The 56,709-nt window shown below is 52.2% G+C and carries 55 protein-coding genes, 3 tRNA genes and 2 pseudogenes (1 of these 60 running past the window's edge); 25 read left to right on the forward strand and 35 right to left on the reverse strand.

Going from position 1 to position 56,709, the window contains the following annotated elements; all coding sequences use genetic code 11:
* Positions 1–104: 104 nt before the first annotated feature.
* Both murJ and RSJ68_11780 read left to right on the forward strand, forming a co-directional pair.
* Positions 105–1,646 carry a murein biosynthesis integral membrane protein MurJ gene (gene murJ, locus RSJ68_11775; protein ID WNU97057.1) on the forward strand — a complete coding sequence of 514 codons (1,542 nt, stop codon included), beginning with the start codon at positions 105–107 and terminating at the stop codon, positions 1,644–1,646.
* Positions 1,647–1,811: 165 nt separating this feature from the next.
* Positions 1,812–2,786: a glycosyltransferase gene (locus RSJ68_11780; GenBank protein ID WNU97058.1), complete on the forward strand. Its 975-nt coding sequence runs from the start codon at positions 1,812–1,814 to the stop codon at positions 2,784–2,786.
* Between the two features lie 68 nt (positions 2,787–2,854).
* Here the strand turns inward: RSJ68_11780 and RSJ68_11785 are convergent, their stop codons facing one another.
* Entirely contained in the window at positions 2,855–3,655 is an 801-nt protein-coding gene (locus tag RSJ68_11785) for a competence/damage-inducible protein A (GenBank protein ID WNU97059.1), read from the reverse strand.
* Between the two features lie 444 nt (positions 3,656–4,099).
* Between RSJ68_11785 and argG the strand changes: the two genes are divergently transcribed.
* From argG to RSJ68_11810, 5 genes are all read left to right on the forward strand, one after another.
* A complete protein-coding gene (gene argG / locus RSJ68_11790) occupies positions 4,100–5,443 on the forward strand; it encodes an argininosuccinate synthase (GenBank protein WNU97060.1) in 1,344 nt (447 codons plus the stop codon).
* Positions 5,444–5,516: 73 nt separating this feature from the next.
* Entirely contained in the window at positions 5,517–5,732 is a 216-nt protein-coding gene (locus tag RSJ68_11795; protein WNU97061.1) for a DUF4177 domain-containing protein, read from the forward strand.
* A complete protein-coding gene (locus RSJ68_11800; GenBank protein ID WNU97062.1) occupies positions 5,725–5,940 on the forward strand; it encodes a hypothetical protein in 216 nt (71 codons plus the stop codon). Before RSJ68_11795 ends, RSJ68_11800 begins: the two co-directional genes overlap by 8 nt.
* Before the next feature lie 95 nt (positions 5,941–6,035).
* Positions 6,036–6,485: a DUF3290 family protein gene (locus tag RSJ68_11805; protein WNU97063.1), complete on the forward strand. Its 450-nt coding sequence runs from the start codon at positions 6,036–6,038 to the stop codon at positions 6,483–6,485.
* A 12-nt stretch (positions 6,486–6,497) separates the two neighbouring features.
* Positions 6,498–7,127 (forward strand): DUF421 domain-containing protein, encoded by a 630-nt coding sequence (locus RSJ68_11810; protein WNU97064.1) that lies wholly within the window; start codon positions 6,498–6,500, stop codon positions 7,125–7,127.
* Between the two features lie 136 nt (positions 7,128–7,263).
* Here the strand turns inward: RSJ68_11810 and RSJ68_11815 are convergent, their stop codons facing one another.
* From RSJ68_11815 to RSJ68_11825, 3 genes are all read right to left on the reverse strand, one after another.
* Complete coding sequence (locus tag RSJ68_11815) at positions 7,264–8,703, reverse strand: porin family protein (GenBank protein WNU98405.1); 1,440 nt, start codon at positions 8,701–8,703, stop codon at positions 7,264–7,266.
* Positions 8,704–8,825: 122 nt separating this feature from the next.
* Complete coding sequence (locus tag RSJ68_11820; GenBank protein ID WNU97065.1) at positions 8,826–9,566, reverse strand: Slam-dependent surface lipoprotein; 741 nt, start codon at positions 9,564–9,566, stop codon at positions 8,826–8,828.
* Positions 9,567–9,996: 430 nt separating this feature from the next.
* A tRNA-Phe gene (locus RSJ68_11825) sits at positions 9,997–10,072 on the reverse strand.
* A 219-nt stretch (positions 10,073–10,291) separates the two neighbouring features.
* Between RSJ68_11825 and RSJ68_11830 the strand changes: the two genes are divergently transcribed.
* On the forward strand, positions 10,292–10,564 hold the full coding sequence (locus RSJ68_11830; GenBank protein WNU97066.1) for an oxidative damage protection protein: 273 nt from the start codon (positions 10,292–10,294) through the stop codon (positions 10,562–10,564).
* 78 nt (positions 10,565–10,642) lie between these two features.
* On the opposite strand, the gene RSJ68_11835 is transcribed toward RSJ68_11830, so the two are convergent.
* Both RSJ68_11835 and RSJ68_11840 read right to left on the reverse strand, forming a co-directional pair.
* A complete protein-coding gene (locus tag RSJ68_11835; GenBank protein ID WNU97067.1) occupies positions 10,643–11,248 on the reverse strand; it encodes a nitroreductase family protein in 606 nt (201 codons plus the stop codon).
* Between the two features lie 96 nt (positions 11,249–11,344).
* Positions 11,345–11,746, reverse strand: a complete 402-nt coding sequence (locus RSJ68_11840; GenBank protein ID WNU97068.1) for a DoxX family protein — start codon at positions 11,744–11,746, stop codon at positions 11,345–11,347.
* A 122-nt stretch (positions 11,747–11,868) separates the two neighbouring features.
* Between RSJ68_11840 and RSJ68_11845 the strand changes: the two genes are divergently transcribed.
* Positions 11,869–12,765, forward strand: coding sequence for a LysR family transcriptional regulator (locus tag RSJ68_11845; GenBank protein WNU97069.1), 897 nt, complete (start codon positions 11,869–11,871; stop codon positions 12,763–12,765).
* Positions 12,766–12,844: 79 nt separating this feature from the next.
* On the opposite strand, the gene RSJ68_11850 is transcribed toward RSJ68_11845, so the two are convergent.
* The 5 genes from RSJ68_11850 to RSJ68_11870 all read right to left on the reverse strand — a co-directional run bounded on the left by RSJ68_11850 (position 12,845) and on the right by RSJ68_11870 (position 18,137).
* The gene (locus RSJ68_11850) at positions 12,845–13,276 is read right to left on the reverse strand and encodes a plastocyanin/azurin family copper-binding protein (GenBank protein WNU97070.1); all 432 of its coding nucleotides are present in this window, start codon (positions 13,274–13,276) and stop codon (positions 12,845–12,847) included.
* Between the two features lie 169 nt (positions 13,277–13,445).
* The gene (locus RSJ68_11855) at positions 13,446–14,213 is read right to left on the reverse strand and encodes an ABC transporter ATP-binding protein (protein WNU97071.1); all 768 of its coding nucleotides are present in this window, start codon (positions 14,211–14,213) and stop codon (positions 13,446–13,448) included.
* A gap of 12 nt (positions 14,214–14,225) precedes the next feature.
* On the reverse strand, positions 14,226–15,449 hold the full coding sequence (locus tag RSJ68_11860; GenBank protein WNU97072.1) for an ABC transporter substrate-binding protein: 1,224 nt from the start codon (positions 15,447–15,449) through the stop codon (positions 14,226–14,228).
* 72 nt (positions 15,450–15,521) lie between these two features.
* The gene (locus RSJ68_11865; protein WNU97073.1) at positions 15,522–16,568 is read right to left on the reverse strand and encodes an iron ABC transporter permease; all 1,047 of its coding nucleotides are present in this window, start codon (positions 16,566–16,568) and stop codon (positions 15,522–15,524) included.
* Positions 16,569–17,021: 453 nt separating this feature from the next.
* The gene (locus tag RSJ68_11870; GenBank protein ID WNU97074.1) at positions 17,022–18,137 is read right to left on the reverse strand and encodes an ABC transporter substrate-binding protein; all 1,116 of its coding nucleotides are present in this window, start codon (positions 18,135–18,137) and stop codon (positions 17,022–17,024) included.
* Between the two features lie 223 nt (positions 18,138–18,360).
* Between RSJ68_11870 and RSJ68_11875 the strand changes: the two are divergent.
* Together RSJ68_11875 and RSJ68_11880 are read left to right on the forward strand one after the other, a co-directional pair.
* A pseudogene (locus RSJ68_11875) lies at positions 18,361–18,465 on the forward strand (IS5/IS1182 family transposase).
* A 36-nt stretch (positions 18,466–18,501) separates the two neighbouring features.
* A complete protein-coding gene (locus RSJ68_11880) occupies positions 18,502–19,332 on the forward strand; it encodes a glutathione synthetase (protein WNU97075.1) in 831 nt (276 codons plus the stop codon).
* Between the two features lie 99 nt (positions 19,333–19,431).
* On the opposite strand, the gene RSJ68_11885 is transcribed toward RSJ68_11880, so the two are convergent.
* Positions 19,432–20,085 carry an HAD-IA family hydrolase gene (locus tag RSJ68_11885; protein WNU98406.1) on the reverse strand — a complete coding sequence of 218 codons (654 nt, stop codon included), beginning with the start codon at positions 20,083–20,085 and terminating at the stop codon, positions 19,432–19,434.
* A 152-nt stretch (positions 20,086–20,237) separates the two neighbouring features.
* On the opposite strand from RSJ68_11885, the gene RSJ68_11890 reads away from it, so the two are divergent.
* Positions 20,238–21,242, forward strand: a complete 1,005-nt coding sequence (locus tag RSJ68_11890) for a quinone-dependent dihydroorotate dehydrogenase (GenBank protein ID WNU97076.1) — start codon at positions 20,238–20,240, stop codon at positions 21,240–21,242.
* 243 nt (positions 21,243–21,485) lie between these two features.
* On the opposite strand, the gene RSJ68_11895 is transcribed toward RSJ68_11890, so the two are convergent.
* The 3 genes from RSJ68_11895 to RSJ68_11905 form a co-directional block, all read right to left on the reverse strand.
* Positions 21,486–21,561, reverse strand: a tRNA-Ala gene (locus RSJ68_11895).
* 6 nt (positions 21,562–21,567) lie between these two features.
* Positions 21,568–21,644: transfer RNA gene (locus RSJ68_11900), tRNA-Met, on the reverse strand.
* A 165-nt stretch (positions 21,645–21,809) separates the two neighbouring features.
* Positions 21,810–22,967: a class I SAM-dependent methyltransferase gene (locus tag RSJ68_11905; protein WNU97077.1), complete on the reverse strand. Its 1,158-nt coding sequence runs from the start codon at positions 22,965–22,967 to the stop codon at positions 21,810–21,812.
* A gap of 351 nt (positions 22,968–23,318) precedes the next feature.
* On the opposite strand from RSJ68_11905, the gene mraZ reads away from it, so the two are divergent.
* The 10 genes from mraZ to mraY all read left to right on the forward strand — a co-directional run bounded on the left by mraZ (position 23,319) and on the right by mraY (position 33,036).
* The gene (gene mraZ, locus RSJ68_11910) at positions 23,319–23,774 is read left to right on the forward strand and encodes a division/cell wall cluster transcriptional repressor MraZ (protein ID WNU97078.1); all 456 of its coding nucleotides are present in this window, start codon (positions 23,319–23,321) and stop codon (positions 23,772–23,774) included.
* Positions 23,771–24,724 (forward strand): 16S rRNA (cytosine(1402)-N(4))-methyltransferase RsmH, encoded by a 954-nt coding sequence (gene rsmH, locus RSJ68_11915; GenBank protein WNU97079.1) that lies wholly within the window; start codon positions 23,771–23,773, stop codon positions 24,722–24,724. The genes mraZ and rsmH overlap by 4 nt, the downstream gene beginning before the upstream one ends.
* Positions 24,725–24,779: 55 nt before the next feature.
* Complete coding sequence (gene ftsL / locus RSJ68_11920; GenBank protein ID WNU97080.1) at positions 24,780–25,043, forward strand: cell division protein FtsL; 264 nt, start codon at positions 24,780–24,782, stop codon at positions 25,041–25,043.
* 87 nt (positions 25,044–25,130) lie between these two features.
* Positions 25,131–26,879: a penicillin-binding protein 2 gene (locus tag RSJ68_11925; GenBank protein WNU97081.1), complete on the forward strand. Its 1,749-nt coding sequence runs from the start codon at positions 25,131–25,133 to the stop codon at positions 26,877–26,879.
* Positions 26,880–26,903: 24 nt separating this feature from the next.
* Complete coding sequence (locus tag RSJ68_11930) at positions 26,904–28,382, forward strand: UDP-N-acetylmuramoyl-L-alanyl-D-glutamate--2,6-diaminopimelate ligase (GenBank protein WNU97082.1); 1,479 nt, start codon at positions 26,904–26,906, stop codon at positions 28,380–28,382.
* A gap of 189 nt (positions 28,383–28,571) precedes the next feature.
* Positions 28,572–29,093, forward strand: a complete 522-nt coding sequence (locus RSJ68_11935) for a M23 family metallopeptidase (GenBank protein WNU98407.1) — start codon at positions 28,572–28,574, stop codon at positions 29,091–29,093.
* A gap of 61 nt (positions 29,094–29,154) precedes the next feature.
* Positions 29,155–30,168, forward strand: coding sequence for a hypothetical protein (locus tag RSJ68_11940; GenBank protein WNU97083.1), 1,014 nt, complete (start codon positions 29,155–29,157; stop codon positions 30,166–30,168).
* Positions 30,169–30,199: 31 nt separating this feature from the next.
* Positions 30,200–31,567 (forward strand): UDP-N-acetylmuramoyl-tripeptide--D-alanyl-D-alanine ligase, encoded by a 1,368-nt coding sequence (gene murF, locus RSJ68_11945; protein ID WNU97084.1) that lies wholly within the window; start codon positions 30,200–30,202, stop codon positions 31,565–31,567.
* A gap of 2 nt (positions 31,568–31,569) precedes the next feature.
* Positions 31,570–31,758, forward strand: coding sequence for a hypothetical protein (locus RSJ68_11950; protein ID WNU97085.1), 189 nt, complete (start codon positions 31,570–31,572; stop codon positions 31,756–31,758).
* 195 nt (positions 31,759–31,953) lie between these two features.
* Positions 31,954–33,036: a phospho-N-acetylmuramoyl-pentapeptide-transferase gene (mraY, locus tag RSJ68_11955; protein WNU97086.1), complete on the forward strand. Its 1,083-nt coding sequence runs from the start codon at positions 31,954–31,956 to the stop codon at positions 33,034–33,036.
* A gap of 163 nt (positions 33,037–33,199) precedes the next feature.
* Here mraY and RSJ68_11960 read toward each other — a convergent pair whose 3' ends face one another.
* The 3 genes from RSJ68_11960 to RSJ68_11970 form a co-directional block, all read right to left on the reverse strand.
* Positions 33,200–33,859: an NAD(P)H-dependent oxidoreductase gene (locus RSJ68_11960; GenBank protein WNU97087.1), complete on the reverse strand. Its 660-nt coding sequence runs from the start codon at positions 33,857–33,859 to the stop codon at positions 33,200–33,202.
* Complete coding sequence (locus RSJ68_11965; GenBank protein ID WNU97088.1) at positions 33,856–34,983, reverse strand: Gfo/Idh/MocA family oxidoreductase; 1,128 nt, start codon at positions 34,981–34,983, stop codon at positions 33,856–33,858. The genes RSJ68_11960 and RSJ68_11965 overlap by 4 nt, the downstream gene beginning before the upstream one ends.
* A 116-nt stretch (positions 34,984–35,099) precedes the next feature.
* The gene (locus RSJ68_11970; protein ID WNU97089.1) at positions 35,100–35,984 is read right to left on the reverse strand and encodes a LysR family transcriptional regulator; all 885 of its coding nucleotides are present in this window, start codon (positions 35,982–35,984) and stop codon (positions 35,100–35,102) included.
* A gap of 14 nt (positions 35,985–35,998) precedes the next feature.
* On the opposite strand from RSJ68_11970, the gene RSJ68_11975 reads away from it, so the two are divergent.
* Together RSJ68_11975 and RSJ68_11980 are read left to right on the forward strand one after the other, a co-directional pair.
* Positions 35,999–36,478: a CidA/LrgA family protein gene (locus RSJ68_11975; GenBank protein WNU97090.1), complete on the forward strand. Its 480-nt coding sequence runs from the start codon at positions 35,999–36,001 to the stop codon at positions 36,476–36,478.
* A 12-nt stretch (positions 36,479–36,490) separates the two neighbouring features.
* On the forward strand, positions 36,491–37,186 hold the full coding sequence (locus tag RSJ68_11980) for an LrgB family protein (protein ID WNU97091.1): 696 nt from the start codon (positions 36,491–36,493) through the stop codon (positions 37,184–37,186).
* Positions 37,187–37,433: 247 nt separating this feature from the next.
* Here RSJ68_11980 and RSJ68_11985 read toward each other — a convergent pair whose 3' ends face one another.
* From RSJ68_11985 to RSJ68_12065, 17 genes and pseudogenes are all read right to left on the reverse strand, one after another.
* Positions 37,434–39,626: a polysaccharide biosynthesis tyrosine autokinase gene (locus tag RSJ68_11985; GenBank protein WNU97092.1), complete on the reverse strand. Its 2,193-nt coding sequence runs from the start codon at positions 39,624–39,626 to the stop codon at positions 37,434–37,436.
* A gap of 48 nt (positions 39,627–39,674) precedes the next feature.
* Complete coding sequence (locus RSJ68_11990) at positions 39,675–40,121, reverse strand: low molecular weight protein-tyrosine-phosphatase (protein ID WNU97093.1); 447 nt, start codon at positions 40,119–40,121, stop codon at positions 39,675–39,677.
* A gap of 170 nt (positions 40,122–40,291) precedes the next feature.
* Complete coding sequence (locus RSJ68_11995; GenBank protein WNU97094.1) at positions 40,292–41,425, reverse strand: polysaccharide export protein; 1,134 nt, start codon at positions 41,423–41,425, stop codon at positions 40,292–40,294.
* Positions 41,426–41,512: 87 nt separating this feature from the next.
* A complete protein-coding gene (locus RSJ68_12000) occupies positions 41,513–43,405 on the reverse strand; it encodes a nucleoside-diphosphate sugar epimerase/dehydratase (GenBank protein WNU97095.1) in 1,893 nt (630 codons plus the stop codon).
* Between the two features lie 229 nt (positions 43,406–43,634).
* Positions 43,635–43,697, reverse strand: a pseudogene (locus RSJ68_12005) (transposase).
* A 58-nt stretch (positions 43,698–43,755) separates the two neighbouring features.
* Complete coding sequence (locus RSJ68_12010; GenBank protein WNU97096.1) at positions 43,756–44,931, reverse strand: DegT/DnrJ/EryC1/StrS aminotransferase family protein; 1,176 nt, start codon at positions 44,929–44,931, stop codon at positions 43,756–43,758.
* Positions 44,924–45,706: a formyltransferase family protein gene (locus tag RSJ68_12015; protein WNU97097.1), complete on the reverse strand. Its 783-nt coding sequence runs from the start codon at positions 45,704–45,706 to the stop codon at positions 44,924–44,926. Before RSJ68_12015 ends, RSJ68_12010 begins: the two co-directional genes overlap by 8 nt.
* 47 nt (positions 45,707–45,753) lie before the next feature.
* On the reverse strand, positions 45,754–46,440 hold the full coding sequence (locus RSJ68_12020; GenBank protein ID WNU97098.1) for an HAD family hydrolase: 687 nt from the start codon (positions 46,438–46,440) through the stop codon (positions 45,754–45,756).
* Positions 46,427–47,401 carry an ATP-grasp domain-containing protein gene (locus RSJ68_12025; GenBank protein ID WNU97099.1) on the reverse strand — a complete coding sequence of 325 codons (975 nt, stop codon included), beginning with the start codon at positions 47,399–47,401 and terminating at the stop codon, positions 46,427–46,429. The genes RSJ68_12020 and RSJ68_12025 overlap by 14 nt, the downstream gene beginning before the upstream one ends.
* A complete protein-coding gene (locus tag RSJ68_12030; GenBank protein WNU97100.1) occupies positions 47,388–48,005 on the reverse strand; it encodes a sugar transferase in 618 nt (205 codons plus the stop codon). The genes RSJ68_12025 and RSJ68_12030 overlap by 14 nt, the downstream gene beginning before the upstream one ends.
* The gene (locus RSJ68_12035; GenBank protein ID WNU97101.1) at positions 47,998–49,170 is read right to left on the reverse strand and encodes a glycosyltransferase; all 1,173 of its coding nucleotides are present in this window, start codon (positions 49,168–49,170) and stop codon (positions 47,998–48,000) included. Before RSJ68_12035 ends, RSJ68_12030 begins: the two co-directional genes overlap by 8 nt.
* Positions 49,171–49,184: 14 nt before the next feature.
* Positions 49,185–50,258, reverse strand: coding sequence for a glycosyltransferase family 4 protein (locus RSJ68_12040; protein WNU97102.1), 1,074 nt, complete (start codon positions 50,256–50,258; stop codon positions 49,185–49,187).
* Between the two features lie 13 nt (positions 50,259–50,271).
* Positions 50,272–51,549, reverse strand: coding sequence for an O-antigen ligase domain-containing protein (locus RSJ68_12045; GenBank protein WNU97103.1), 1,278 nt, complete (start codon positions 51,547–51,549; stop codon positions 50,272–50,274).
* 169 nt (positions 51,550–51,718) lie between these two features.
* Positions 51,719–53,137 (reverse strand): oligosaccharide flippase family protein, encoded by a 1,419-nt coding sequence (locus tag RSJ68_12050; GenBank protein WNU97104.1) that lies wholly within the window; start codon positions 53,135–53,137, stop codon positions 51,719–51,721.
* A 164-nt stretch (positions 53,138–53,301) separates the two neighbouring features.
* The gene (locus RSJ68_12055; protein ID WNU97105.1) at positions 53,302–54,609 is read right to left on the reverse strand and encodes a nucleotide sugar dehydrogenase; all 1,308 of its coding nucleotides are present in this window, start codon (positions 54,607–54,609) and stop codon (positions 53,302–53,304) included.
* A 438-nt stretch (positions 54,610–55,047) separates the two neighbouring features.
* Entirely contained in the window at positions 55,048–55,533 is a 486-nt protein-coding gene (locus RSJ68_12060) for a nuclear transport factor 2 family protein (protein WNU98408.1), read from the reverse strand.
* Positions 55,534–55,623: 90 nt separating this feature from the next.
* Positions 55,624–56,280: an NAD(P)H-binding protein gene (locus tag RSJ68_12065; protein ID WNU97106.1), complete on the reverse strand. Its 657-nt coding sequence runs from the start codon at positions 56,278–56,280 to the stop codon at positions 55,624–55,626.
* A gap of 184 nt (positions 56,281–56,464) precedes the next feature.
* On the opposite strand from RSJ68_12065, the gene RSJ68_12070 reads away from it, so the two are divergent.
* On the forward strand, positions 56,465–56,709 hold the 5' portion of the coding sequence (locus RSJ68_12070) for a LysR family transcriptional regulator (protein WNU97107.1). 646 nt of this gene lie beyond the right edge of the window; 245 of the gene's 891 nt are visible here — the first part of the coding sequence; its start codon is at positions 56,465–56,467; its stop codon lies off the right edge, out of view.

The following is a 56,709-nucleotide window of genomic DNA, read 5'->3' on the forward strand; positions in this document are numbered from 1 at the left end:
AAATGATGGTGTTGAAAGAGGTCGTCTGAAAAAGTGTTCTGTTCGATTCTGTCGTACAATACGCGCTTTCAGACGACGTCTGGACTTTTGAAGGAATAAAACGGATGAATTTGTTAGGGGCTTTGGCCAAGGTCGGTAGCTTAACGATGGTGTCGCGCATACTTGGATTTGTGCGCGATACGGTAATTGCCCGAGCGTTTGGTGCAGGTATGGCGACCGACGCCTTTTTTGTGGCTTTTAAACTGCCGAACCTGCTGCGCCGCATATTTGCGGAAGGGGCGTTTGCCCAGGCGTTCGTGCCGATTTTGGCGGAATATAAGGAAACGCGTTCGAAAGAAGCGACGGAGGCGTTTATCCGCCATGTGGCGGGGATGCTGTCGTTTGTCCTGGTGATCGTTACCGCTCTGGGTATTCTTGCCGCGCCTTGGGTGATTTGGGCTTCCGCGCCCGGCTTTGCCAAGGATGCGGACAAATTCCAGCTTTCTATCGATTTGCTACGGATTACGTTTCCTTATATCTTATTGATTTCGTTGTCTTCTTTTGTCGGTTCGATACTGAATTCTTATCATAAATTCAGCATTCCCGCGTTTACGCCGACGTTTTTGAATATTTCTTTTATCGTCTTTTCGCTGTATTTCATACCGTATTTTGATCCGCCCGTTACCGCGCTGGCTTGGGCAGTTTTTGTCGGCGGAATTTTGCAGCTCGGCTTCCAACTGCCTTGGCTGGCGAAACTGGGTTTTTTGAAACTGCCTAAGCTGAATTTTCAAGATAGGGCGGTCAACCGCGTAATGAAACAGATGGCGCCTGCGATTTTGGGCGTGAGCGTGGCGCAGATTTCTTTGGTGATCAACACGATTTTCGCTTCTTATCTGCAATCGGGCAGCGTTTCGTGGATGTATTACGCCGACCGCCTGATGGAGCTGCCCAGCGGTGTTTTAGGTGCGGCGCTCGGTACGATTTTGCTGCCGACTTTGTCCAAGCATGCAGCCAATCGGAATAGGGAGCAGTTTTCCGGACTGCTCGACTGGGGTTTGCGACTGTGTATGCTGCTGACCCTGCCGGCGGCGGTCGGGTTGGCGGTATTGTCGTTCCCGCTGGTGGCGACGCTGTTTATGTACCGAGAATTTACGCTGTTTGACGCGCAGATGACGCAACATGCGCTGATTGCCTATTCTTTCGGTTTAATCGGCTTAATCATGATTAAAGTGTTGGCACCCGGTTTCTATGCACGGCAAAACATCAAAACGCCTGTCAAAATCGCCATCTTCACGCTCGTTTGCACGCAGTTGATGAACCTTGCCTTTATCGGCCCTCTGAAACACGTCGGGCTTTCGCTTGCCATCGGTTTGGGCGCGTGTATCAATGCGGGATTGTTGTTTTACCTGTTGCGCAAACATGGTATTTACCAACCCGGTAAAGGGTGGGGGAGTTTCCTAGGTAAAATGCTGCTGTCGCTTGTCGTGATGGGTGGCGGATTGTGGGCGGCGCAGACTTACCTGCCGTTTGAGTGGGTGCATGTCGGCGGTTTGCGCAAAGCAGGGCAGTTGTGCATCCTGATTGCGATAGGCGGCGGTTTGTATTTCGTTTCGTTGGCTGCGCTGGGGTTCAGACCGAGAGACTTCAAACGGGTGGAAACGCATTAGAGGGTGTTGAAACGTTAAATAAGGTCGGTCGTCTGAAAACCTTAAAATATGGTTTTCAGACGACCTTTTGCAAAAATTATCATCATCGCCGGGATCGTTTTTGAAACTTAAATACATCGCAGATGTCTATTTTTAGTCGTTTACCACTCATCAGGATGCAGATTTATGCCGATAAATGTTTCACTAATTGTTCCTGTCTATAACGGCGGGAAATTTGTGGCAGGTTTGTGCCGTCATTTTGCGGGTCTGCATAAGGCTGTCGAAGGGATGGAATTTATTGTTGTAAACGACGGATCTACCGATGATACATCGGCGCAGTTCAGGCAGTTTTTCAATGAACATCCCGAATTGCAGGCGCAGTTGATTGATACGCCCAACGGCGGAGTCAGCAGGGCGCGCAATATCGGTTTGTCCAAAGTGCGCGGGGAATATGTGATGTTTATGGATCATGACGACAATGTTGATCCGCCGCTTATGACAGATTTGGTTGAAAAAATGAAACGTTCCGATGCGGATATACTCCAATTCAATGTTGATGCGCGCTATCCTGCCAATGAGGATGAGGTTATCGGTTTAGCGGATTATATGGACCGCTATCCGTTTTGGTCGTGCGTTTGGGCGTATATCTACAAACGCAACCTGTTGGAAAAAGCAGGTCTGAAATTTATCGAAGGCATGAAATATTTGGAAGACGGCGTATTTTTGACCGAGTATTTTTTGCAATGCAAAACCGTCATTGCCAGCAATACCGTTGTTTATGATTATGTCGATAACCCCGAATCCGCCATGCGCAGCAAGCGTACGCCCGAGCAGACGAAGAAATACCTCGACGATATCGGTTTGGCAGTAAGGGAATATACGCGCCTGCTCACTACGCCTGGGCAGCCGCCCAAAGTTGCCCGCAGGTTATTGGAAATACGGGATTCCTTCCAATTCATCCATTTGGTTTCGATGCTTAAAAGCGGTGTTTCTACGGACGAACTGTTCCGCAGGCTGGAAGAAAACGGCTACGATTTCCGAATGGCGGGCTATCCCAGCAAATTCAACCGCCGCCGCGACGTACGCCTTTTGTGCCATGTATTCCGCAGCCGTTTGCTGTTAAAGCTTCTGGCGGCTTCCAAGATCATGGCAAAAGATTGACAGACTCAAAAAGGTCGTCTGAAAACCAATACAGGGTTTCAGACGACCTTTTTATTTCATCCTACGCTTCAATCAGGCGTATCTTTCAACTCTGCGCCCAAATCCTTCAAACGCTGCAATACTTCGTCCCATGCTTTATCCAAATCGCGGCACGCTTCGCCTTCCGCCTTGATGCCGAATTCGATATGCGGTTTGACCGCAGTTCCGTCCGCATTCTGCCAGCCGACGCTGGGCAGGCTGTAAGAGCGCACGCCCGGGTAGGTGCGTTCGACGTATTCCATAATCGGCGCGACGCGCGATTCGGGCTGACCGAACACATACACGCTGCGGCTGCCGCGTTCGGTTTGGTTGAAGCGGTCGGCGTAATAAGTATCCAAAACCCATTCCGCCATCGGGTGCGCCATCACGGGGAAGCCGGGGAAGAAATAATGTTCGCGGATGGAAAATCCGGCGATATTGTTGAACGGGTTGGGCACAAGCTCTGCGCCTGCAGGAAAATCCGCCATTTTCAGGCGCTGGGCGTGTTCGGGGGCGTCAAGCGGTTCGCCGCGTTTAAGGGTAACGGCTTCGATGAACTTGGCGGCTTCGGGATGGCGGACGACGGGCAAATCCAAAGCGGCGGCGGCAGCTTGGCGGGTATGGTCGTCGGGCGTGGAACCGATGCCGCCGGTAACGAAAGTCGGCAGGCCGTCTGAAAAGCTGCGGCGCAGTTGTTTGACCAGCAAATCAGGTTCGTCGGGCAGATATTGCACCTGATTGAGCTTCAGCCCGCGCGATTCCAGCAGGGATTTGAAAAAGGCGAAATGCTTGTCTTGGCGGCTGCCGTGCAGAATTTCGTCGCCGATGATGATGAGGTTGAAAGCGTTCATGGATAGGTTTTCTTTACCGATGCCGTCTGAAAATATTGATGGTGCTGTAATTTATTCCCTCTCCCGTGGGAGAGGGTTAGGGAGAGGGCTGAGCTTGCGTTTTTCAGGCAGTGTTTGCTTAAGGGCTGCTGTCTGTGCCCTCTCCCCAACCCTCCCCCACAGGGGAGGGAGTCGGGTTGCGGATGGCCTAAAGGTCGTCTGAAAAGATTTTCAGCAAAACGGGCAAGGCTCATTTTCAGACGACCTTGACGGCTGACAATGTGTTCTATTTATAAGATAATGTTTCAACACACAGGACTACACACAAAGCGCAGCCCTATGTATCGCCCTGATTTGGAAGAGGTTGCATTTCTCCCAAACAGTCTCTGATTCTACCGCCCTGAAGGGCGGGGTTTCAACCGTTAAGGTATTTTTAATAACCCCTTTTAAGTCCGAAGAATTGTTATGAGCCAAAACAATACTATCCTGCAACACCTCCCCATCGGTCAAAAAGTCGGCATCGCCTTCTCCGGCGGCCTCGATACTTCTGCCGCGCTGTTGTGGATGAAACTTAAAGGCGCGCTGCCTTATGCCTACACTGCCAACCTCGGTCAGCCCGACGAAGACGATTACAACGCCATTCCTAAAAAAGCGATGGAATACGGTGCGGAAAACGCCCGCCTAATCGACTGCCGCGCGCAGTTGGCACATGAGGGCATCGCCGCTATCCAATGCGGCGCGTTCCACGTTTCCACCGGCGGCATCGCCTATTTCAACACCACGCCTTTGGGCCGCGCCGTTACCGGCACCATGCTCGTTTCCGCCATGAAGGAAGACGACGTCAACATCTGGGGCGACGGCAGCACCTACAAAGGCAACGACATCGAGCGTTTCTACCGCTACGGCCTCTTGACCAATCCTGCGCTGAAAATCTACAAACCCTGGCTCGACCAACAATTTATCGACGAACTCGGCGGCCGCCACGAAATGAGCGAATTTCTGATTGCCAACGGTTTCAACTACAAAATGTCGGTTGAAAAAGCCTATTCCACCGACTCCAATATGCTCGGCGCGACGCATGAAGCCAAAGATTTGGAATTCCTCAACAGCGGCATCAAAATCGTCAAACCCATCATGGGCGTTGCCTTCTGGGACGAAAGCGTCGAAGTCAAACCCGAAGAAGTCAGCGTACGCTTTGAAGAAGGCGTGCCCGTTGCACTGAACGGCAAAGAATACGCCGACCCCGTCGAACTCTTCCTCGAAGCCAACCGCATCGGCGGCCGCCACGGCTTGGGCATGAGCGACCAAATCGAAAACCGCATCATCGAAGCCAAATCGCGCGGCATCTACGAAGCCCCGGGCATGGCATTGTTCCACATCGCCTACGAACGCTTGGTTACCGGCATCCACAACGAAGACACCATCGAACAATACCGCATCAACGGCCTGCGCCTCGGCCGCCTGCTCTACCAAGGCCGCTGGTTCGACAGCCAAGCCCTCATGTTGCGCGAAACCGCCCAACGCTGGGTCGCCAAAGCCATTACCGGCGAAGTAACCCTTGAATTGCGCCGCGGCAACGACTACTCGATTCTGAACACCGAATCGCCCAACCTGACCTACCAACCCGAACGCCTGAGCATGGAAAAAGTCGAAGACGCCGCGTTCACCCCGCTAGACCGCATCGGTCAGCTCACCATGCGCAACCTCGACATCACCGACACCCGCGCCAAACTGGGTATCTACTCGCAAAGCGGCTTGTTGTCGCTGGGCGAAGGTTCGGTATTGCCGCAGTTGGGCAATAAGAAATAAGGTTTGCTACTTTCATCATTAGCAACTTAAGGGGTCGTCTGAAAAGATGATCCCTTATGTTAAAGGGAATCCTATGAAAGAATACAAAGTCGTCATTTATCAGGAAAACCAGTTGTCCAGTCTGGTTTTCGGCGCAGCCAAAGTCAATCCCGTCAAATTCAGCGCGTTTCTCAACAGCCAAACTCCCGAAGGTTGGCGTGTCGTAACCATGGAAAAAGATCAACGCCGTATGCTCTTATTTTTCAGACGTGAAGCCTACGTCGTCATTTTGGAGCGGGAACGTGTTTAAACTCGGCGTTTATGCCTGTCTCGGGCTGTTTGTCGGCTGGGTGTTGCTGCTGATTCTGCAACTTTGGTTTTCTTTTATCGAGGCAGAATTATTCTTCAAAATTACCCTGACCATGGCGGGGTTGTTTGTCATCATCCTCGCTGCCTTGCTGGTGTGCAGTCAGTATTTTTCCGAAAAGAAAATGAAAGACGACGGGTTTATCAACTGATGCGGCTCCGGATAAAACCTGCATCCAAACCATAATAGGTCGTCTGAAAAACCGTTTTCAGACGACCCCACTATTTCCTCAAATCATTTGAAATCATGAAATTCTTCACACACTTTTATCTTGAAAACCATATGTATTTCAACGACTACTTGAAATACGTCCTCATTTTCGCCGCGCTCGTCGTCCTGCTGCTCGCCGTATCGCAATACCTGCGCCACCGCATGGACACCAAATACCGCGACCTGAGCATTATTGCCCTGCTGCTGCTCATCCTCATCAGCGGCATCCAATACCTCTCATACAGCGAACGCCAAAACTTCGCCGCGGACAACTCGCGCATGGTCGGTTTTCTCAATACCCTGATTGAAAACCAAAAAGTGGAAAAGCGCGACATCAGCGTCAACAGCACGCACCTATACAACGGCATGATCGTCGGCATCAAAAACCAATACTACGAAGTCCATTTCAATCAAGACTTCTCCGCCTACACCCTGACCCCCATCAATCTGGTCAACAACAACATCGAACTTATCGACAAAGAATAACAGGACACACTCATGGAAGCATACTCCCTCCTTGCCCTCAAACTCCTTATGGGAATTTTAGGTTTGGTTTTGCAAATCAACCTTTTAGGTAAAGGCAACCTCGCCCCCACCTCCGCCATGGATCAAGTGCAAAACTATGTTCTCGGCGGCATCATCGGCGGCGTGATTTACAGCGACAGCGTCGGGCTTTTACAGTTTTTCCTCGTGCTGATTTTGTGGACGCTGTTGGTCTTGAGTCTGAAATTCATCAAAAACCACAACCACTGGGTCAAATCCGTGATTGACGGCAAATCCGTCTGGGTCATCGTCAACGGCGAAATCCAAACCGAAGAATGTATGAAAAACGGCATCAGCGCACATGACCTGATGTTTAAGCTCCGTGCCGCCGGCATCTACGAAATCTCTGCCGTCAAACGCGCCGTCATGGAGCAAAACGGCCAGCTCGCCGTCATTCAGTACGGCGACGAAAGCCTGCGTTACCCCCTGATTACCGACGGGCAAATCGACCATGACATCTTAGAAATCATCAAACGCGACGACGAGTGGCTGCAACAGGAACTTGACCGCCTCCATCTTGATGCTTCGAAAGTCTATATCGGCGAATACATCGACGGGAAATTGGTGGCACACCCTTATCCTTGATGGTGAAAATGAAGGTTGTGTTTGGATAGGTTTTCGCAATAAACCTACCGTTAATCCAATGCTCGAATAGAGTCAAAAGAAAAAAGGTCGTCTGAAAACTGAATTTCAGACGACCTTTGTGTTTCTGCGTCCCGCGTTAGAACAATTTGACCAGCGACAGACCGACTTCGTTTTGTTTGTAGCTGTACAGCCAGTCGGTGTTGCTGTGGACGCGGCGGTGTTTGTAGCTGAGGACGGGCTTGAGGCCGGCGAATTTCCAGCGGTCCGCGCCTATGCTGAGGCGGTAGGTTTGTTCTTTGTCTCGGCGGCGTTGTTCGAGGACGGCGTTTTCTTCGCGGTGGCTGCGGATGCCGAAGGAGGCGGAGGCAGAGGCGTCGAAGCCGGCTTCAAACATTTTTGCCGCGCCCAGCCTTGCGGAGATGAGGCGGTAGCTGTCCACGGGTTCTTTGGCTTTGCGCTGCTGCCAGTCTATGCCGCCGTAGAGCATGAGGTCGTTGCGCGGGAAGTAGGACAGGGTGTTGTAAACGGAGAAGAGGCTGCCGTCGAGCAGGCGGGTTTTGTCGGAATAGGAGAGGTGTTTCCACTCGGCTTCGGTGTTCCACGTCCAACTGCCTTTGTCGAGGTTCCACTCGCTGCGCACGCCGTAGGCGCGGTTGAGGGTTTTGCCGCCGCTGCCGTTCCATTCGACAAGCGGGGCGAGGGCGAATGTGTGGCGGTGGTTTTCAAACTGATAACCGGCGCTGAGGTTGAGCGTGTGTTCGTTGAAGTCTTTATGGTCGCGGTAGAAGCGGCCGTAGCCGAGCGCGCGGGCGGCGATGCCGTGATGTCCTTTAATCTGCCAGCGGCGGACGGCGGCGGCTTCGTATTTGATGCCGTTGGCGGAAATGGGTTGGTCGCCTGAAAACTCTTCCCAGCATTCGCCGTCGATTTCGGTTTTACACCACACTTTGCCGCTGGCTTCGTTGATGTTGCTGTTGTGGACGGCGCCGACGGAAAGGCTGCCCTGCCAGCTTTGGCGTTGGTTTAGAGAGTCGCGGAAATGGCCGATGTTTTCTTTGACGGCTTCGGGCAGGTCTTCGTTTTGCAGGCGCATAAATTCGGAAGTGGCTTCGCGGTTCAGACGACCTTCAAAGAGCAGGCGGGCGTAATCGAGCCGTCCGCGCGTGAAGTCGGGATGGCGTTGCAGCAGGGTTTCGTAGTCTTGTTTGGCATCTTTCCACCTGCCTTCGCCGCGGGCGAGCGAGGCGCGGGCAAAGAGGGCGATGTCGGGGTCGTATTCGGTTTGCTGGGTATAACGCTCAAGCAGCGGGCGCACGGTTTGCCAGTCGCTGCGGTTGACGGCGTTAAACAGGGCTTCGCCTTGGTCGGCTTCGGGGTCGGTTTCGGCTGTCTGCCCGATGTGTTCGGCGGGAATGTCGAGGCGGTATTCGCGCACTTTTTGTTCCTGTTCCTGCATGGTTTGGCGGGTATCCTGCCACAGGCGTTGCGCGGTACGGTCGTCTGAAAAGTCGGAGCGTGGCGCGGCAAGGACGGGGGCGGCGAGAAAGAGGATAAGGCAGGCAGACGGTTTGTACATGGTGTCGGCTTTCCGGTCGGCGGTTTCAGACGACCTTGAGAAGGTTGGCGGGCTGGTGTTTAAAAAAGCCTGCGTGAAGCAGGCTTTCATTTTACTTAACTCATTTTACTTAACTACGGATTTTAGCGTTTTACACCGCCGTATGCTGTATCCAAGTTGCGGTTGGTTTTAAATTTGGCAACACCGGCCAGCGCGCTTGCGTTGTGACCGAAGAAGTGGCCTTCGGTTTTACCGAAGTGGCCGTTGGCGCGGGCATAGCCTTCAAACGATGCGCTGGACGGTTTGATGCGGGCATGGACATCCATGTTGACCGCGTTGTTCTTCATAGAACCTGCCAAGACGCGTTGACCGAAGTCTGCGCGCAAAGTACCGACCATCGGGTTGTTGCCGGTGTAGTTGTTGATACCTTTAACTGCGTAGTTGGCTACGCCTGATACCGGCATAGAAGTAGCGCGTTTGTCGCCTGAGTAGAAAACGCCGCGATTGGTGCCTTTGGCGTATTCTTTACCGACCCATTCGCCGTAATACACTTCCGAGCCGCCGCTCTTGATGGTATTGAACGCATAGCGGCCGAGGTTTTGACGGGTGTATGCGTCGTTGACCTGTACGGTTTTCACGCCGTTGCGGTCTACATTGCCGGGCATGCGGTTGACGTTGGTGTAGTGCACGCCCGAACGGTAGGCAGCGTGTTTCATCACTTTTTCGCCTTCGGCTTCAGATGCGGGTTTGCCCCATTTTTTGCCGTATTTGTGGTTTTGGTAACTGTAATCAAATGGATTGTAGGCATTGTTGGCGGCAAATACGCCTGCGCTGAACAAAACAGCCAAAACAGCAGCGGTGGTTTTTTGCAGATTCAGTTTCATGATACGCTCCTTAGGGGAAAAACGATGGTGGGGAAAATGATGTTCCGTCCGTGTCAGTGTGAGCAGACTATCGTTATGTGAGGAGACTTGTTTTTCTTTTTTCTGAACATCATTCTAGAGGGGGAGTGTTAGAGGAGAATTAGCGGATGTTTTGGAGAACGTTGGAATGAGATAAGAATAGGATAAGAATGTTTGTTTTTAGTTAAGAAGTATAGTAACCACGGCTGGTGTTGCCGCACGCCGCAATTTAATCTGTCCTTATTGAGATGTTTTGGTGATGGATTAATTGAAATGATTCATAAAGAAGGGGAAAGGTCGTCTGAACATTTCTTTCGGCAGAACCCGTAGAATTTGTTTCAGACGACTTTTTAAATTGAGAAATAATATCTAGGAAATAGGCAAAAAAATAACCGCCTGAGGCGGTTTGTTTTGGTGGCCAGAGGCGGAATCGAACCGCCGACACACGGATTTTCAATCCGTTGCTCTACCAACTGAGCTATCTGGCCTTCGCTGTTTCGTTGCGAGATGTGCATTAAACCAAAAACGGCGTTTTAACGCAAGGTTTATTTCGATGCGCCATATATTATTTTTATAAACATATGTTTTATATTGGATTAAAAAGCAGCGTATTTGGCAGGTTTTGCCCATTTTTCGCAGCCTTTCCTATAAATAGGCAATACGATAAAATACGCGCTGTCTGAAACACCATCATGAAGGAAGCCGCCATGACCCGTATGGTTCACTGCGTCAAACTCGGCAAAGAGGCCGAAGGTATGAAATTCCCGCCACTGCCCAACGAGCTGGGCAAGCGTATTTTTGAAAATGTGTCCCAAGAGGCTTGGAATGCGTGGACGCGCCATCAAACCATGCTGATTAACGAAAACCGCCTGAGCCTTGCCGACCCGCGCGCGCGCGAATATTTGGCGCAACAGATGGAGCAGTATTTCTTCGGAGACGGGGCGGATGCTGTTCAGGGCTATGTCCCTCCGCAAGAATAAGCGCAAGCTGTTTTGAATGACAAAGGTCGTCTGAAACCAAAGTTGGTTTTCAAACGACCTTTTTTGTTTGACGGGCAATTATGCGCCGAATACTTTCAAACGGTTTTCCACAGGCTCGAAGGCTTTTTCACCGGCAGGCGCTTCGATGCCGCCGATAACCATTTGCGCGCGCAAAAGCCAGCTTTCGGGCAGGTTCCATTCTTTGGCGATGGCGGCGTCGGGCAGCGGGTTGTAGTGTTGCAGGTTCGCGCCCACGCCGGCGGCGGCAAGCGTTGTCCAGACGGCGTATTGCGTCATCGCGTTCGCATGGTCCGCCCAAACGGGGAAGTTGGCGGCATAAGAAGGAAACTGCTCTTGCAGGCCTTTGACGACGTTTTGGTCTTCGAAGAACAAAATGATCGCCGCGCCTGCTTTGAACAGATTTAATTTTTGCGCGGTCGGTTCGAATTGTTCGGCAGGCACGATGGCGCGCAATGCGTCTTCCACGAATTGCCACACTTTGCCGTGTTCTTCGCCGAAGAGGACGACGACGCGGGTGGATTGTGAGTTGAAGGAAGAAGGCGTGTGTAAGACGGCATGTTTGACGATTTCGCTGATTTCTTCGTTGCTGATGGGCAGGTTTTTATTCAGCGCGTAAATGGAACGGCGGGTTTCTGCCGCTTGTTGCAAGGTTTGATAAGTCATGTTGTTTTTCCTTTGATTGATGTTTAATCGGTTGGCGGGTTTGGAAATCTATTCGTAAAACCCGCTTTGCTTGTTTTCAGACGACCTTTGGGTACATCAGGCTTTGTCTTTGCCAATCAGGTTGTCCAATGCCAATGAGCCGCCGCCGGCTGCTGCGAGATAGAGGAACACGAAGCAGAACAAGACTGCCGATTCGCCGCCGTTGGCAAGCGGGAACAGCGCCGAACCTTTGGCAGCGTGTGCCATAAAGTAGGCAGCCGCCATCTGACCGGACAGGACGAAGGCGGTAGGACGGGTAAACATTCCGAGAATCAACATGATGCCGCCGACGATTTCCAAAATACCCGCCACCAGCATCAAGCCTTCGGGCGAGCCGCTGCCCATGGCGGTCGGGAAGCCGAAGAATTTTGCCGTACCGTGCAAGAGGAAGAGGTAGGCGGTTACGATACGCAAAATGGACAATAAAATAGGTTGGATACGGGCGCAGGTTGCAGACATGGCATACTCCTAATCAAAATGTAAGAACGAAATGAAAACTAATCTTATCTGGGCAGTATAGATAATTACTGCCAGTAGATATATACTGCTTTTATTGATACAACGTTTCCCCAAAAGAAAAGATGGATACCCTGTTCAGCCTCAAAGTTTTCCGCCAAGTCGTCCAAAGCGGCAGCTTCACCCGCGCCGCCGAGCAGCTTGATATTTCCACCGCGATGGCGAGCAAACACGTCAGCCATCTGGAAAATTCGATTAAAGCCAAACTGCTGCACCGCAACAGCCGCAACCTCCACCTGACCGAAGCGGGCGAAGAATACTACCGCCAATGCAGCTACGCGCTCGATACGCTCGATACCGCCGCGCAAAAGGCGGCAGGCGGGGCAGACACGCCGCAGGGCATGTTGCGCGTAACCATGCCGCTTTGGTTTGCGGGCAATTTAATCAGCAACTGGCTGGCGGAATACCGCGAACGCTATCCCGAAGTCACGCTCGATTTGGTACTCGATAACCGCCACGTCGATTTGATTGCCGAAGGCTTCGACCTCGCCTTGCGCGTGGCAAAAACCCTGTCGCCCTCGCTTATCGTCAAGCCGCTTGCGCAAATCCAATTCGTCCTGCTCGCCTCGCCCGACTATCTGGCGAAACACGGCACGCCGCAAACGCCCGAAGAAGTCATGCGCCATCCCGCCATCCTGCCGACCTACACCGACCAGCGCAATTTGGAAATCACCCATCGGGAAACGGGCGAAAAAAGTATTCTGACGCTCAATCCGGTGATTCAAAGCGACAATACGCTGATGATCCGCGAATTGGTCAGGGCGGGCGCGGGCATCGCCTATCAGCCGCTGTGGTCAGCCAGACAGGATTTGAAGGAAGGCAGGTTGGTCAGCCTGCTGCCGGAATATCGGGTGCGGACCGAGCAATTAAACGCGGTTTATGTGGACAGGGCGTTTTTGAGCGCGAAGGTGCGCAGTTTTATCGATTTTCTGAACGAGAAGATTTCTGCGGAAGGGGAATGAGGATTGGGGATGAAGATTGGCAAAAGGTCGTCTGAAAACGGGAAAACGGTTTCAGACGACCTTTGGTTTGTGCGGCGGTTTATTTGACCTGCTGCATGTATTTTTTCAGACGACCCTTGCTCTGCATGGCGCGGTTTTCCAGTTCGTCCACAACGGCTTGCGCTTTGGCTTTGTTCACCGGTTTGCCGACCTGAATCACGCCGCTCATGTTCATCATGCGGTGCGGCGGGCAGGTATAGACGTATACGCCTTCTTTGTCGAGTTTGAGGGTGAAGTCTTTGCCGTCTTCGGACAAGAAGTCGGCAACGCCGTCGGGCAGGGCTTTGCTTTGCACCCAGTGGCCTTTGTTGGCGGCTTTGAAGGTTACGGTGTCGCCGACTTTGGCGTTGACGTAGCCGGGTTCGAACACCATGCTGCCGTCTTTGCCGTTGTCGAGCATTTTGACTTCGTGGTTGGCGGCGTATGCGCCGAGGGAAGCGGTCAGCATGAGGAGGAAGAGGGATTTTTTCATGAGAGGAGTCCTTTCTAAGGATAAAAAAATATGGGGCGGGCTGATGAGTCGGAGAGGCAAGCCTTGGGCTTACCGCCCTCTCCCTAACCCTCTCCCGCGGGCGAGGGGATAAGTTGCAGGGAGTTCGCAGGCCGAATGCTCAAATCCGACATTTGCAGGAGCGATTAAGTTACGCCGTCTGCCGCATCGGGCGGATAACGGGCAGGCCTTTGCTGTCGTACAAAAGTTCGATATCCACTTTGTACAGCCTGCCTATCATGTCCGCCTGCAACACGTCCTGCGGCGCGCCCTGCGCCTGTACTTTGCCTTCGCCGAGCAGAATCACGCCGTCTGAAAACTGCGCGGCGAGGCTCAAATCATGCAACACCATCAACGTAACCAGATTGTGTTCGTGCGTGTATTGCACCACGCGCTCCAAGAGGTTCAACTGGTGGTGCATATCCAGCGCGCTGACCGGTTCGTCCAGCATCAGGATTTCGGGGCGGCGCAGCATGACTTGGGCAAACATGACGAGCTGCCGCTGTCCGCCGGAAAGCCGCATGACGTCGCGGTGCGCCAGATGGCCGATGCCCAGCTCCGCCATGATACTTGCGGCTTCGTGCAGCAGTTCGTCGCCGACATGCATGTGCAGCGCGTCCATGCGGCCGAGCAACACGACTTCCAGCGCGGTCAGCGAGGCTTCGGCGGCGGTGTCCTGCGGCATATAGCCTATGCGTTTGCGCCAGCTTTGCAGGTGGATTTTGCTCAACACTTCGTCGCCGTAGCGGATGGTGCCTTTGTGCGCCACTTCGCCGAAAATCGTTTTCATCAGCGAGGATTTGCCCGTACCGTTCGGGCCGAGCACGGAATAGACTTTGCCTTGTTCCAGCGTCAAATCGATACTGTCGGCGACCACATAATCGCCGCGTCGGATATGTACGTTTTCCAGTCGGAGCATTTTGGACGACCTTTAAGCAAAGAGGGCGGCAAACCAGTTTTTAATACGTTGCCATAGTGACGGTTCGGCGACGGTTTCGGCTGATGCCGCAACAGTGTCGGCAGCCGCTTGTTTGTTGCAGTCTTCCAAACCGTCGCAACCCAAACGGATAAAGAAAGTACCCTGCGGCTCGACCGGCAGGTATTTACGGTGGAATTCACGGTAGGTCTCTTCCGGATTCACATCGGCAAAGGCTTCGGGATACAACGCTTTGGCGATAAATTGGGCGGATGCCAAATCGGAAAGCGAACGCGAAGCAGTATGGTAAATGCCGAACACACGGCCGTTTCGGACAGCGGGAATTTCCGCCCAACCGGCACGCCGGATGAAACCCTGTAAGCGTTTTTGCGCTTCGGCGGCTTCGATGCCGATGCCCATCGCCATTGCCGCCGGCTGCTTCAGTCCGGCTTCGGTGCCGGAAATAATCACAACGTCGGGCTTGGCGGCAAGAAACTGCTCGGGATTAATCGCCCCCCAGTCTTTGATGAAGGCTGCGGCAATATTGTCGCCGCCCACTGTATCGGCAATCGCACCCCACATATTTTTGCCGAAAGTAAAGCTATGTTCGGCAGGACCCTTGTCTCCGAACTCGATATAGATTTTCGGCTTGGGCTTGCCCGCTTCGGCCACGCGTTTTTGAATGTCGGCCATGCCTTGGGCGTATTCGCCGGCAATCTGCCCTGCACGCTCCGGCGTACCGGCGATTTCGCCGAAAAGTTTGGCACTGGCGGTATGGCGTTCGACCGTTTGCGCATTGAAATCGACCACAACCACCGGAATGCCGGCTTTTTCGAAACGCGGCATTTCTTCTTTCAACGCGTCATACTGCCAATCCGCCAACACCACCACATCGGGTTTCATTGCCAAGGTTTTCTCAAACGAAAATGTACCGGCGTTCACATTGCCGATGTCGCCGATGTTTTGCAGCGAAGGGATTTTGGCGCGGTAGAGCGACCAACTGCCGGAGTTGAATTTCTCCCAAAATTCGCGCGAAATACCGACCACATTGTCAAATTTATCGACACCGGATACGGCAATATAATCAGGATAATAAAAGCCCAGCACCACACGTTTGGCAGGCACATCGACCCGCACTTCGCGCCCGCGTACGTCGGTAAGCGTTTTCATTTCGGCACAAACACCCTGCACGGCAAGACTGAACAAGGCGGCGGTTAAAATACGGCAAATAGGTTTCATTGGTTCTCTCTGTAAAATAAAAAAAAACAGTTTCAGACGACCCCGTCGCAACAAAAGACCGTCCGAAAAAACTTACCGCTTGGACAATACAATCCAAAAGAAAAACGGTACGCCGACAAACGCGGTAACAATCCCCACCGGAAACAGCGCACCCGGGATAATCACCTTGGACAACACGCTGGCGACCGATAAAAACGCCGCCCCTGTCAGCATCGCGCCGGGCAGGAAGAAACGTTGGTCTTCGCCCAAAAGAATCCGCGCCACATGCGGCGCGACCAGTCCGATAAAGCCGATTACGCCGACGAAACTGATTGCCGTCGCCGTCATCACCGCCACCAACACCAGCGTTTTCAGGCGCAAAAGTTGCAGATTGATACCCAGTCCGACGGCGCGTTCTTCGCCCAAGCGCAGCGCGGTCAGCTTCCACACATCGCGTGAAAGCAGCAGCACGCACACCGCCGTAACCGCCGCCGTAACGATGACCGTTTCCCAAGTTGCTTTGTTCAAACTGCCAAACAGCCAGAACAGAATCTGCTGCGAAATCTCAGGCGCGGCGATAAACTGAATCAGCGACAGAATCGACTGAAACAGAAACAAAAGCGCAATCCCAACCAGCACCAGCATCGCCGAATTGAAGCGGCGCGCCGAGGCAAACAAAAACAAGATGCCCGAAGCCAGCATGGTCATCACAAACGCGCCGATGGGAACGGCGACCGTTTCAGGCAGCCCGAAACCGCCGAACGCAATCACCACCGACGCGCCCAAACCTGCCGCCGCCGCCAAACCCAGCGTATAAGGGCTGGCCATCGGATTGTTCAACAGCGTCTGAATCTCCGCCCCGCCGACACCCAAAGCTGCACCGACCACCAGCGCCATCACCGCAATCGGCAGGCGCAAATCCATCACAATCAGGCGGTTCATTTCATCGACTTCGGGTTTGCCCAGCAAAACATTGACCACTTCGCCGACAGGCAGCGTGTCCGTCATCGCCGGGCCGGTGGCGATGTCGAATAGAAAACTGACCGATGCGATGATTAAAAACATCAAAACAATCAACCAACGCTTGCCTTCCAACTTGCGCTGGTTTTTCACAATCTCGGCGACAACCGAATCATTCATTTTTCAAACCTTTGAAATTAAGGAACAAGGCCGGACATCCATGCCCGACAATCTCTTTTGTCTGTATCCGTTTTGAAGGGTGATTTTTTGAAAATCGGGATAACGGCGTTCCAAACGGCTTTACCCTCTCCCTAGCCCTCTCCCATGGGGAGAGGGAATCGGATAACTGAAATTCAACTATTGTTGCGATTCCCTGCAATTTGTTCCCTCTCCCCGTGGGAGAGGGCTAGGGAGAGGGCAAAATAGTCAAACCCACCTGAAGCTCTCTGTTCGGCACGATAGGAAGTCGTAGCGTGGGCTTTGCCCACGAAAACAGAAAACCCCATACCGTTCGCCATCATTTCCACAAACGCTATCCGCGGGCAAAGCCCACGCTACGGTTCTGGACAAAACCCACGCTGCTTTCAGACGACCTTCCGCATAAAAAGGTCGTCTGAAACCCGCAAACCAGCCTTACTGCCCTTTCGGATACAGGTAGAACGTACCGTTCGGCACGACCGGCAGGTTTTGGCGGTAGAAGTCGGTATAAGTTTTCTCAGGATTGAAGTCTTTGAACAACTGCGGATAAATCGCTTTGGCCATAAATTGAATTGATGCGCCGTCGGAAAGCGTGCGCGAGTTGGCGTGGTAGGCGGCGTAGAGGCGGTTGTTTTTAATCGCAGGCAGGTTCGCCCAGCCGGCGCGTTTTGCAAAACCGGCCAAGCGCTTTTCCGCTTCGGCTTTCGGAATGCCCCAGCCCATCACCATGGCGGTCGGGCTTTTCTTCAATTCGGTTTCGCGGCCGGTAATCACGATGACGTCGGGTTTGGCGGCGAGGACTTTTTCGGGATTGATCGGGCCGTAGAACTCGACCGAAGAAGCGGCGATATTGTTGCCGCCGACCAGCGTCGCCATCGAACCCCACATGCTCTTGCCGAAAGTAACGCTGTGTTCCGCAGGGCCTTTGTTGCCGAATTCGACATACACTTTAGGCTTGGGCAGATTGGCTTTTTTCACGCGCGCTTGGATGGTGTCGGCGATGCGTTTGTAGTCCGCCGCCAATTTGTCCGCCTTTTGTTGCTGGCCGGTCAGCGTGCCGATAAGTTTGGTTGATTGGATGTGTTTGGCGACCGTTTGCGCGTTGTAGTCCAACACCACAATCGGAATGCCCGCCTTGTTGATGCGGTCGAGGTCGGAACCCAAAGCCTTATACTGCCAGTCCGCCAAAATCAGCAAATCGGGTTTCAATGCCAAAACCTTTTCAACCGAGAACGTGCCGACTTCCACCTCGCCCACGTCGGCTAGCTGGTTCAGCTTAGGCACGGCTTTGCTGAACGCCGCCCAGCTCGGCGGCGCCCAGTCGGCCCAAACCGCTTTGGAGAAGCCGACCACATTATTCAGCGCGTCCTTGCCGCCGATGGCCATGTAATCTTGATAATAAAAGCCCAAAACCACGCGTTTGGCGGGCAGGTCGACGGTTACTTTGCGGCCGTTGACATCGGTAATCTGAACCGGTTTGGCATGGACGGCGGCAGTGCCGAATGCCAATGCGGCGGCGAGGGCAAGGGAGGAGAAGCGCGACAGTTTCATTAGAGTAAAATCCTTTTAATAAATAATGTTATATATGATTTATATATGAATAAGAATCTTTCTTATTTTTAATGCGAGCCTAATGGATTTAAAATAAACGGAAAAGTTCCGTTATTCAGGGAAGTTTTTATTGCAAGCGTGATGGTGTTTATTGTTCAGACAACGCCTGCCGTTTGCCGTATAAAAGGTCGTCTGAAACCTCAAGTAAATACATAAACCTTTGTATAGTGAATTAAATTTAAATCAGGACAAGGCGACGAAGCCGTAGACAGTACAGATAGTACGGCAAGGCGAGGCAACGCTGTACTGGTTTAAAGTTAATCCACTATAAATATTCAATCATTTTATTCCTCGAAAGTCCGCCATGCTGACAATTACCACCTGCCTTGCCTACCCCGAGCCGCCGTCCAACCTGCTGCCGTTGGCGGACGCGCTGACACGGGACGGCATCCCCACCACCTTCGCGCCTTGGCAAAACCGTCCGGAATCCGCCTTCATCCTGCCCTTGTGCGCATGGGATTATGCAGCGGAGCCTGAAGCGTTTGGGCAGTGGCTGACCGAAGCGCAAGCGTGCGGGCAAAGGTTTATCAACCCCGTCGGGCTGATGCGTTGGAACATGGACAAACGTTATTTGTGCGATTTGGCAGAATGGGGAGCGGACGTGATTCCGAGTGTGCAGACGTCGTCTGAAAAAGAAAAATTGGAAGAAATTTTAGAGAATCGGGGCTGGCGGGAAGCGGTCGTCAAACCCGTTATCGGGCAGAGCGGGCGCGGCGTGGCGAAAATCAGGGCGGGAGAAGTGTCGTTGACGGCAGAGGATTATCCGCAAGGCGTCATCGTCCAGCCTTATATCCGCGAAATCGAAACGGCGGGCGAAACCTCGCTGGTGTTTTTTGAAGGGCGATTCAGCCATGCCGTACTGCGTATGCCGTCCCAAGGCGAATGGCGCGCCAATTCCGCCTACGGAGTCGCCGTCAACCCTGCCGGACCGCCGGAAAAAGCAGTCGAAACCGCACGGCAGATATTGGCAATGCTGCCCCAAATACCGGCATACGCCCGCATAGACGGGACGCTAATCGGCGAAAGATTACTGCTCAACGAATTGGAACTGATCGAACCCGCCCTTTACCTGCATACCGCTGAAAACGCGGTTGCCCATATGGCGCAGGCGGTAAAGCGCGTTATCGCGGGCTGACGATAAAGAGTTTATGCCAAAAAGGTCGTCTGAAAACAAAGGGAGCGAGTTTTCAGACGACCTTTGTTCAAAATCAGCAAACGAAATGACGGCCACGCATTATAAACGCGCGATAAAGCCGGGCAGCTCGGACAAATCGTTCAAGATTGCCAAATGCGGCCGCGTTGCCAGTTGCGCGGCGGTATGTGCGCCGGTCGGTACGGCAACGGCGGGGGCTTTCGCATTTGCCGCCATATCCAAATCGTGGGTCGTATCGCCGACAATCAAAGTTTGCGAAGGCTCCAGCCCCAATTCGGAACATAAGGCAAAAACCATATCGGGCGCGGGTTTGGACGCATATTCGCTTGCGCAGGCGGTTGCCATCCAAAAATCTGCCGTCCCCGTCTGCATAATAGAACGGTCCAAACCCGTACGCCCTTTGCCTGTCGCTACGGCAAGCCAAAAGCCTTGTTGTTTTAAAGTGTTCAAACAAGGTATGGCTTCGGGGAACAAGGTCATATTGTGATTGTTCGGATTCAGATAATGCGCGGCATAGGTTTCTGCCAATTCTTCGCGCAGGTGTTCGCCCGCATTAGGCGCAAGGCGGAAGATGATTTCGGGCAGGCTGTAACCGATTAAGGCGCGGATGGCATCCGCATCGGGGGCTTTTAAGCCGCAGTCGGCAAAACTTTGTTGGAACGTACGGATAATCGGGCGCGTCGTATCGGCAAGCGTTCCGTCCCAGTCGAAAATAATCAGTTCAGGCTTCATCAGAAATCCTTTCAGACGACGTTATCAATATGATTGTATAGCGGATTTTAAGACGGTTCAAAACAGCATTTCCTTTGAAGATTTGTTTGGACGGCAGGAAAATACGGCAGTTTCGGGTAAAATACGACGGTTTGCCAATCATCCGAAAGAAACCCATGTATTCCCTAGCCCGCAGCCTGCTGTTCAAACTCGATGCCGAAAAAGCCCACCATTTCACCCTCGACGCGCTCAACAAAGTATACAGACTCGGCCTGCTTCCGATTTTCGACAACCGCACCAAGCCCGTCAAACTCATGGGCATCACCCTGCCCAGTCCCGTCGGACTGGCTGCCGGACTCGATAAAAACGGCGAATACATAGACGCATTGGGCGCACTCGGCTTCGGCTTCCTCGAAATCGGCACGGTAACGCCCAAACCGCAGCCCGGCAACCCGCAGCCGCGCCTCTTCCGCGTTCCCGAACACCAAGGCATCATCAACCGCATGGGCTTCAACAACCACGGCATCGACGCCATGATTCGAAACATCGAAAAAAGCCGTTATCAAGGCGTGTTGGGCATCAACATCGGCAAAAACGCCGTAACCCCCATCGAAAACGCCGCCGACGACTATCTAATCTGCCTCGAAAAAGCCTACGCACACGCAAGTTACATTACCGTCAATATTTCCTCGCCCAACACCAAAAACCTCCGCGCACTGCAAGGCGGCGACGAACTGAGCGCGCTGCTCGAAGCCCTGAAAAACAAACAGGCGCAGCTTTCCGCTGCACACGGAAAATACGTCCCGCTCGCCGTCAAAATCGCCCCCGATTTGGATGAAGCACAAATCGAAGACATCGCCCACGTCGTCAAAGCCGTCGAAATGGACGGCATCATCGCCACCAATACCACCATCGACAAATCAAGCCTCGGCAGCCATCCGCTCGCAGGCGAGCAGGGCGGCCTAAGCGGTCTGCCCGTGCGCGAAAAAAGCAACCAAGTGCTGAAAACACTGGCGGAATACATCGACGGCAAGCTGCCGATTATCGGCGTAGGCGGCATCATGAACAGCAAGGACGCCGCCGAAAAAATCCGCCTCGGCGCAACCGCCGTCCAAGTGTACAGCGGCATGATTTATAAAGGTCCTGCATTGGTGAGGGACTGTCTGGCAGCGTTGAAGTAAGGGAGGCTTTTAAGAAAAGAGTCGTCTGAAAACCCATATTTAAGGTTTTCAGACGACTTTTTGTGTGAACATAGATGATAAAAGAATAGATGCAGGTATACAGATTGGCTTAACGACCGTTTTCAGCCGTTTCAATGAATATTCTATCGGCTGCTTATCAAGTTTTAAAGATAGATATATGATATATAAAGTAGGTAAATATATAAACAAAAAAGACCTTGTTTAAACAAGGTCTTTTTTATCTGGTGGAGGTAAGCGGGATCGAACCGCTGACCTCTTGCATGCCATGCAAGCGCTCTACCAACTGAGCTATACCCCCGAAATTTGGTGGCGAATCAGGGACTCGAACCCCGGACACAAGGATTATGATTCCTCTGCTCTAACCGACTGAGCTAATTCGCCGTTTCGTGAAGTCGCTATTATATGTTGTTTTGGGTTTTTGGCAAGTTTTATTTTGTACTTTGTGTTTTGTTTTTGTTTTTCAATGGAATAAAACATGGATGAGGTCGTCTGAAACGGTGTTTCAGACGACCCGTGTGTTTGGAGGATGGTTTGAGGTGGGGGATTTCAAAGTTTGTGGCAGATGTCGCCGAAGCGGAAACCTGTCCAGTCGATGCCGATGTTTTTGCCAAAGGCGATGACTTTGAAGAGTTCGCCCATTTCGTGTTGGTCGGTCAGTTTTTGTACGGCGGTGCTGACACGGAGGTAGTCTGCCGTGCCTAGAGGGGCGGTTTGTGCCAGCAGGTCGGTAATGCCTAGGTTGAATAGGAAATGGGACTGGGGCAGGTAGCCGATGAGGTCCAGTCCGCCGTCGGTGCCTGCTTGGGCAATGTCGGTAAAGTTGACATGTGCGGTCAGATCGGTCAGACCGATATGGAAAAATGTGTCATGAACAGTGTGGTGACGGTAGTGGGCGATGAGCGTGCCTTCGTCACGTTGCGGGTGGTAATACTGGGCGGCGTCAAAACCGTAGTCGATAAATATCATGCCGCCACGTGTGATTTTCTGCGCGAGGGTGAGAATAAAGGCGTATTGGGCGGGGTGTAGCTCGCTGGTGTAGGGGTGTTCGGTTTCGGGGAAGTAGGTGGCGGCTGAACGGAGGAGGTTGGGTTGCTTCAAGGGTTGAGGGCTTTGTTCAAGCTGCCCGTCGGGGTTAATGGAGACGCCGATGTGTTGAAAGGTGTTTTGGGTGCGGCGGATGATTTCAATGGGCATAGCATCGAGGACTTCGTTGCCGATGATGATGCCGTCGAAGGATTCGGGCAGTTCGGTCAGGTGTATGACTTTTTGTGCCAGTTGCGGGGTGGTGTGTTCGGCGATGAATTGGCGTTGGCGTTCGGCAAGCTCGGGGGAGAGTTCGATGATGTGGTAATGCTTGAGGTCGTCTGAAAGGCTTTTCAATAAGGTGGCGGCGAGATGTCCCGTACCTGCGCCGAATTCGTAGATGTTGCCGGCGGTTTGCGGGAGTAGTTCGGCAAGTTGTCGGGCGAGGGTTTGTCCGAATAATGGGGTGAGGGTGGGGGCGGTGATGAAATCGCCGTCTGTGCCGATTTTGTGGCTGCCTCCGGTGTAGTAGCCGTATTCGGGTATGTAGAGTGCAAGATCCATAAATCGTGAGAAAGGAATCCAATTATTTTGGGCTTTTATTTCCTGTGTGATGATTTCGAATAGTTTGGAACTTGAGGCTTGCGCGGCAGGGGAGGGGAGGGGGAGGTGTGCCTTCATAATTGTTAGATAATGTAAAATTTATGAATTTATTTGTCTATTATAACGTGAACGGAAAAGGGGCGTTTTTTCATTTTTTTATACCATATATTGTGTCTAAATAATATTTTTAATACTACATATTGTGTTTTTAAAAACCAAATCGGGTAAAATGGGCGGTTCGGCTTGTTTGCCTGTTTGGTTAAAATACTGTTTTTTAATGATTTTGTTGTTGCATATGTACTGGGATTTTAGAGTAAGGCGATTTGACCGAGGCGTTAAAATTTTTTATAGTGTGGGCTAGTGGGGCGATGTGGGTAAAAGTGTCTGCATCGCCCAAAAAATTCCGATTTAAACCGATAGGACGAAATTGTGTTTGGCGGCGCTCACGAATTGAGTATTGACAGCAAAGGGCGGTTGGCTATTCCTGCCAAGTTCCGCGATATTTTGCTGCGCCATTATACGCCGTCGATTGTGGTTACTTTGGATTCCCGTCAAAAATTGCTGATGTATCCGGAGGCTGAATGGGCAAAGGTTGCCGAGCAGCTTTTATGCCTGAAAACGGCAGGAAATCCGATGTTGCAGCGTTATCAAAATCTGCTGCTGCACAATGCGGATACGCTGGAATGGGATAGTGCCGGCCGCGTACTGATTCCTGCCAATCTGCGCAAACGGGTGGATTTTGAAAAAGACGTTACCTTGGTCGGTCGCGCCAACCGTTTGGAATTGTGGGGCCGTGAGCAATGGGAAGCTGAAATGACTCAGGCTTTGGATGATGATCCTGAAGAGTTGGCATTCCAATTAAGTCAGACGGATTTGCAATTGTGAGTAATGCTGAATATCAACATATCACCGTTTTGTTAAATGAGGCGGTTGATGCTCTGGCGGTTCGTGAAGACGGTATTTATGTGGATGGGACGTTTGGCAGGGGAGGGCACTCCCGATTGATTTTGTCCCGTCTGGGCAGTCAAGGTCGTCTGATTGTGTTTGATAAAGACCCGCAAGCGATTGAGGCGGCGCAAAAGCTGGCCGAGCAGGATGGGCGCGTTACGGTCGTTCATGACGGGTTTTCCAGTTTTCAGACGACCCTGGATAAGCTGGATATTGAAGAAATAGATGGTGCGTTGTTTGATTTGGGGATTTCGTCCCCGCAGATAGATGACGGCGCACGGGGTTTCAGTTTCCGTTTTGATGCCCCTTTGGATATGCGCATGGATCCGACGCGGGGGATGTCCGCTGCAGAATGGATTGCAACAGCATCAGAACAGGATTTGCACGAGGTTATCAAGAATTATGGTGAAGAGCGGTTTAGTCGCCAGATTGCGCGCGCCATTGTTGCGCAACGGACAGAAAGTCCGATCGATACAACCCGCAAGCTGGCGCAGCTCGTGGCACAAAACGTCCGTACTCGTGAGCGGGGGCAAGACCCTGCGACGCGCACCTTCCAGGCAGTTCGCATCTTTATTAACCGCGAGCTCGAAGAGGTAGAGGCGGTTCTGCCGCAAGTGATAGGTCGTCTGAAACAAGGCGGGCGTTTGGCGGTTATTGCGTTCCATTCGCTTGAAGACCGCATCGTGAAACAGTTTGTCAAAAAGTATTCGCAACATCCTCCTTTGCCGCGTTGGGCGGCAGTAAAAGAAGCGGATTTGCCTCTGCCGCCGTTAAAGGCGGTGGGAAAGGCGATAAAGCCGGGTGTTGAGGAAACCGCCTCCAATCCGCGGGCGCGCAGCGCAGTTTTACGCGTGGCAGAGCGGACGGGCGGTGAGATTGCAGAATAAGCATTATGTGGGGCAGGTGTCCTCGGAACAAACAGATTGAGGTCGTCTGAAAATAATGAATAAATTAAATATCCTTTTGTTGGTCTTGGTATCGGTATCTGCTTTTGCGGTGGTCACTGTGCAAGACCAATCGCGTTTGCACTTCATCGCTTTGGATAAAGCGCAAAAGCAGGAAATCAAGCTTGATCAGGACTATGCACGCTTGAAATTGGATCAGGCGCGGCTGGCGAACCACAAGCTGATTAAGGTGGCGGCTGAGAAGCAACGCCTCAAACCGCCCGGCGCGGATAATACCGTGATGGTGGAAAGAAAAAAATAATACTAATAATGATAAGCCTGAAAAATCTTGGATTTGGAGGGTTTTGCGGAACGTAGTTCGGCAAATACATAACATGAGAATTTTAAGATGTTGATTAAGAACGAATATAAGCCTCGGATGCTGCCTAAGGCCGAAAAGGTAAAAAAACCTGTTACCAGCGACGGGCGTATCCGTATTGTTTTGGGGTGTATGGCTCTTGCTTTCACTGCACTGCTCGGGCGCGGTATTTATCTGCAAACCACGCAGCATGAATTTTTGAAAAATCAGGGCGATCAGCGTTTTGTCCGTACCCTGACTTTACCTGCGTCGCGCGGCATGATTACGGACCGTAACGGCGCGACTTTGGCGTTGAGCGCACCGACTGAATCCTTGTATGCCATGCCTTCCGGTATGGAAGAAATGCCGACTGCCGAACAGATGGCTAAGTTGGCGGCTATTGTTGATCTGCCTGTTGAGGCGTTGCAGGAAAAATTGGCGAAAAAAGATAAAGATTTTATTTATCTGAAGCGCCAACTCAGTCAAGAAAAAGCGGAAGAAATTAAAGCTTTGGGCATTAAAGGCTTGGCATTCCAAAAAGAACTGAAACGCCATTATCCGATGGGCAACCTGTTCGCGCACGTTATCGGCTTCACCAATATCGACGGCAAAGGACAGGAAGGCTTGGAATTGTCGCGTGAAGACAGTCTGCATGGTGCGGACGGTGCGAAAGTGGTTTTGCGCGACAATAAAGGCAATATCGTCGATAGTTTGGATTCTCCGCGCAACAGCGATCCGAAAAACGGGCAGGACATGGTTTTGTCTTTGGATCAACGTATTCAAACACTTGCCTATGATGAACTGAATAAAGCAGTGGCTTATCACAAAGCCAAAGCAGGTACGGTTGTGGTATTGGATGCGCAAACCGGCGAAATCTTGGCTTTGGTTAACAGCCCTGCCTACGATCCCAACCAACCAGGCAGCGCCGATAGCGAACAGCGCCGCAATCGAGCCGTTACCGATATGATTGAGCCGGGTTCTGCCATGAAGCCGTTTACGATTGCCAAAGCATTGGATTCCGGCAAAGTCGGTGTGGCTGATCGTTTTAACACCATGCCTTATAAAATCGGCCCCGCTACCGTGCGCGATACCCATGTGTATCCTACTTTGGATGTGCGCGGCATTATGCAAAAATCTTCCAATGTCGGTACCAGCAAACTGTCTGCAAAATTCACGCCTAAAGAAATGTATGATTTTTATCATGATTTGGGTGTGGGCGTGCGGATGCACTCCGGTTTTCCCGGTGAGACGGCTGGTCTTTTGAGAAGCTGGCGCAGATGGCAGTCGATTGAACAGGCAACCATGTCTTTCGGTTACGGTTTGCAATTGAGCCTGCTGCAATTGGCGCGTGCTTATACCATGTTGACACATGACGGCGAATTGTTGCCGGTCAGCTTTGAGAAACAGGCGGTTGCGCCCAAAGGCAAACGCGTCATTAAAGCTTCGACCGCGCGTGAAGTGCGTGATTTGATGGTTTCTGTAACCGAGCCCGGCGGTACAGGTACGGCGGGGGCGGTAGATGGTTTCGACGTCGGCGCGAAAACCGGTACGGCGCGTAAGTTGGTCAACGGACGTTACGTTGATAACAAACACGTGGCAACTTTCATCGGTTTTGCTCCTGCTAAAAATCCCCGTGTGATTGTGGCGGTAACCATCGACGAACCGACTGCAAACGGTTACTACGGCGGCGTAGTGGCAGGTCCGGTCTTCAAACAAGTCATGGGCGGCAGCCTGAATATCTTGGGCGTTTCCCCCACCAAGCCTCTGACCAATGTTGCAGCCGTCAAAACACCGTCTTAATCCGAGTATCAACGAGATTATTTTATGTTCAGCAAGTTAACCCCTTTAGCTGAAACCAACATTCCGCCTCTGCTGTGTGCAAACGCAGCAGGGCGTTTGTTGCATTCAGACAGCCGTCAAATTAAACAAGGTGATATTTTCGTTGCCTGTCAGGGCGAATATACGGACGGCCGCAGTTATATCCCCGCTGCCATTGCCAACGGCGCGGCTTTTGTTTTTTGGGACGACGACGGCAAATTTGCGTGGAATCCCGAATGGAAAGTCCCCAATCAAGGCATCAAAGATTTGAAACACCGTGCCGGCATGTTGGCGGCACAAGTTTACGGCAACGTTTCAGACGACCTCAAAGTCTGGGGCGTAACCGGTACCAACGGCAAAACCTCCATCACACAATGGCTGGCACAAGCCGCCGATTTATTGGGCGAAAAAACCGCCATCATCGGCACGGTCGGCAACGGCTTTTGGGGCGCATTGGAAGAAACCACGCACACCACCCCCGCCCCCGTCGATGTCCAAACCCTGCTCTACCGTTTCCGTCAACAAGGCGCGACAGCCGCCGCGATGGAAGTCTCTAGTCACGGCCTTGACCAATCGCGCGTCAACGGCGTGCCGTTCCGCAGCGCAATTTTCACCAACCTCACCCGCGACCACCTCGACTACCACGGCACGATGGAAGCCTATGGCGCCATCAAGTCACGCCTGTTTTACTGGCACGGCTTGAAACACGCTGTCATCAACGTAGATGACGAATATGGCGCAGAACTCGCAGGTCGTCTGAAAAAAGACTGTCCTGATTTGGTTGTTTACAGCTACGGCTTCAGCGAACACGCCGACATCCGCATTGTTCATTTCACCGCCTCTTCAGACGGCATGGAAGCCGTATTCCAAACCCCGTGGGGCGAAGGCCGCTGCCGCACCCGCCTGCTCGGACGGTTCAACGCGCAAAACCTCGCCGCCTGCATCGCCTTGCTTTGTGCCAACGGTTATCCGCTTGATAAAGTATTGGATGTGCTGGCAAAAATCCGTCCCGCCTCAGGCCGCATGGACTGCATCATGAACAGCGGCAAGCCCTTGGTTGTTGTCGATTATGCACACACGCCCGATGCATTGGAAAAAGCACTCTCCACCTTGCAGGAAATCAAACCGCAGGGTGCGGCTTTGTGGTGCGTATTCGGCTGCGGCGGCAACCGCGACCGCGGCAAACGCCCACTGATGGGCGCAGCAGCCGTACAGGGCGCAGATAAAGTCGTCGTAACCAGCGACAACCCGCGTTTGGAAAATCCGCGAGACATCATCAACGACATCCTGCCTGCCGTGCCCGCGCCCGAATGTGTCGAAACCGACCGTGCCGCCGCCATCCGTTACGCAGTCGAACGCGCCGCGGCAAACGACATCGTTCTGATTGCCGGCAAAGGACACGAAAATTATCAGGACATGCAGGGTGTGAAGCATCATTTTTCTGATTTCGAAGTTGCAGAGAAAGCGTTGGCAGAACGAATATAAAATAGACAATACAAATTTTTCAGACGACCTGAAGGCCATCAAGGTCGTCTGAAAACGTTTATCCCCTACAATAAAAGCAACACGACACACGCATTACGGCACGTCAGCCATTAAACCTATCGCAGTTGTTTCAGACGGCCTTTGATTATCGTTTCAAGAGGCCATCTGAAAAACAAGGAGACCGATTTGATGCTGAAAATGCCGACAAAAACCCTTTTAATCAGTGCAGTCATGATTTTATTTGCAGGCTGTACCACCAAACAACTGCCGCGCCCGAATGCCGAAATTGCCGAACTGAGGGCGAAAGAGCCGCCGGCGGCGCAAAGCCTGCCCAATCCTGTTAAAGGCAAGCGTTTTGACGATACTTGGGGCGCGGCGCGCAGTCAGGGGCGCAGACATGAGGGCGTGGATATTTTCGCCAAGAAAAACACGCCGATACGCAGCACGACGCCCGGTATCGTAACCAAAATCGGGCGCAACCGATTGGGTGGCAAAGTCATCGGCATCCAAGGGCCGGGCGCATGGCACTATTATGCCCACCTCAACAAATTCGCCCGCGTCCGCCTGTATGAACGCGTGAAAGAAGGACAGGTCATCGGCTATGTCGGCAAAACAGGAAACGCCAAAACCACGCCGGCCCATTTGCATTACGGCGTGTATCTGTCAAGCGGTGCGATTAATCCGTATCCGTTGATTAATCAGGAAAGATAAAATTTTCAAACGCCGTCTGAAATAAATTTTGAAACAAATAAACAAATAATGAGGGAACATTATGGGTATTTTTCGCTGCAATAAATGCGGCTGCATGAATGAGCATGACTACGAATCCGGAATGAGTGAAATTGCCTGTCCAAAATGCACGGCTCCGGTTAAGGTTTACGACACTTTATTTTTTGTCAGTAAATTGTTGGAACGATATTTTTCGGTGAACAGGGAATTGCAGGCTTTGAAGCAACAGGAAGACGGTGGAGAGGAAAATGTACAGCAAGATACTGGTTCGGAAAACCAAAATTATAATCCGCTGGCAGGCGTCAATTTATCGGAAACTGACATTTTAGCTACTGAAAAACAGCACGAACCGTTACGGCGATGGTTTGCCCGAGCTAATATTGTGCCGATGTTTAACTTACAGGCGGTAAATATGAGCGGTTTTTTTGATGAGGCTGCCGCTAAATTGGGCAGCAATTATCAGATTACTAAAAATATGTTGGGTCAGATTAGTTGGGCGTATGGCCACAACCATACAAGCATTAGTTTGGATGTCGGCAAAATGTCGCAAAAAGACGGGCAGACAATGAATAATCTATGCCGACAATTTTATAGCCATACTCTGTTTTCTAAGTATTTTTATCAGAAACAGGAAAAAATTGTCCGCTTGAATCTGCAACGTGCCACTGCCATCAAGCACTTTTTTTGTGGTGGTTGGCTTGAATGGTTTGCGTTGGGCAAAATGCTTGAAGAAGCAAAACAAAAAGGCAAGGATTATGCTTTTTCTTGCGCTAGAAATATAAAAATCGAATTCGACAATGAAGATAAACATGAGTTGGATGTCGTATTTTTACCGATGGGTAAAGAGCCGATTGTGGTGGAATGTAAATCAGGGGAATTCAGACGAGACATTGAAAAATATGTACGCTTGAAAAAACGATTGAATTTGCCGGATGACCGTTTTGTGATATTGGCTGCCGATTTAGAGGAAAGCCAGGCAGTAGCATTAGGCAGTATGTACGGTTTAACTTTTGTTACACCTAAATCTATGATGAAACATTTACGGATGGTTATGTGAGGCCGTCTGAAAAAAACAAACGAAAGAAACCATGAAACCACTAGACCTAAACTTCATCTGCCAAACCCTCAACCTTCCGACGTCGTCTGAAAACAAACCCGTTTCGCGCATCGTAACCGACAGCCGCGACATCCGTGCGGGCGATGTGTTTTTCGCATTGGCGGGCGAGCGGTTTGACGCGCATGATTTTGTTGAAGACGTATTGGCTGCGGGTGCGGCGGCGGTTGTGGTTTCGCGTGAAGATTGCGCTGCAATGGACGGCGCATTGAAAGTCGATGACACGCTTGCCGCGTTGCAAACGTTGGCGAAGGCGTGGCGCGGGAATGTGAACCCGTTTGTGTTCGGCATTACCGGCTCGGGCGGCAAGACGACGGCGAAGGAAATGCTGGCCGCGGTATTGCGCCGCCGTTTCGGCGATGATGCCGTTTTGGCGACGGCGGGTAATTTCAACAACCACATCGGCCTTCCGCTGACTTTGTTGAAATTAAACGAAAAACACCGCTATGCCGTGATTGAAATGGGCATGAACCATTTCGGCGAACTGGCGGTTTTGACGCAAATCGCCAAACCCGATGCCGCTTTGGTCAACAACGCCCTGCGCGCCCATGTCGGCTGCGGTTTTGACGGCACGAACGATATTGCCAAGGCGAAAAGCGAGATTTATCAAGGTTTGGGCGAAGACGGATTGGCTTTGATTCCGTGTGAAGACGAACATGCCGCCGTGTTTCAGACGACCTCCCAAGGTCATCAGCAGCGGACTTTCGGCGTCGATAGCGGCGATGTCCATGCGGAAAATATCGTGCTGAAACCTTTGTCGTGCGAATTTGATTTGGTGTGCGGCGACGAGCGCGCCGCCGTGGTGCTGCCCGTTCCCGGCCGCCACAATGTCCATAACGCCGCCGCTGCCGCCGCGTTGGCTTTGGCGGCTGGTTTGAGTTTGGACGATGTGGCGGAAGGTTTGAAAGGTTTCAGCAACATCAAAGGTCGTCTGAATGTCAAAGCCGGCATCAAAGGTGCGACACTGATTGACGATACTTACAACGCGAACCCCGATAGCATGAAAGCTGCGATTGACGTGTTGGCGCGTATGCCTGCGCCGCGTATTTTTGTGATGGGCGATATGGGCGAACTGGGTGAGGACGAAGCCGCCGCCATGCACGCCGAAGTCGGTGCGTACGCCCGCGACCAAGGCATCGAAGCGGCCTATTTTGTCGGTGACAACAGCGTCGAAGCAGCAGAAACGTTTGGCGCGGACGGTTTGTGGTTCGCCGCCAAAGACCCGTTGATTCAAGTGTTGAGCCACGATTTGCCTGAACGCGCCACCGTGTTGGTGAAAGGTTCGCGCTTTATGAAGATGGAAGAAGTCGTCGAGGCATTGACGGATAAAGAGGCCGTCTGAAAATGAAAAACCGACGTTTTTTTAAAGCCTTATTGCTGATTGCTGCGCTGATTGGCGCGTTTTATGCCGGAATGCGGACGCAGGCGTATCTTTATGAGGACCTCTGTCTGGATTTAGGCGGCGGCAGGAATCCGGGAAATTATCCGATTTGCGTGATTGAGAAAGACACTAACGCAGCCGTCGCTCAATAACGTTGCCGTCTCTCTAAACAACGGATAACGGGTTCGCTAGAAACCTGCATAGAGAGTGAACTTCAGCAGGCACTGACTGTCATAAGCAGCTTGATAATCAACAAAGGTCGTCTGAAACTTTTTCAGACGATCCAAAAACCAAAATTTAAAACGGGCGATAAGCCCAATGTAACAACAAAAACAAAAGGAAGCCCCATGTTTTTATGGCTTGCACATTTCAGTAACTGGTTGACCGGTCTGAATGTCTTTCAATACACCACATTCCGCGCCGTCATGGCAGCTTTGACCGCTTTGGCGTTTTCCCTGCTGCTCGGTCCGTGGACCATCCGCAAACTGACGCAGTTGAAAGTCGGGCAGGCGGTACGCACCGACGGGCCGCAAACCCACCTCATCAAAAACGGCACGCCGACGATGGGCGGTTCGCTGATTCTGACCGCCATCACCGTGTCCACGCTGTTGTGGGGCAACTGGGCAAACCCGTATATTTGGATTCTTTTGGGCGTATTGCTCGCTACGGGCGCGCTCGGGTTTTACGACGACTGGCGCAAAGTCGTCTATAAAGACCCCAACGGTGTTTCCGCCAAATTCAAAATGGTGTGGCAATCGAGCGTCGCCATTGTTGCCGCGCTTGCCCTGTTCTTCCTTGCTGAAAACTCCTCCAACAACATCCTCATCGTTCCCTTCTTCAAACAAGTCGCTTTGCCGCTGGGCGTGGTCGGCTTCGTCGTCCTGACCTATCTGACCATCGTCGGCACTTCCAACGCCGTCAACCTCACCGACGGCCTTGACGGCCTTGCCGCCTTCCCCGTCGTCCTCGTTGCCGCCGGCCTCGCCATCTTCGCCTACGCCAGCGGACACTCGCAATTCGCCCAATACCTGCAACTGCCTTATGTCGCAGGCGCGAACGAAGTTGTGATTTTCTGTACCGCCATGTGCGGCGCGTGTCTAGGATTTTTGTGGTTCAACGCCTATCCTGCGCAAGTCTTCATGGGCGACGTCGGCGCACTGGCGCTGGGTGCGGCACTCGGTACTGTTGCCGTCATCGTCCGCCAAGAGTTCGTCCTCGTCATCATGGGTGGATTATTTGTCGTTGAAGCCGTGTCCGTTATGCTTCAGGTCGGCTGGTATAAGAGAACTAAAAAACGCATCTTCCTGATGGCGCCCATCCACCACCACTACGAACAAAAAGGCTGGAAAGAAACCCAAGTCGTCGTCCGCTTCTGGATTATCACCATCGTCTTGGTGTTAATCGGATTGAGTACGCTGAAAATCCGTTAAATATTCCGATCAATATCGAAAAGGTCGTCTGAAACAGATTTCAGACGACCTTTTTTATTTTTTGAGAGAAACAGAAATCACAGGATTTGCTTTGACGGCTTGCAAAAGTATCTGTTTGAAACGATACGGTGATTACTGTCCAGGCCTTTAAACTTAATCGGCATTACTCCGCCCAAATCACCGTTTCCGACGCATCGCGGCGCGGTTTCGGGGTGATGTCGCGCACACGGTAGCCGAAGGTTGCGGCGACGGACAAGCCGTAATGTTCAGGGTCGAGCAATCCGGCTTCGGCAAGGATTTTTTCCACTGCGGCATATTCCATGCCTTCGATGGCGCAGGAATCGATGCCGAGCATCGCTGCACCGGTAAGCATATTGCCCAGCGCGATGTAGGTTTGCTTGCTTGCCCAGTCAAACAGGGCGCGTTCGTCGTCGGCGATGGGCATATCGTGGGTTTGGAAACGGCGGTAGCGTTCAAATGCGCCCGCCCGCTCTTCGGCAGTTAGCCCGCGCCTGTCCATCAATTCTTCAAAAGCGGGGCTGTCGTAGCGGGCGTGTTTTCGTGCCAATAGGAAAACGACATGGCTGGCATCCGAAATGGAAGCCTGCATCCCCCAGGCGAAGGGTTTGATTTTTTCGCGCAATGCCGTGTTCTGCACGACCACGAACTGCCACGGCTCGCAACCGACGGAGCTGGGCGAGAGGCGTCCGAAGTCAAGGATGGCGGCAAAATCTTCGGCACTGATTTTGCGCGCGGGGTCGTAGTAGCGGACGGAAACGCGGCGTTTGAAAATTTCGAGGGCTTGTTCGCGGGTCAGTATCATGATGATTCCTTTGATTGAGTATGGGAGGGGCTTTCTTTCGGACAATCAGAATGGTCAAACGTTCGCAAAGATTGCAACACCAGCGGCAGCGAAACCGTTTGACGGTTGTGTGCAGAAAGGTAGGCGGCGTTAATCAGCTCCAGCGATTTCAAGCCTTCGCGCCCATCAACAATAGGCTCGGATTTTCCGCGCAATACATCGACAACATTCCGATAATACAGCGGATGCCCGAAACCGTACACCGACGTGGTTTCATAATTGGCGGTTTTGACCTGCTCGTCGTAATCGCGCTCGTCGGCAAAATTCCATTCCTGAATTTCGTTCACCGCCATGCCGCCGATGCGTACCGTGCCGGTTTCGCCCAGAATAGTAATCGAGCCTTCGAGGTTTTTCGGATAGGTACACATGGTTACCGCCATCGAACCGAGCGTGCCGTCGCGCCAACGGAGGTTCATCACGCCCGTGTCTTCAGCTTCAATTTTGCGGTGGGTCGCAATCATCGCCTGCACTTCCGCTACCGGGCCGATGAGCCATTCCATCAAATCGATGTAGTGGCTTGCCTGATTCATGAACGCGCCGCCGTCCATCTTCCAAGTGCCGCGCCAACCGCCTCCTTGGTCGTAATACGACTGCGGGCGCGTCCAAAAAACGTTTAAATGCACCATATAGATTTTGCCGAAGCGTTGTTCTGCGACCGCGCGTTTGAGCAGTTGCAGCGTGGCGTTCAGACGGTTTTGTTTCACGACAAACAAGCGTTTGCCCGCTTTATCGGCGGCTTGAACCATGCGTTCGCCGTCAGTGAAGCAGGTTGCCATCGGCTTTTCGGTGACGACGTGAAAACCCGCTTCCAACGCTTCAACCGCCTGCTCGGGATGCAAACCAGACGGCGTGGTGATGACGATTACGTCGGCATCGGTTTCCGCCAACATTTCCGTATAGCGGGCATAGCCTTTCGCACCGGTGCGCTTGACCGCTGTTGCAAGCGCGGCAGGATCGATGTCGCATACAGCAACGAGTTCGCAATCTTCTTGCAATACTTCAAACGAACCGAAATGGTTGTTGGAAATACGGCCGCAGCCGACCAAGGCGAATTTGATTTTGCGGTTTTGAATGGTTTCAGACATTTTCAGACAATGTTCGCATATGTAAAGGGAGATGAAGTATAGTGAAATTTTTGTGAAGAAGTATAGGTGGGAAAGTGTAAAAAAGGTCGTCTGAAAAGTTTTCAGACGACCTTTTTCTATTTTCTGAACTCATCCCTGACGATATCCAGCCAAGCCCTGAGCGCGGGGGTGGGACGCTGGTGTTTTTTCCACGCCATGGTCAGTTGCCAGCGGATTTCGGGTTCGGTCAGCGGGACAGCGGCGAAGGTGTCGGGGTTGATTTTGCGGGCGTAATATTCGGGCAGAAGGGCGATACCCATATGGTGCGCCACCATGTCGGCGAGCAGGTCCCATTGTCCGGTGCGGCAGACGACGTTGGGGGTGAAGCCTTGGCTGCGGCAGGCGGTTTGGATGGTTTCGTTGAGGGAAAACCCTGAGCCGAAGAGGATAAACGGTTCGTGTTGCAGGCTTTTGAGGCTGAGGGCGGCATGGCGGGCTTGGGTGCGCGGCATGAGGACGACGAGCGGGTAGTCGCAGAGGGTAATGCTGTCGAAGTCTTCGTGGACGGGGGCGAGCAGTTGTCCGGCGTCAAGTTCGTTGTTGCGCAGGGATTGCTCGATGGCGAGCGAACCTTGTTCGAGGAAGGTCAGTTCGATGCCGGGCCATTGGCGGCGGAAGCGGAACAGGGCGTTGCTGAGGAGGTCGCTGCCGAGCAGTGCCAAACCCAGCCGCAACGTGCCGCTTTTGATGTGGCGGTAGCCGTCGATGCGGGCGAGCAGCAGGTCGCGTTCGTGCAGGAGGTTCAGCGCATGGCGGTACACTTCTTCGCCGATGGGCGTGGTGGCGACCTGGCGTTTTTTGCGGCCGTTTTCTTTAACCAGCAGCGGCACGCCCAGCTCTTCTTCCAATGCCTGTATGGTTTTGCTGACGGTGGGCTGGGTCAGGTTGAGCGCGGATGCGGCGGCGGAGAAACTTTGCAGGCGCACGAGTTCGGCGAAGCAGTGCAGGCTTTTGAAGTCCATTATTCCTCTTTTGCATGATTTTAGTGCAGATAATTCATATTATGCGTAAACCGCGTCCTTATAATCAAGCCTTCGTTTTGGATTACGGATGGATAAACCTTATGGATACGTTGACGCGATTTTTTCAGACGACCTTGCAGCTTGCCGTAGTCGGCTTGGTGTGGCTGGTGTCGGATTTTATGGTGCGCTTTGCCCATCTGCCTGTTTCTTCGGGCGTATTGGGGCTGTTTTTGATGCTTGCGCTGCTGGGTTCGGGCGTGATTAAAACCGGCATGGTCGAGCGCGGCGCGAAATGGGTGTTGGGCGAGTTGGTGTTTTTCTTTATTCCGATTATGGTTTCCGTATTGCAATACCGCGATTTGCTTCTTTCCGAAGGTTGGCGGCTGGTGCTGACGATTGCGGTCGGTACCGCGCTGGTGATGATCAGCACGGCGTTGACGCTGAATTTCTGCTACCGCTGGAAACGCCGCCTGTATAAAAAACTGCATGCCTGATAGGGAACAAAAATGGATTACGCCGCACTCGCCTGCTTCGCTTGGACTTGTTTCGCCTATTTCGTGGCGAAAAAAATCTACCGCAAAAAACCACTGATGATTTTCTCGCCTGTCGTGACCGTCTCGGTCTGCACCATCGTCCTGATGCTGCTTTTGGGCATTTCCTACGACACTTACCACAAATACACGCAAGGCATCGTTTTCCTGCTCACGCCGGTAACGGTCGCCTTCGCCATTCCGATTTATGAAAACCGCGAAGTCATCCGCCGCCAGCTTCCCATCCTGTCGATAGCGATTTTGGTCGGCATGTTCGTCGGTGTTGCCAGCGCGTTTTTGATGGGCAATATGTTCCACTTCGACAGCGAAGTCACCAACAGCCTGATGGCGCGCTCGATTTCCACGCCGTTTGCCGTCGTGTTGGCAAGTGAAATCCACGGCTCGGCGTCGTTGGTATCACTGTTTACCATCATCACCGGCTTCGTCGGCATGATATTCGGCGATTTGTTTTTAGCGTTCACCCGCATCCGCTTCCACACCGCCAACGGCGTCGCACTGGGCAACGCCGCCCACGGCTTCGGTACTTCCCGCGCCGGACAACGCCACGAAACCGAAGGCGTGATGGCGAGCCTGACCATGATTTTGGCGGGGTTGTTTATGGTTATCATCGGGCCGAGCATGGTGCATTTGGTGATTTGGCTGATGAGCTGAACGGCAGTTTTACAAAGGTATTGGAAACGTCGTCTGAAAAGCCGTTAAGCAAAATCTGATGGCAGTATGGTACCTTGCTGATAGTTATTGCAAAAATACCCATATCGGCATTGCACCCTGCTACGCGGGGCAGGCTATGGCAAAAATGATGGAGTTTGGGGCTTTCTTTGAATTGACTGTGTTGATGATAAAAAAGGTCGTCTGAAAATTTTCAGACGACCTTTTTGACAACAAACCTTACCTATCGTCAGGCTTTTGGTTTTTCTGACGTAGTTTTCTTGGCTGTTTTTTTGCCTTCGGTAGGCGTTATGTAAGAATAGTAGTAGTCGTAAGTGCTGTTCGCCTCGCGTTTCATACCATTGAGGATAACGCCTTTGATGGTGATTTTGTTTTGACGCAGGCGTTCCGCACTGATAGCCAGCTCTTTGCTAGTCGTATTGCCGTAGCGGCTGACCAGTAGGACTGTACCTGCATGTTGTCCGACAACGACGGCATCGGTTACCGCCAAAACGGGCGGGGTGTCGATGATGACGTAATCGTAACGTTTTTGCGCGTTTGACAACAGTTCTTTGAAACGGTTGTCCATCAGCAGCTCGGACGGATTTTTAGGATAGCTGCCGGTGCTGATGAGGTGCAGGTTGGGAATGTTGGTTTGAGTAACAGCCTGTGCTGGGGAAACTTCACCAGAAAGAATATCGGACAGGCCGAATTCGGGTGTTACGTTCAGCAACTGATCCAGATAGCCTTTGCGCATATCAGTATCAATCAGCAAGATGCGTTTACCGGACTGTGCCATCACGGTGGCGAGGTTGGCGGAAATGAAGGATTTACCTGCTTCCGGAGCCGCACCGGTAATCATGAGGATATTATTGCGTGCGTCCAGCATGGAGAAGTAGATGTTGGTACGCAGGGCGCGGATGGCTTCGACGGCGATGTCGGTACTGTCCTCGTTTGCCAAAAGATAGTTGGAACGGCCTTTGAGCGATTTGAACTTGCGCTTGATAAGGTCGCGTTTTTGCTGGGTTTTTGAATGCGGGATAAGGGCTGAGACTTCGAGATCGAGGGCTTCGATTTCTTCAGACGACGTAATACCGCGGCGCATGCGGCCTTGCAGCAGGAACCACATGGAGGCAAGTGCGCCTGCGGCTAGCGCGCCCAATGCGGCGATAAGGGCTTTACGCGGGGCGATCGGTTTTTCCGGCGTGTAGGCATGGTCAACGACGCGGACGTTGCCTTGCGCACTGGCTTTCATGATGTTGAGTTCTTGTTGTTTCGCCAAGAGTTGGACGTAGGTCGCTTGGTTGGTTTCTACGTCGCGGGTCAGACGGATGACTTCCTGCTGGGTGTTGGGCAGGCCGGCAATTTGCTGGTTGATTTTGCTCTTGGCGCGTTCGAGTACCGCCAGTTTGTCCAAAACGGCTTTATAGGAAGGGTGTTCCGGGGTGTACAGTTCTGCCAAACCCGCTTCTTCGGTTTTGAGCAGGGTGATTTGGGTTTCGATGCTGGTCAGGCTTTCAAGCGCGCCTTTGGACTCAAGCGGAATATCGAGCGAACCCGAGCGTTCGCGATAGGCGTTAAGTTTGTTTTCTGCGTCTTGCAAGGTTTCTTTCAGACGAGGCAATTCTTCGCTGATGAACGCTAAGCCGCTGGACGCGACTTGAACGTCTCGTTCACGGTTTTGGGAGACGTAATTGTCGGCGATGCTGTTGAGAATAGTGCTGGTTTTTTTAGGATCGGTATCGGTATAAGACAGGTTGATGATAGGGCTGGTTTTACCTTTACTGATGACCGAGAGCTTGTTTTTTAGGTTTTCGATAGCGCTGAGTTTGGAGAATTTGGTCAGCTCGAAATCTTGCTCTGCCTCAGCAAGAATGCGGTCGACTTTTAGAACGGTTTCATTATTGACTTTAAGGGGCGCGCCGACGCGGCCTTCTTTAGTCGTACCGTCAGGGAGTGTCAGCAGGTAGGTTTTGCTGTCTTTGACAGTCAGTTTGAAGGGTTTGTTGATCCAGTCCTCAGAAACGGTGAACGCGCCGATTTTTAACATCGGGTCGTCGCTGCCGCTGAGGTTGTGCACCATATTCCCGAAAATCGGGAAGTAGGTGGCTTTGATTTCTTGATCAAGTTGCAGGTCTTCAACGGTTTTGCCCAATACCAAACGAGATTGAACGAGCTCCACTTCTGCTTCGGACGGTGCAGGTTCGTTGGAAAGCATGTTGTTGATTTCGGTTAGAATCTGGTTTTGTTTGGTTTCGATTTCCAACATGGCGTCGGCGCGATAAAGTGGGGTGGAGGCCAAACCGATTACGGCACCTGCCAATCCGCCTGCCAAGATTGCGGCGGCGATTTTGTTTTTGTTTTGCCACAGGCTTTGCATTTGTTGGCCGAAGTCGATTTCGTCGTTGCCGGCAGGGGTTGATGAGGGATATTGTTTGTACATCAGTGGACTTTCTTCTTAAAACGGGTTCTGTTGTGCGGAAGATGGAGATTACTGCTCTGCCTGTCCGCTCAGTTTATCCGCCCATGTGTCGGCGGCTTGTTCGATTTGTAGGAAGACCGCTTCGAACATTTCACTGCTTTGTTTGAATGGGTCGGGTATATTTTTTTTCGGCAGCCATTGGGCAAGCAAAAAGGCTTTACTGCGCGCAGACGGCTGGATGTCGGCAACCATGTCGATATGTGCCGGCTCCATGACCAAAATCAGATCCGCTTCGTCGCACATCCTGGGTGTCAGTTGGCGGGCGGTATGTCCTGCAACGATAACGCCGTGTTTGAGGGCGGTTTTGATGGCTTGGAAGTCTGCATCTTTTCCAGCCAATGCGTTAATGCCGGCGGAGCTGATACGGCGGTTGGGCAATTTTTTCTGCAAAATGCGTTCTGCAGTCGGGGAGCGGCAGATGTTGCCCATACATACTACTAAAATATTTTGAAACATAAAGGAAGAGCGTTATTTTTCTTGTATAGGGTCAAATCATGATAAAACAGTTTGCGGCCGGATATTTTATCGGTCCGGATGGGGATTGCGTTCATACATTATCCAGAATTCAGACGACTCATACCCGAACCGCTGTTCCGTCTGACAACAGATGTTGCCGGACTGTCAGGTTATTTGAATGTGCTGTCGATAGAATTGACGTTGGTAACGAAACTGGTTATTTGCGACACTACGCGGTTCCAACGGGTAACCGGCGCGGCAGTCACATAGACGATGTCGTTGGGGCGCAGGTCGAAGTCGTTGCCCAATGCGTAAGCAGTCGCGTCTTTCAGGTTAAGTTGGTAAATGTGGATAGGTTTGGCTGCATCTTCAGGCGCGCGGCGGATGACGAATACGCCTGTTGCATCGGCTTGGGATTGGCTCATACCCCCTGCCTCACCCAATGCCTGTGTGAGATTTAGGCCATGATTGCCGATGGGCAGGGTTGCTTGGCGGCCGACTTCGCCCATGATGTACACTTTGCTGTTGCTGTTGTTCGGAATATACACGATGTCGCCGTTGCTTAAGAGGTGGTTTTGCGACATATCGCCGTACTGCATGATGTTTTGCAGGGAAATGGTGCGGTCAACACCGTTATGCGTCCATTTGATGTGTTGGGTGTCGGCATTTTGCGCCACGCCGCCTGCTTGGTTGACGGCATCGAGGATGGTCATGGGGACATTGGTAATCGGCAGTTGGCCGGCTTGGCCGACGGCGCCGGAAATGGAAATGCGTTGCGAGCGGAATTCGGTTACGTTGATAGAGACTTGGGGATTTTTAAGGTAACGTTTCAGACGACTTGTCAGGATATTTTGCAGCTCGTCTATGGTTTTGCCTTGCGCTTTGATTTTGCCGACCAGCGGGTAGGTGATGTAGCCGCTTTCGTCCACCCAGGCGCCTCGGCTGACTTGGTTGCTTTGCGGACTGCTTTGTTGGACGGGCGAATTGAGGTCGGTGTGCGCCCAGACCATGATGTTCAATACGTCGCCTTTGCCGATATGGTATCGGTAGGCGGCTCTGCTGTGTTCGAGGGCTGCGTTGGTTTGCGACAACACCGGCGGTTTGCGCATTTTTTCAACGAGACCGAAGGTAATCGGATAGATGGCAACGCGTTTGTCGAATTTAGTGTCTGCTACGGTTTCTCCGTTTTCGTAAACGACGGCTTTGTTGCGTGTGTTGATGGTGGAGCCGGGAATGACGGTAGTGCTGTTGCAGGCGGTCAGTGCCATCAGCGACAGGCTGATGAGGGCAAGCTGTTTTTTCATGTCGGTATCCTTGTCAGTCTTATCGGGGTCGTCTGAAAATTTTCAGACGACCTTTTTGTGGAATGTTTTGCTTTGTCGGTCGGGTGTTTAATGTGTCTGCTGCCAAACCAAATCGCAAATATCGTCTTTGGGATTAAAGCCGGCGGGGGCTTCGAGCAGCAGGGCGCGCAGGGTTTGTTGGTCTGAATTTGAGCACGCTAAGTCCATACGCATAATTATGTCATTTAATTGCGCCCATGGCAGCATTACTTCGCTGGCGGTCATAATTCGGGGATGAGTGGTTTTTTGCACTTCGTCTCCGATGAGCAACTCTTCGTAAAGTTTTTCACCCGGACGCAGCCCTGTAATTTTAATTTCGATATCGCCGTCGGGATGTTGGGCATCTTTCAATTTCAGGCCGCTAAGCGTAATCATTTGTTTGGCTAAGTCAATGATTTTAACAGATTCGCCCATATCCAACACGAATACGTCGCCGCCTTTGCCCATCGCGCCCGCTTGAATGACGAGTTGGGCGGCTTCGGGGATGGTCATGAAGTAGCGGGTGATGTCTTGGTGGGTCAGGGTGATGGGGCCGCCTTCGGCGATTTGTTTTTCAAATACCGGCACGACGGAGCCTGAAGAGCCTAAAACGTTGCCAAAACGCACCATGCAGAAGCGGATCTGTTGGCCGGGTTCGGCGGCAAGCGCCTGCAGGCAGAGTTCCGCCATGCGTTTGCTGGCGCCCATGGTGTTGGTCGGGCGCACGGCTTTGTCAGTGGAGATAAGCACGAAGGTGCTGACGCCGGATTCGACGGCGGCTTGGGCGCATAAGAGCGTGCCGAAGACGTTGTTGCGTATGCCTTCGACGGTGTTGAACTCGACCATGGGGACGTGTTTGTAGGCGGCGGCATGATAGACGGTTTCAACGCCGTATGCAGTCATGACGCTGATCAGGCGTTCTTTGTTTTGCACGGAGCCGAGCAGGGGGACGACTTCGATTTGACTGCCGGCGGCTGCCTGAGTTTCGCGCAATTCTTTGTCTATGCTGTACAGGGAGAACTCGGACAGTTCGAACAGCAGCAATTTGGACGGGCGGCATTTCAGGATTTGGCGGCAGAGTTCGGAGCCGATGGACCCGCCCGCACCTGTTACCATTACGGTTTTGCCGGTAATGTCCGCACCCATGAGTTCGGGGCGGGGGGCGACGGGGTCGCGGCCGAGTAAATCGACGACGGAGATTTTTTTCAGAGCGCTGACTTTGATTTTGCCGTCCACCAAGTCTTTCATGCCGGGGATGGTCAGCACTTCGCATTTGTATTTTTCGAGGCTTTGGATGATGCGGCGGCGTTCTTCCTGAGTGGAGCTGGGGATGGCGAGCAGGATTTTTTCCACACCGTAGCGGTCGATGAGCGATTGGATGTCTTCAGGACCATAGACGGTCAGGTCGTAGATGACGGTGCGGCGGATTTTGGGGTTGTCGTCCACAAAGGCGACAGCGGAATATTCGTTGACCTGTTTGATGGCTTCCAGCAGTTGGCGGCCGGATTGTCCTGCGCCGTAAATGATGACGGGCGCCATTTGTTTTTTGTGGCGGTCGGTCAGGATGGCACGCAGAATCATGCGCGAACTGGTGATACAGACGACCAGCAGCAGAAAATAAACAATAGGCAGGGCAAGGTGCAGCTTGCGCTCAAAAATCAGGGTAGTCAGGCAGAACAAGACGGCTGAAATCAGGCTGCCGAATGCGGCGGCGGTCAGGACGCGGGTACTGACGAAGCGGGTAACGGCGCGGTACAGCCCCAGTTTGACAAACAGCGCGATGGTCAAAAAGGCAGTCGAGCCGAAGGCAAGCCAGTTCGCCATGCTTGCCCATTCGTCGGAGTATTGAACTCGGAGGCTTTGCGCGAACCAAAAGGCGATAAAAACCATCAAAATATCATGGATGACGAAGAAGGTTTTTTTGACGTTGCGGGGCAGGGATAACAGGGTTTCCAAATTCATTTTGGTATATTCTGAGTAATGTTGTCGGACAGGGTTTCAGACGACCTCAGCCATACGAAGGTCGTCTGAAAAGACGTTTGTTGCTACGGAGCATTGGTTTTCCGTATGTGTCGGCTGCTTGCCGGTTCCCTTTTTTATAGTGGATTAACTTTAAACCAGTACGGCGTTGCCTCGCCTTAGCTCAAAGAGAACGATTCTCTAAGGTGCTGAAGCACCAAGTGAATCGGTTCCGTACTATCTGTACTGTCTGCGGCTTCGTCGCCTTGTCCTGATTTAAATTTAATCCACTATATTCGGCTGAAGCGGTAAACCGCCGCCGTCCCGATGAGACGGGCGCGGCGGTTTGTACTTTATGCTGTGGCTTCTGCCAACACAGCTTCGATGTGTTCTTTGCAGAACGCGATTTCGTCGTCGGTCAGCGTCGGGTGCACCAAGAACATCAGGCTGGTGTCGCCCAGTTCGACGGCGTTTTTCAGCCGCTCTTTCGGCCGCCACGGCGTGTTGTCGAAGGCTTTTTCCAAATAGACTTCGGAGCAGCTGCCTTGATAGCAGGGGACTTTGCGCGCGTTCAGTTCGCTGACGATGCGGTCGCGTGTCCAGCCTTCTTTCAGGTGTTCGGGTTTGACGAAGGCGTAGAACTTGTATTGCGCGTGTTCGATGTAGTCGGCGACTTCAATCAGGCGGATGCTGGCAAATTTGCCCAAACTTTCTGCCAGCTTGGCGGCGTGCGCTTGGCGGCGTGCCGTCCATTCGGGCATACGTTTGAGCTGGATGCGGCCGATGACCGCCTGCATTTCCATCATGCGCCAGTTGGTGCCGAAGCTTTCATGCAGCCAGCGGAAGCCGGGGGCGTGTTCGCGGTGGTACACGGCATCATAGCTTTTGCCGTGGTCTTTGTACGACCACATTTTGCTCCACAGTTCTTTGTCGTTGGTGGTGACCATGCCGCCTTCGCCGCCGGTGGTCATGATTTTGTCTTGGCAGAACGACCATGCGCCGACGTGTCCGATGCTGCCGACGGATTTGCCTTTGTATTTCGCGCCGTGCGCTTGGGCGCAGTCTTCGATAACCCACAAATCATGTTCTTTTGCCAAGTCCATGATGCCGTCCATTTCGGCGGGCATACCGGCGAGGTGGACGACGATGATGGCTTTGGTATTCGGCGTCAGCGCGGCTTTGATGGTTTCGGCGCTGATGTTTTGGCTGTTCAAATCCACGTCGGCAAACACGGGGTTCGCGCCTGCGGTAACGATGCAGGAAGCGGAGGCAAGGAAGGTGCGCGAGGTAACGATAACGTCGTCGCCTGCACCGATGCCCATCGCTTTAAGCGCGACATCGAGTGCCAGCGTGCCGTTGGAAAGGGCGACGGCGTATTGCGTGCCGGCGAAGGTGGCGAATTCTTTTTCAAATTCACGGCATTCGGTGCCTGTCCAGTAATTGACTTTGTTGGACAGCAGGACTTTGGAAACGGCATCGGCTTCTTCTTGGGTGAAGCTCGGCCACGGGGAGAGGGATGTGTTAAGCATTGGCTTTTCCTGCGAAAAGGCTGGTGGAGTCTTTGGGGGCGACTTCTTCCAGCAGTTGGCGGTTGATCAAGGTGTATTTTTGACCGTCGATTTCGACGTATGCACCGTCGTAAGGCGGGAACCAGAACGCGCGGATTTTTTTCTCGACATCGTCGCCGTCATGGATTTGCTTCATCGCTTCCATTTCATCACGGCTGACGTAGCGGCCGCCGATGTTGGGCGTGGTCGGCAATTTGGCTTGCGCTTCGACGGCGCGGGCGATAATGCGTTGTGCGAACGGCTCTAATGCCTGCATGGTTTTGCGTTCGAGCGATTGGGCGGTTTCGGCGGCGGGATCAATGGGGAAACGGTCCACTTCGATGATTTCGCCGGTGTCGATGGAGGCATCAACGTAGTGGGCGGTGCTGCCCCATTCGGACAATTCGTCCATGATGGCGAGGTTGTAACCGCCTGTGCCTTTGTATTCGGGCAATAAGGCAGGGTGGAAATTAATCGTGCCTAAATGTGGTGTGGTCAGGAATTCGTCGCGCAGTTTGCGCCAGTAGAGTACGGACAAGCCTAAATCGTATTTCAGACGACCCTCTTTCATCGCTTCCAAGGCGGTGTCGAAAGTGTAGAGCGGCAAGCCCAATTCTTTGGCAGCGGCGGTCGTCGGCGAGCCTTGCAGGTGGCTGTCGGTCAATACGCCGACGATTTCGATACTGTCTTGTAAGGATAAGAATCGTAGCAGGTTGGCGGAAAGCCGTTTACGTCCCATGAATAATATTTTTGTCATGTAATAGTCCTTTTAATATTGTGAGTGTCCGTTTGATTATGTAATGGTTAAATGTTTGAATCGATTAGAGAAGTTAAATCTTGAAGGGAGTCGATCCAAAAAGCGGGATGATATTCTGTACTAAAATTTTCGGGCAGGTGGCAGTGGATATTACGCCCGGAGGGGCGCAATCCTATGGTTATCCAGCCTAAAGCGTTCGGCGCGATGAAGTCTTTGGAAATGTTGTCGCCGATATAGATGAAGCAGTCTGCCTTTGCGGCATATTTGTCTTGCAGATAGCGGAAGCGTTTGCTGTCGGGCTTTTCCGAAGCGCAGGCTTCGGAGACAAGGATGTCGTCAAACAGGGAAAACAGACCCAAGGCTTCCAGTTTCAGACGTTGGGTCAGGCTTCTGCCGTCGGTAATCAGTGCGCGTGCAGCGAAGGGCGCGGTCAGTTCGGACAGGAAATCCGGCGCGGCATACGGCGTCAGCGTCGGGCGGTGCAGCCGGTATTGCCACAGAAGAACCTGTTTCTCCGATTCGTTGAAATCGCAGTGGCGACACAACTTGTCCAGCCAGTCTTTGCCGTCGGGGTCGATGCTGCGCCATAGGTCGTCTGAATTCCAATCGGGATACAGTGCGACAACGGTATTGACGACCGCACGAATACCCGACAGCTTGTATTCGTATTCCGAATACAGCGTATCGTCCAAGTCAAAGACAATGACGGCGGTTTCGGGATTAATCGTTTTCATGAACCAAGACCTTGGCATCGTAGCGCAGCATGATGAGGTTGTTTTCCCAGTCGTCTGAAAACGGGATTTCTCCGTCGACGAGGTATTCGCGCATCAGCCAGCCCGGATAATTGCCGCCTGCGGCATACGTCAGCGGGAAGCCGCCGCCGAAGCGGGGGTTGATTTCCACGCCGTAGAATTCGCCGGTTTCTTCGTTGCAGAAGAACTGCGCCGTGATGCAGCCGCGCGCGCCTTCCAATACCGCCATTTTTTCCAGCAGCGTTTGGTAGAGGCTGTTTTTGCGGGTGATGCCTTTGCTGACTTCGCCGGTACGCACTTCCAAGCGTTTACGCGGAATCGTGCATTTCAGACGACCTTGTCGGTCGTAATACATATCGACGGTAAATTCGGAAAATTCGTTTTCGATATCTATAAGCTGACAGAACATTAATTTGGGGTCTGCCAAAACTTCAGGTGTCAGATCGGCAGGCGTGTCGATCCGTTTGGCACCGATGGCGCGGCTGCCGTCGTAAGGTTTGGCGAAGCAAGGGAAAACCAACTTCTCGCGGTCGTAAATTTCGGGCGAGCGTATGCCGTACTGTGCAAACAGGTCGGCAGTTTTACGTTTGTCGCGGCATTGCGCAATAAAGTCCGCATCGGAAACGACGATGTGGATACCAGCCGCCTCGAAGCGGTCGCGTTCATTCGCCAGTTTTTGCAGTTCGGTATCTATGGTCGGGATGATCAAACCGATGTTTTCGCGTACCGCCAGATTAAAAATGCTGTCGATATACGAATCGGAACTGATCAGCGGCACTTCAAACGAACCGTCCGAAACATGGCAGGCGGAAGACATACGCGGTACCAAATCCGTCGTCAAAATCTTGACGTCGTCTGAAAACTTGGCGGCTTCGGTTTGAAAATCCTGTACCAATTCGACGCGCCTTCCCGCGGAAAGGATAAGTACGTTATTTTTTTTCATCTGTGTCATTCCCTGTGAAATACGGCATGGTGGCTTCTCCCTCAGCCGAAATGCCTTCTTTGATAAAGACTTTTTTGACTGTCAAAAACAGGATTTTCATGTCCAGCCAAAAACTGTAATGGTCGATATACCAAATATCGTGTGCGAACTTTTCGTCCCACGAAAGCGCGTTGCGCCCGTTGACCTGCGCCCAACCTGTTACTCCCGGTTTCATTTCGTGGCGGCGGAATTGAAATTCGTTGTAAAGCGGCAGGTAGCTCATCAAAAGCGGTCGTGGGCCGACCAAGCTCATATCCCCTTTTAGAACGTTCCAAAGCTCTGGAAGTTCGTCCAGGCTTGTGGCGCGCAGCTTTTTGCCGAAAGGGGTCAGCCGCTCGCTGTCGGGCAGAGGGTTGCCGTCTTTATCGACCGCATCGCGCATGGAGCGAAATTTGATCATTTTGAACGGTTTGCCGTCTTTACCCGGCCGCTCTTGGGTGAAGAATACCGGTTCGCCCAGGTTTTTGCGGATGAGGTAGATCAAAATCAGAAATACGGGCGAGAGGAAAATCAGTCCCGAGGCGGAGGCGACAATGTCAAACAGGCGTTTGAAGAATTTACTCATGGGCTAATCTTTCAATCAGGTTGACGATTTTTTGATACGCCACGTCGCGCTTGAAGCGGCGGACGATTTCGTCGGATTGAACGGGGTCGTTTTTGCGCGCTAGAATGTCTTTGGCGGCTCGGACGAAGCTGTCCACATCGCCGGAACGGTAGTCCGCGTGCGGCAGCAGGGTGAGGACTTCGGCAACTTCGTCGTTGACTTGGCTGTTTAAAATCGGTTTTTGCAATGCCATATAGTCGGACAGTTTGTTGGTAATCGACTGCATGGCGTAGGAATGGATGGCGTTGACCGAGATGTCGCAGCCTTTGGCGACCGACATCATTTCGGCGTAGGGGATGTAGCCGTAAAACCGGATACCGTCGCAGGCGTATTGTTTGAGCCTGTCCAAATCAGGGCCGCCGCCCATGATGTGCAGTTCTACATTTTCGCCGTCGTCCAACAGTTTGCGAACGCCTTTGCACACGGTTTCCACGTCATAGCTGTAACTGAGCGTACCCAAGTAGAAGAAACGGGTTTTGTTGTCACCGAAGTCTTTTGCCGGCGCGGCATCGAGTTTTGGAAAATCCGCACCGATATAGACGACTTCGCCGGGAACGTTCGGATTGGCTTCTTTGGCGCGGTCGAGGTAGGTCTGCGATACGGCGACCAGCGCGTCGGCGTAGCGGTAGGCGCGGTTGGCGCGGGAGGAGAAGGGCAGCAGGTTGTGCGGGATTTTTTTCAAAAATGGCACGACCGAGGAGAAAGACTCCGGCCATACGTCCTGCACGTCGATAATCAGTTTGTAGCCCAAACGCGCTTTGTGTTCGCCCAAGAGCAGGTTAGTAGCAATCAGTGGGTAGGCGGAAAAGACGACGTCTTGCTCGCCCGGACGGCAGTTGTTCAGCCATTGCTCAAAATTTTTGATGAACACATGATGGCTTTTGACGCGGTCCAGCGATACGTTTTTGCCGTAGCCGCTCTCTTCCAGCAGCATGACTTTCAGACGACCTTGCGAGGCAGATTCGGCATCTTCAGGTCGTCTGAAAGATTTGTCGTAGTGTTTGAAATTGCTGGTAATCAGCAGCACGTCATGAGACTGCGACAACAGCTCGGCAAGATACCAGAAGCGGTTGAAATGCGGCTCGGACGGCAGCGAACAGTAGGGGGCGACGATGGTGATGTTCATATTTTCAGACGACCTCACATATCGTAAGCGGCCATTGTGGTGCGATAGATTTCATCATCGGAACACAAGGTCTCAACGTGTTTATGCAGGGCTTTGCCCATCTTTTCGCGCAACTCGGGCTGCTTGATGAGTTGATCGACGGCTTCGATAAAGGCTTCGTCTTCGCCGAATGGGAAACAGTATCCGGTTTCGCCGGTAATGACCATTTCGGAAATGCCGCCCATGTTGTAGGTCACGACGGGCGTGTCGTAGAGGCCGGCTTCAAGGATGTTGTTGCCGACGCCTGCGCCGTGGTCGCCGATGCAGTGCGGCGTGTTCACCAAAATATCCACGTCTTTGAAATAGCCGGTCAAATCGCGTACTCCGCCGAGGAAGGTAACTTTGTCGTCTATGCCCAAACGCTTTGCTTGCGCTTTCAGATTGTCCATTTCTTCGCCTATGCCTGCTACGTTCAGGCGCACGGGCATATTGCGGTCGACCATTTTCTTAAAGATGTCCAGCATCACATGCACAGCGCGGACGGTATCCAAGCGCGACAGCGTGCCGAGCATGACGTAGTCTTTGGCGGTTTTTTCAGGAACGTAATCGGCTTTGTGCAGGGCGTTGTAGGTGTAGGTGATGCGGTTGGCGGGGAAGCCGTGGCGGATGAGTTTTTCCCGCTCGTGTCTGCAGTTACCGATGATATATACGCCCAGCTTGTCGAAAAGTTTGGCGATTTTCGGATAAGTTTCAGCATCCAGACCGCGCGCGTGGTAGAACACTTTGGTTTTGGGAGAAGCTATTTTTGCTGCGATGGCGCAGGCGGGAACGATGCGCGCCATTTGGCAGTGGACGATGTCGGGTTTTTCCTGTTTCAACATTTTCATGTAGGCGAACATTCCCTTGATGTAGCCCAAGATGCCGCCCTGATAAAAATCAATAGGACGCCATTGGATGCCCAAGGCTTGGGCTTCTTTGATGAGTGGGCCATCGGAAGAGGCAAGGACAACCTCGTGGCCACGCTGCCTGAGCAACCGTCCTAAGCGGAAGGTTGCGTTTTCAGTGCCGCCGAGGCCGGACATGGAAGTAGTCAAAACAATTTTTTTCATATCGTGTTTTCTATCAAGGGGTGTATCGGTACGCGCTATACGCCGTATCGCGCTGCGGCAGGACGCTGTATAGGAAAATCAAAAAGCAGGGCAGCCAGATGAAGGGCATACGAAAAATGGTGGACGGGATAAAACCTGCCAAAAGGAACAATCCCATTGCTGCCAACCCAATGACGCGCTGCTTGCTTTTCATATTCCTGCCGGCGGCTACGCAGAAGAAATAGTATGCGGCATAGAACAAAAAAGCCGTCAGCGAAATCAGACCAAAACCGAGGTATAGCTCGATAAGGAAGCTGTGCGGGTTTTCAAACGCCAAACTGTCGCTCAAGTGGCCGCCGAAATATTCTTGGAATTTTTTCGGACCATAGCCCAACAGCAGGAATGGCGGATGTTCCCAGAAATAGTTATAGATTTCCTGACGGTAGCCGACCGAATTGTCGCTTTCCAAATCAAACAGGAACAAATACAGGCGTGAGGAAATATTTTCCAAAAAGGCATTACCGTGCAGGGAGAGCAGGAAATCGGCAATGTACTGTTTCGGAATCATCGACAATCCTGCGCCTGTAACACCTATGGTCATCAGCGTAAACAGCCCGTTGTTACGGTAAATCAAGTTCAGGATAAACAAAATGATGTAACACAGGGTAGCGGTACGCGACGCACTGGCAAAAATGACTACGCCCAAACATAAAAAAAGTATCAAGCCGAGCAAGTATTCTTTTTTACTGACATCAATATTGAAAAATACTAAAACAGCAGGCGCAAAACAGAGGGCGGTCGTGCCTAAGTTGTTAGGGTTAAAGAAGAAACCCTTAATAATCCCCGCATCAATGGCCAATACTTCATCTGCTTGAACGAATTGGATGCCGGTCAAAATCTCCACAGCGGGCGGGATGATGATAAATGCGCAGAAAAAAAGCAGCAGGTGGCGGATAAACGCCATCGGATTTTCATGTCGGCTCAATACCAGGTACAGCAGATAAAACAGGCTGGGTAGGGACAGGAAGAAAAACGTATCCATAATCCTGACCGAATCCAGCGTGGTAATAAACAGATGGATGCCGCCCCAACCGCACATGATGGCAAGCGCTGCCAACATCCTGCCTGCTTTGCCGTTGAACCGTTTGGACTCTAACGCAAAAATCAGTAGGGCGGTAGGCAGCAGCAGGATGGTCAGGGGGTTGTCGATACGCGGAATACCGGCTTTGTACGACAGCATCGGCCCCAGCATATAGGCGGTTGAAATCGTGTATATCAGCGTAATGTATAAAGTTTGTGTTTTGAGTTTCACTTTGTTTCCTGAGGTGGGACGGTTTCGGAAATATTATTATATGCAGAAACAATTTGTCTGACCGCAGAATCCGACTGAATGCGTCGGTAATGTATTGGGCGGTATATCGGCCGAAAAGTTTCAGTTCCGATGGTTTTGTGTCCGTCTGAAAACTGCCGCTTCCTTCGGATTATCTTTTCAGACGACTCTTGACAGCAGCTGCTGCCGAAATAAGGGACGACTTGCGACGCCATATCAGATAGGAGAGTCCTGCCAGCCAAAGCAAGGCGAACAACGGATAATTTTCCTTTGTGCCGAAATAGGTGTAGCTCAGGCAAAGCAGTACGCTCAAAGCGGTATTGGTATAAATTTTCAGCCGCGGCAGAGGACGCCACACCCTAGATGAAAATTCGGTTTTGATGATGCAAAACACCCAAAACGATATTGCGCTCGCTATGGCTGCACCACGCGCCCCCAAATGGGGAACCAATAGCGACAGCAGACTGAAATTGATGGTAAAAGCGACAATGTTGACTGCTGTAATTAACCAAGTTCGTTTAACAACGTTCAATCCGATACCGCTGACTTCCGTAAGCGTATAAAACAGCGGATACAACATGCATGAGAGCAGCAAAAACTGTACCGGAGCGTATTTGTCGGGCAATATCCAAGTAACGACGGGCGAGAAAATGCCGATAAAACAAATCATCGCACTGATTAATTCGGTCATCGAAAGGGTGATGCCGCCGATTTTATCCAAATGGGTTTTGTCTTCCACCCATTTGAACACCAAAGGCGCCCAAATGGTTGAGAATACGCTTTGAAAAATCAGGGCAACCGCGCCGAAGCTGACCGCCATCGAGTAAATGCCAAGCTCATTCAAACCCGCCCACTGTTTGAGCGCAAAACGATCGATTGAGGTCAATCCCCAATAAGCCAAATTCCCGAATGCCAAGGGCAAACCGTAGCGCAGGCTTGCATGATGGGTTTCAGACGACCAAGGAGCGCGCGCAGCAGCGCGCAGTTCATGTCTGGTTTGGTATGTCAAAACGGCGACAGTCAATACTTGCGCCACGGTGTAGGCAAGGACAAGACTGACGGTATCAGTTTCGACACCGCTGAAAACGAATAACAAAACCAACGCCAAAATCAGGAATTTCGGTGTAAGTTGGCTGAGGGAAAAGGCGACGGCTTTTTCCTGCATCCTCAGTATCAGGGAGAGAAACCGCGCAAACAGGCAGGTCAGCAGGAAAATTAAAAACAGCAAGCCCAAGGTTTTATCCGGCAAATCAAAAATCAAATCTGCCGGCCAAGCCGTATTCCATACAAGCACCGCCAAAATCACGACAGTCGTCAAAACGAACGGCGACAGGCTGATGGATTTAAACAGGGACGCTTTATCTTTAGCAGCGTAATATTCGCGGATATACGCCTGATCCAAACCCAGCCCCAAAATCAGGATGGTCAGACCGGAGATGGTTTGCAGTAAGACGATACGGCCGATGTCTTCCGCAGGGTAGTACCATGAAATCAGCGGAAGCGAGAGGATGCCGAAAGCCGCGCTGCCTATCGGGCCTAAGGCATAACCGAGTATTTTTCTTATATTCATAAATAGGTGGGGTTTGTTGCCGCCAAGATTTTCAGACGACCTGAAAACGCAGCCGCATCATGCGAATAAGGGCTTTCTTAGGTCGTCTGAAAACAAACGGACTAAGAAAGCCGACTGCCTGCCGAGAGCTGTCGGCAAGCAGTCCGCCTCAATCATCAAAGGTGTTACGCTTTCACGACTTTCGGGTTTTTCGCAGGGAACTTGCCGCGCGTATCGACAATCAGTTTGGCGTGTTCGGCAATCATGTCGTAGTCAAACTTGTCATGGTCGGTCGTCAGCACCACGCAGTCGTATTTCGCTATGGTTTCCGGCGTCAGCGGCTCGCTCTTCAGGTCGAAGTAGTGGTGGCCGGGGATGTACGGGAACTCAAGCACGTGCGGGTCGGAGTAGGAAATGTTTGCCCCCAATTTGTGCAGGCGGTCCATCACTTCCACAGACGGGCTTTCGCGCATGTCGTCCACATTTTTCTTGTAGGCGATACCCAAAACCAAGATTTTGCTGTCTTTGATGGAACGGTTGTGTTCGTTCAAAGCCAGTCCCACTTTGCCGATAACGTAGTCGGGCATGTGGGAGTTCACTTCGCCTGCCAACTCGATGAAGCGGGTGTTCACGCCGTATTCGCGCGCTTTCCAAGTCAGGTAGAACGGGTCGATGGGGATGCAGTGTCCGCCCAAGCCCGGACCGGGATAGTAGGCGACGAAGCCGAACGGTTTGGTTGCCGCGGCGGCGATGACTTCGTGAATATCGACATCCATTTTGTCGGCGACGATTTTCATCTCGTTCACCAAACCGATGTTCACGGCGCGGTGGATGTTTTCCAGAAGCTTGGTCAGCTCGGCGGCTTTGGTGGAGCTTACCGGTACGACTTTGTCGATGGCAGGCTGATACAGCGCGATACCGACTTCCAGACAAGCAGGGGTATGGCCGCCGATGACTTTCGGGATGGTGCGGGTTTCAAAATTCGGGTTACCCGGGTCTTCGCGTTCCGGAGAGTAAACCAAGAACACGTCTTTGCCGACTTTCAGACCGCCTTCTTCAACGCGCGGCAGCAATTCTTCTTCGGTCGTACCGGGGTAGGTAGTAGATTCCAAAGACAGCACTTGACCGGCGCGCAGGTAAGGTTTCACCGCGTCGGTGGTGTCGATAACGAAGCTCATGTCCGGCTCGCGGTATTTGTTCAACGGAGTCGGTACGCACAAAATCACGGCTTCCACTTCGCCGATGCGGGAGAAGTCGGTGGTGGCTTCAAACAGGCTGTTTGAAGCGGCGGCGATTTTCTCGGCAGGAATATGCTCGATGTAGGTTTCGCCTTTGTTGAGTTTGTCGACTTTGGTTTTGTCGATGTCGAAGCCCAAAACCTGATAACCGATGTCCACATAGCGGAGCATCAGAGGCAGGCCGACGTAGCCCAAGCCGACGATACCGATTTTGGCGGTTTTATCTGCAAATTTCTGAATGGTGGTATTTTTCATGATAGGTCTCATGTGATGGAAAACAAACCGACGCGACCATGTCGGACTCGCGCCGTGCCTGCCTGTGGAGGCATTCAGGGAAAGAGGAGGAGTTGTTCGCAGGTTTAGAGTAAAAGGGGAAAAAAAAGTTTTACGCCTTATATAAAAACGGCGCGAACAAAAAATGCAGTATTATAATATATGCATATATTATAAAACAATGATGACGGAAAGAAAGAAATCTTGTTGTTTTTAATGTATATTATTTCGTTAGTTACAAAAATTTGCATTGTAAATACAAATGATTTGCCGATTGTAAATTCCAAAATATTTTCGTAAATTAACCAAGGTTAAGATTTTTGTAAAACCGGACGTAAAATTATAAAGGTCGTCTGAAAACCTTAAAAATTGGGTTTTCTGACGACCTTTGCACATTTGGCCGTATCGCTTCAAGGCATTTTAAAACATAGAATGCCCGCCCACTGTTTTTTCCGGTACGGATTGAATCACGTCCCAATGTTCGACGATTTTACCGTTGCGGTCGAAGCGGAAAATATCGACGACCGCTTCGCCCCGGTCTTGGGCGGAGGTTTGGCTGAAGACGTGCATGAACACCAAATCGCCTTCCGCCGCGATACGTTTCACTTCGGCGCGCGAGCCGGGATTTTCTTTCAAAAACGGGGCGAAGGCGTCAATAAAGGCTTGTCCGCCGTCGGCAACGGTCGGATTGTGCTGGATGTAGGTTTTGCCGACATATTTGCTGACGGCTTCTTGCAGTTTGTGTTGGTTGAATGCGAGGTCGTAGAAGGCAAGGGCGTTGGCTTTGTTGCGTGCCTCTTGGGTTTGCGCGGCTTTGGTATGTACGGGTTTGGCTTGGGAAGCGGCGTATGCGGCGGTCGATGAGAGAGCTGCTGCGGTCAGTAAGACGGCGATGATTTTTTTTATTTTTCGATTTCCTTTTGGTTTGGGGGAGGGAAAGGTCGTCTGAAAACTTGATTTTTAAGGTTTTCAGACGACCTTTGCTCTAGACAGCGGTTAAGCGGCGGCAACGGTAAAGCGTTCAAACAATTGCGTTTTGTTTTCCGCGTCGTCGGCGATGGCGACCGCCAGATCCGCTACGCTGATGCCTGCCGGAATTTCACCGTCCATCAGCAAATCGTCTTTGCCCAAGCGGTATTTGCCGGTTTTGTCTTCGCCGAACCCGCCGTCCGCGCCCAGTCGTGCCGGAGGGGAAACGAAAGACCAGTTCACATCGCGGCGCGGCAGGAGTGCGGTCAAGAGATGGCGTGCGGCATTGGCGCCGTCGTAAATGGCTTTGGGGAAGTCGGGCGTATCGACAACTTGCAAATCAGGCGCGACATACAGGCTGCCCGCGCCGCCGACGATTAAGAGATACGGCACTTGCGCCGCTTTTGCCGCTTCGACGATGCTGTTTGCGCCGCGTGTAAAATCCGCGCCGATATTGGGATTGGTCCAGCCGGGATTGAACGCGCTGACCACAGCGTCAAAGCCTGCCAGCTTGTCGGCGAAATCTGCCGCGTTCACGTCTGCGGAGACGGCGGCAACATTTTGCGCTTGGAACACTTTATCCGTATTGCGCGCGAAAGCGGTCACTTCATGCCCGCGACCTGCCAATTCTTGAACCACTGCGTTGCCGACATAACCTGTTGCACCGATGACTGCGATTTTCATGTTTGACTCCTTGTTAGGATATGATTGATTAGATGAACGCATTGTAAGGTCGTCTGAAACGCTTGATAATCCCCGTTTTGCTGTTATGATTGTGAAGTTAAACTAAACAATCAAAATAGAAGGCCGTCTGAAAGCGTTTGGACTTCGTTAAAACCAAACTTTCAGACGGCCTCATCATAGAAGAATGCAAGACATCAAACCCCTGCTCGTTTTCGCCGCCGTCCTCGAACACGGCAGTATGAACGCCGCTGCTGCCGCTCTGGGCATGACCCCGTCTGCCGTCAGCCAGCACATCAACCGCCTCGAAACCCTGCACGGCATCAAGCTGTTAAACCGCAGCACGCGCAGCCTTTCGCCGACCGATGCCGGCCGCGCTTTGGGCGAATACTGCCGCCGCCTCGCCGCCACCCTTACCGATACGCGTACCGT

Origin of the sequence: Neisseria sp. DTU_2020_1000833_1_SI_GRL_NUU_006 (genome assembly GCA_032388755.1) — a bacterium.
GTDB classification, from domain to species: domain Bacteria; phylum Pseudomonadota; class Gammaproteobacteria; order Burkholderiales; family Neisseriaceae; genus Neisseria; species Neisseria sicca_C.

Bases quoted from the DNA above. Each gene is read 5' to 3' on its own strand.
- RSJ68_11935 (WNU98407.1), top strand. From the start codon at position 28,572: ATGCTGAAAATGCCGACAAAAACCCTTTTAATCAGTGCAGTCATGATT.
- RSJ68_11960 (WNU97087.1), bottom strand. From the start codon at position 33,859: ATGATACTGACCCGCGAACAAGCCCTCGAAATTTTCAAACGCCGCGTT.
- RSJ68_11930 (WNU97082.1), top strand. From the start codon at position 26,904: ATGTTCAGCAAGTTAACCCCTTTAGCTGAAACCAACATTCCGCCTCTG.
- RSJ68_12035 (WNU97101.1), bottom strand. From the start codon at position 49,170: ATGAACATCACCATCGTCGCCCCCTACTGTTCGCTGCCGTCCGAGCCG.
- RSJ68_11805 (WNU97063.1), top strand. From the start codon at position 6,036: ATGAAATTCTTCACACACTTTTATCTTGAAAACCATATGTATTTCAAC.
- RSJ68_11965 (WNU97088.1), bottom strand. From the start codon at position 34,983: ATGTCTGAAACCATTCAAAACCGCAAAATCAAATTCGCCTTGGTCGGC.
- RSJ68_12010 (WNU97096.1), bottom strand. From the start codon at position 44,931: ATGCTTAACACATCCCTCTCCCCGTGGCCGAGCTTCACCCAAGAAGAA.
- RSJ68_12030 (WNU97100.1), bottom strand. From the start codon at position 48,005: ATGAGTAAATTCTTCAAACGCCTGTTTGACATTGTCGCCTCCGCCTCG.
- RSJ68_12055 (WNU97105.1), bottom strand. From the start codon at position 54,609: ATGAAAAATACCACCATTCAGAAATTTGCAGATAAAACCGCCAAAATC.
- RSJ68_12040 (WNU97102.1), bottom strand. From the start codon at position 50,258: ATGAAAAAAATTGTTTTGACTACTTCCATGTCCGGCCTCGGCGGCACT.
- murF (WNU97084.1), top strand. From the start codon at position 30,200: ATGAAACCACTAGACCTAAACTTCATCTGCCAAACCCTCAACCTTCCG.
- RSJ68_11890 (WNU97076.1), top strand. From the start codon at position 20,238: ATGTATTCCCTAGCCCGCAGCCTGCTGTTCAAACTCGATGCCGAAAAA.
- ftsL (WNU97080.1), top strand. From the start codon at position 24,780: ATGAATAAATTAAATATCCTTTTGTTGGTCTTGGTATCGGTATCTGCT.
- RSJ68_11950 (WNU97085.1), top strand. From the start codon at position 31,570: ATGAAAAACCGACGTTTTTTTAAAGCCTTATTGCTGATTGCTGCGCTG.
- RSJ68_12000 (WNU97095.1), bottom strand. From the start codon at position 43,405: ATGAATTTGGAAACCCTGTTATCCCTGCCCCGCAACGTCAAAAAAACC.
- RSJ68_11815 (WNU98405.1), bottom strand. From the start codon at position 8,703: ATGTACAAACCGTCTGCCTGCCTTATCCTCTTTCTCGCCGCCCCCGTC.
- RSJ68_11975 (WNU97090.1), top strand. From the start codon at position 35,999: ATGATTTTAGTGCAGATAATTCATATTATGCGTAAACCGCGTCCTTAT.
- RSJ68_11880 (WNU97075.1), top strand. From the start codon at position 18,502: ATGCTGACAATTACCACCTGCCTTGCCTACCCCGAGCCGCCGTCCAAC.
- RSJ68_11780 (WNU97058.1), top strand. From the start codon at position 1,812: ATGCCGATAAATGTTTCACTAATTGTTCCTGTCTATAACGGCGGGAAA.
- RSJ68_11810 (WNU97064.1), top strand. From the start codon at position 6,498: ATGGAAGCATACTCCCTCCTTGCCCTCAAACTCCTTATGGGAATTTTA.
- RSJ68_11865 (WNU97073.1), bottom strand. From the start codon at position 16,568: ATGAATGATTCGGTTGTCGCCGAGATTGTGAAAAACCAGCGCAAGTTG.
- RSJ68_12065 (WNU97106.1), bottom strand. From the start codon at position 56,280: ATGAAAATCGCAGTCATCGGTGCAACAGGTTATGTCGGCAACGCAGTG.
- RSJ68_12020 (WNU97098.1), bottom strand. From the start codon at position 46,440: ATGAAAACGATTAATCCCGAAACCGCCGTCATTGTCTTTGACTTGGAC.
- RSJ68_11850 (WNU97070.1), bottom strand. From the start codon at position 13,276: ATGAAAAAATCCCTCTTCCTCCTCATGCTGACCGCTTCCCTCGGCGCA.
- RSJ68_11830 (WNU97066.1), top strand. From the start codon at position 10,292: ATGACCCGTATGGTTCACTGCGTCAAACTCGGCAAAGAGGCCGAAGGT.
- RSJ68_11985 (WNU97092.1), bottom strand. From the start codon at position 39,626: ATGTACAAACAATATCCCTCATCAACCCCTGCCGGCAACGACGAAATC.
- murJ (WNU97057.1), top strand. From the start codon at position 105: ATGAATTTGTTAGGGGCTTTGGCCAAGGTCGGTAGCTTAACGATGGTG.
- RSJ68_11870 (WNU97074.1), bottom strand. From the start codon at position 18,137: ATGAAACTGTCGCGCTTCTCCTCCCTTGCCCTCGCCGCCGCATTGGCA.
- argG (WNU97060.1), top strand. From the start codon at position 4,100: ATGAGCCAAAACAATACTATCCTGCAACACCTCCCCATCGGTCAAAAA.
- RSJ68_11820 (WNU97065.1), bottom strand. From the start codon at position 9,566: ATGAAACTGAATCTGCAAAAAACCACCGCTGCTGTTTTGGCTGTTTTG.
- RSJ68_11860 (WNU97072.1), bottom strand. From the start codon at position 15,449: ATGAAACCTATTTGCCGTATTTTAACCGCCGCCTTGTTCAGTCTTGCC.
- RSJ68_12015 (WNU97097.1), bottom strand. From the start codon at position 45,706: ATGACAAAAATATTATTCATGGGACGTAAACGGCTTTCCGCCAACCTG.
- RSJ68_12050 (WNU97104.1), bottom strand. From the start codon at position 53,137: ATGAATATAAGAAAAATACTCGGTTATGCCTTAGGCCCGATAGGCAGC.
- RSJ68_11970 (WNU97089.1), bottom strand. From the start codon at position 35,984: ATGGACTTCAAAAGCCTGCACTGCTTCGCCGAACTCGTGCGCCTGCAA.
- RSJ68_11785 (WNU97059.1), bottom strand. From the start codon at position 3,655: ATGAACGCTTTCAACCTCATCATCATCGGCGACGAAATTCTGCACGGC.
- RSJ68_11980 (WNU97091.1), top strand. From the start codon at position 36,491: ATGGATTACGCCGCACTCGCCTGCTTCGCTTGGACTTGTTTCGCCTAT.
- RSJ68_11940 (WNU97083.1), top strand. From the start codon at position 29,155: ATGGGTATTTTTCGCTGCAATAAATGCGGCTGCATGAATGAGCATGAC.
- RSJ68_11795 (WNU97061.1), top strand. From the start codon at position 5,517: ATGAAAGAATACAAAGTCGTCATTTATCAGGAAAACCAGTTGTCCAGT.
- RSJ68_11995 (WNU97094.1), bottom strand. From the start codon at position 41,425: ATGAAAAAACAGCTTGCCCTCATCAGCCTGTCGCTGATGGCACTGACC.
- RSJ68_11925 (WNU97081.1), top strand. From the start codon at position 25,131: ATGTTGATTAAGAACGAATATAAGCCTCGGATGCTGCCTAAGGCCGAA.
- mraY (WNU97086.1), top strand. From the start codon at position 31,954: ATGTTTTTATGGCTTGCACATTTCAGTAACTGGTTGACCGGTCTGAAT.
- RSJ68_12025 (WNU97099.1), bottom strand. From the start codon at position 47,401: ATGAAAAAAAATAACGTACTTATCCTTTCCGCGGGAAGGCGCGTCGAA.
- RSJ68_11905 (WNU97077.1), bottom strand. From the start codon at position 22,967: ATGAAGGCACACCTCCCCCTCCCCTCCCCTGCCGCGCAAGCCTCAAGT.
- RSJ68_11990 (WNU97093.1), bottom strand. From the start codon at position 40,121: ATGTTTCAAAATATTTTAGTAGTATGTATGGGCAACATCTGCCGCTCC.
- RSJ68_11845 (WNU97069.1), top strand. From the start codon at position 11,869: ATGGATACCCTGTTCAGCCTCAAAGTTTTCCGCCAAGTCGTCCAAAGC.
- RSJ68_11855 (WNU97071.1), bottom strand. From the start codon at position 14,213: ATGCTCCGACTGGAAAACGTACATATCCGACGCGGCGATTATGTGGTC.
- RSJ68_11835 (WNU97067.1), bottom strand. From the start codon at position 11,248: ATGACTTATCAAACCTTGCAACAAGCGGCAGAAACCCGCCGTTCCATT.
- RSJ68_11840 (WNU97068.1), bottom strand. From the start codon at position 11,746: ATGTCTGCAACCTGCGCCCGTATCCAACCTATTTTATTGTCCATTTTG.